This window comes from Dokdonia pacifica (genome assembly GCF_900188275.1).
GTDB classification, from domain to species: domain Bacteria; phylum Bacteroidota; class Bacteroidia; order Flavobacteriales; family Flavobacteriaceae; genus Dokdonia; species Dokdonia pacifica.
Window position 1 is genome coordinate 172807 of sequence record NZ_FZNY01000006.1, and the last position, 57671, is coordinate 230477.

Annotated in this window: 57 protein-coding genes and 1 other RNA gene (2 of these 58 only partly in view); 42 read left to right on the top strand and 16 right to left on the bottom strand. The window is 33.7% G+C overall.

The window, feature by feature from the left end:
* Both CHB80_RS17440 and CHB80_RS17445 read right to left on the bottom strand, forming a co-directional pair.
* Positions 1-10, bottom strand: the beginning of a protein-coding gene (locus CHB80_RS17440) for a universal stress protein (RefSeq protein ID WP_089372795.1). Its footprint begins 827 nt before the window's first position; 10 of the gene's 837 nt are visible here — the first part of the coding sequence; it begins with the start codon at positions 8-10; the stop codon falls past the left edge of the window.
* 193 nt (positions 11-203) lie between these two features.
* On the bottom strand, positions 204-449 hold the full coding sequence (locus CHB80_RS17445; protein WP_089372796.1) for a GIY-YIG nuclease family protein: 246 nt from the start codon (positions 447-449) through the stop codon (positions 204-206).
* Between the two features lie 281 nt (positions 450-730).
* Between CHB80_RS17445 and CHB80_RS17450 the strand changes: the two genes are divergently transcribed.
* The 8 genes from CHB80_RS17450 (at position 731) to CHB80_RS17490 (ending at position 9397) form a co-directional block, all read left to right on the top strand.
* On the top strand, positions 731-1990 hold the full coding sequence (locus CHB80_RS17450; protein WP_089372797.1) for a tyrosine-type recombinase/integrase: 1260 nt from the start codon (positions 731-733) through the stop codon (positions 1988-1990).
* A gap of 2 nt (positions 1991-1992) precedes the next feature.
* Positions 1993-2850, top strand: coding sequence for a hypothetical protein (locus CHB80_RS17455; RefSeq protein WP_089372798.1), 858 nt, complete (start codon positions 1993-1995; stop codon positions 2848-2850).
* Positions 2851-2969: 119 nt separating this feature from the next.
* The gene (locus CHB80_RS17460) at positions 2970-3266 is read left to right on the top strand and encodes a helix-turn-helix domain-containing protein (RefSeq protein WP_089372799.1); all 297 of its coding nucleotides are present in this window, start codon (positions 2970-2972) and stop codon (positions 3264-3266) included.
* The gene (locus CHB80_RS17465) at positions 3266-3748 is read left to right on the top strand and encodes a MarR family transcriptional regulator (RefSeq protein WP_089372800.1); all 483 of its coding nucleotides are present in this window, start codon (positions 3266-3268) and stop codon (positions 3746-3748) included. The genes CHB80_RS17460 and CHB80_RS17465 overlap by 1 nt, the downstream gene beginning before the upstream one ends.
* Positions 3738-4823 carry a hypothetical protein gene (locus tag CHB80_RS17470; RefSeq protein WP_089372801.1) on the top strand — a complete coding sequence of 362 codons (1086 nt, stop codon included), beginning with the start codon at positions 3738-3740 and terminating at the stop codon, positions 4821-4823. The genes CHB80_RS17465 and CHB80_RS17470 overlap by 11 nt, the downstream gene beginning before the upstream one ends.
* 58 nt (positions 4824-4881) lie before the next feature.
* The gene (locus tag CHB80_RS17475) at positions 4882-5406 is read left to right on the top strand and encodes a hypothetical protein (protein WP_089372802.1); all 525 of its coding nucleotides are present in this window, start codon (positions 4882-4884) and stop codon (positions 5404-5406) included.
* A 634-nt stretch (positions 5407-6040) separates the two neighbouring features.
* The gene (locus CHB80_RS17480; protein WP_089372803.1) at positions 6041-6628 is read left to right on the top strand and encodes a hypothetical protein; all 588 of its coding nucleotides are present in this window, start codon (positions 6041-6043) and stop codon (positions 6626-6628) included.
* Between the two features lie 420 nt (positions 6629-7048).
* The gene (locus CHB80_RS17490; protein WP_089372805.1) at positions 7049-9397 is read left to right on the top strand and encodes a hypothetical protein; all 2349 of its coding nucleotides are present in this window, start codon (positions 7049-7051) and stop codon (positions 9395-9397) included.
* On the opposite strand, the gene CHB80_RS17495 is transcribed toward CHB80_RS17490, so the two are convergent.
* The 4 genes from CHB80_RS17495 to CHB80_RS17510 form a co-directional block, all read right to left on the bottom strand.
* Positions 9394-9606 carry a hypothetical protein gene (locus CHB80_RS17495; RefSeq protein ID WP_089372806.1) on the bottom strand — a complete coding sequence of 71 codons (213 nt, stop codon included), beginning with the start codon at positions 9604-9606 and terminating at the stop codon, positions 9394-9396. The genes CHB80_RS17490 and CHB80_RS17495 overlap by 4 nt on opposite strands.
* Positions 9606-10196 (bottom strand): SHOCT domain-containing protein, encoded by a 591-nt coding sequence (locus CHB80_RS17500; protein ID WP_089372807.1) that lies wholly within the window; start codon positions 10194-10196, stop codon positions 9606-9608. Before CHB80_RS17500 ends, CHB80_RS17495 begins: the two co-directional genes overlap by 1 nt.
* 145 nt (positions 10197-10341) lie before the next feature.
* Positions 10342-10674 (bottom strand): hypothetical protein, encoded by a 333-nt coding sequence (locus tag CHB80_RS17505; RefSeq protein WP_089372808.1) that lies wholly within the window; start codon positions 10672-10674, stop codon positions 10342-10344.
* A gap of 48 nt (positions 10675-10722) precedes the next feature.
* Entirely contained in the window at positions 10723-10992 is a 270-nt protein-coding gene (locus CHB80_RS17510) for a hypothetical protein (protein ID WP_089372809.1), read from the bottom strand.
* A gap of 139 nt (positions 10993-11131) precedes the next feature.
* Here CHB80_RS17510 and CHB80_RS17515 point away from each other — a divergent pair, with 139 nt between their 5' ends.
* From CHB80_RS17515 to CHB80_RS17530, 4 genes are all read left to right on the top strand, one after another.
* The gene (locus tag CHB80_RS17515) at positions 11132-11398 is read left to right on the top strand and encodes a helix-turn-helix domain-containing protein (RefSeq protein WP_089372810.1); all 267 of its coding nucleotides are present in this window, start codon (positions 11132-11134) and stop codon (positions 11396-11398) included.
* Positions 11399-11456: 58 nt separating this feature from the next.
* Positions 11457-11660, top strand: a complete 204-nt coding sequence (locus CHB80_RS17520; RefSeq protein WP_089372811.1) for a hypothetical protein — start codon at positions 11457-11459, stop codon at positions 11658-11660.
* 19 nt (positions 11661-11679) lie between these two features.
* Positions 11680-11898, top strand: coding sequence for a hypothetical protein (locus CHB80_RS17525; protein WP_089372812.1), 219 nt, complete (start codon positions 11680-11682; stop codon positions 11896-11898).
* 159 nt (positions 11899-12057) lie between these two features.
* Complete coding sequence (locus CHB80_RS17530; protein WP_089372813.1) at positions 12058-12771, top strand: hypothetical protein; 714 nt, start codon at positions 12058-12060, stop codon at positions 12769-12771.
* Between the two features lie 1171 nt (positions 12772-13942).
* Here CHB80_RS17530 and ssrA read toward each other — a convergent pair.
* Positions 13943-14342, bottom strand: a transfer-messenger RNA (tmRNA) gene (gene ssrA / locus CHB80_RS17535).
* A 275-nt stretch (positions 14343-14617) separates the two neighbouring features.
* On the opposite strand from ssrA, the gene CHB80_RS17540 reads away from it, so the two are divergent.
* Positions 14618-15823 carry an NAD(P)-dependent oxidoreductase gene (locus tag CHB80_RS17540; protein ID WP_089372814.1) on the top strand — a complete coding sequence of 402 codons (1206 nt, stop codon included), beginning with the start codon at positions 14618-14620 and terminating at the stop codon, positions 15821-15823.
* A gap of 65 nt (positions 15824-15888) precedes the next feature.
* Positions 15889-16806 (top strand): TIGR01777 family oxidoreductase, encoded by a 918-nt coding sequence (locus tag CHB80_RS17545; protein ID WP_089372815.1) that lies wholly within the window; start codon positions 15889-15891, stop codon positions 16804-16806.
* Positions 16807-16857: 51 nt separating this feature from the next.
* On the opposite strand, the gene CHB80_RS17550 is transcribed toward CHB80_RS17545, so the two are convergent.
* On the bottom strand, positions 16858-17529 hold the full coding sequence (locus CHB80_RS17550) for a YceI family protein (protein WP_089372816.1): 672 nt from the start codon (positions 17527-17529) through the stop codon (positions 16858-16860).
* A 178-nt stretch (positions 17530-17707) separates the two neighbouring features.
* On the opposite strand from CHB80_RS17550, the gene CHB80_RS17555 reads away from it, so the two are divergent.
* From CHB80_RS17555 to CHB80_RS17595, 9 genes are all read left to right on the top strand, one after another.
* Positions 17708-18256, top strand: coding sequence for a nucleotide exchange factor GrpE (locus CHB80_RS17555; RefSeq protein WP_089372817.1), 549 nt, complete (start codon positions 17708-17710; stop codon positions 18254-18256).
* A gap of 93 nt (positions 18257-18349) precedes the next feature.
* Positions 18350-19474 (top strand): molecular chaperone DnaJ, encoded by a 1125-nt coding sequence (gene dnaJ, locus CHB80_RS17560; protein ID WP_089372818.1) that lies wholly within the window; start codon positions 18350-18352, stop codon positions 19472-19474.
* A 295-nt stretch (positions 19475-19769) separates the two neighbouring features.
* Positions 19770-20795: a hypothetical protein gene (locus tag CHB80_RS17565; protein ID WP_089372819.1), complete on the top strand. Its 1026-nt coding sequence runs from the start codon at positions 19770-19772 to the stop codon at positions 20793-20795.
* 39 nt (positions 20796-20834) lie between these two features.
* Positions 20835-23171 (top strand): hypothetical protein, encoded by a 2337-nt coding sequence (locus tag CHB80_RS17570; RefSeq protein WP_089372820.1) that lies wholly within the window; start codon positions 20835-20837, stop codon positions 23169-23171.
* Between the two features lie 30 nt (positions 23172-23201).
* Positions 23202-24191, top strand: coding sequence for a receptor L domain-containing protein (locus CHB80_RS17575; protein ID WP_089372821.1), 990 nt, complete (start codon positions 23202-23204; stop codon positions 24189-24191).
* A 77-nt stretch (positions 24192-24268) separates the two neighbouring features.
* Entirely contained in the window at positions 24269-25204 is a 936-nt protein-coding gene (locus CHB80_RS17580; protein WP_089372822.1) for an ABC transporter ATP-binding protein, read from the top strand.
* Complete coding sequence (locus CHB80_RS17585; protein WP_089372823.1) at positions 25201-26499, top strand: ABC transporter permease; 1299 nt, start codon at positions 25201-25203, stop codon at positions 26497-26499. The genes CHB80_RS17580 and CHB80_RS17585 overlap by 4 nt, the downstream gene beginning before the upstream one ends.
* Before the next feature lies 1 nt (position 26500).
* Complete coding sequence (locus CHB80_RS17590; protein WP_089372824.1) at positions 26501-27397, top strand: mechanosensitive ion channel family protein; 897 nt, start codon at positions 26501-26503, stop codon at positions 27395-27397.
* A gap of 36 nt (positions 27398-27433) precedes the next feature.
* Complete coding sequence (locus tag CHB80_RS17595) at positions 27434-28597, top strand: sigma-54-dependent transcriptional regulator (RefSeq protein ID WP_089372825.1); 1164 nt, start codon at positions 27434-27436, stop codon at positions 28595-28597.
* 96 nt (positions 28598-28693) lie between these two features.
* Here CHB80_RS17595 and CHB80_RS17600 read toward each other — a convergent pair whose 3' ends face one another.
* Entirely contained in the window at positions 28694-29605 is a 912-nt protein-coding gene (locus CHB80_RS17600; RefSeq protein ID WP_089372826.1) for a T9SS type A sorting domain-containing protein, read from the bottom strand.
* 132 nt (positions 29606-29737) lie between these two features.
* On the opposite strand from CHB80_RS17600, the gene CHB80_RS17605 reads away from it, so the two are divergent.
* Together CHB80_RS17605 and CHB80_RS17610 are read left to right on the top strand one after the other, a co-directional pair.
* Positions 29738-30610, top strand: a complete 873-nt coding sequence (locus tag CHB80_RS17605) for a PPK2 family polyphosphate kinase (protein ID WP_089372827.1) — start codon at positions 29738-29740, stop codon at positions 30608-30610.
* A gap of 22 nt (positions 30611-30632) precedes the next feature.
* Positions 30633-32033 carry a M20/M25/M40 family metallo-hydrolase gene (locus CHB80_RS17610; protein ID WP_089372828.1) on the top strand — a complete coding sequence of 467 codons (1401 nt, stop codon included), beginning with the start codon at positions 30633-30635 and terminating at the stop codon, positions 32031-32033.
* A 63-nt stretch (positions 32034-32096) separates the two neighbouring features.
* Here CHB80_RS17610 and CHB80_RS17615 read toward each other — a convergent pair whose 3' ends face one another.
* The 3 genes from CHB80_RS17615 to CHB80_RS17625 all read right to left on the bottom strand — a co-directional run bounded on the left by CHB80_RS17615 (position 32097) and on the right by CHB80_RS17625 (position 33722).
* Positions 32097-32696 carry a hypothetical protein gene (locus tag CHB80_RS17615; protein WP_089372829.1) on the bottom strand — a complete coding sequence of 200 codons (600 nt, stop codon included), beginning with the start codon at positions 32694-32696 and terminating at the stop codon, positions 32097-32099.
* Between the two features lie 157 nt (positions 32697-32853).
* Positions 32854-33234 carry a hypothetical protein gene (locus CHB80_RS17620; protein WP_089372830.1) on the bottom strand — a complete coding sequence of 127 codons (381 nt, stop codon included), beginning with the start codon at positions 33232-33234 and terminating at the stop codon, positions 32854-32856.
* Complete coding sequence (locus CHB80_RS17625; protein ID WP_089372831.1) at positions 33231-33722, bottom strand: hypothetical protein; 492 nt, start codon at positions 33720-33722, stop codon at positions 33231-33233. Before CHB80_RS17625 ends, CHB80_RS17620 begins: the two co-directional genes overlap by 4 nt.
* Before the next feature lie 147 nt (positions 33723-33869).
* Here CHB80_RS17625 and CHB80_RS17630 point away from each other — a divergent pair, with 147 nt between their 5' ends.
* From CHB80_RS17630 to CHB80_RS17640, 3 genes are read left to right on the top strand one after another with little or no spacing between them, the layout of a single operon-like run.
* Complete coding sequence (locus tag CHB80_RS17630) at positions 33870-35240, top strand: MATE family efflux transporter (protein ID WP_089372832.1); 1371 nt, start codon at positions 33870-33872, stop codon at positions 35238-35240.
* Between the two features lie 44 nt (positions 35241-35284).
* Positions 35285-35515: a hypothetical protein gene (locus CHB80_RS17635; protein WP_089372833.1), complete on the top strand. Its 231-nt coding sequence runs from the start codon at positions 35285-35287 to the stop codon at positions 35513-35515.
* 6 nt (positions 35516-35521) lie between these two features.
* A complete protein-coding gene (locus CHB80_RS17640) occupies positions 35522-36082 on the top strand; it encodes a phosphatase PAP2 family protein (RefSeq protein WP_089372834.1) in 561 nt (186 codons plus the stop codon).
* 6 nt (positions 36083-36088) lie between these two features.
* Here CHB80_RS17640 and CHB80_RS17645 read toward each other — a convergent pair whose 3' ends face one another.
* Positions 36089-37750, bottom strand: a complete 1662-nt coding sequence (locus CHB80_RS17645; RefSeq protein ID WP_089372835.1) for a beta-N-acetylhexosaminidase — start codon at positions 37748-37750, stop codon at positions 36089-36091.
* A gap of 106 nt (positions 37751-37856) precedes the next feature.
* Here CHB80_RS17645 and CHB80_RS17650 point away from each other — a divergent pair, with 106 nt between their 5' ends.
* Complete coding sequence (locus CHB80_RS17650) at positions 37857-40703, top strand: M16 family metallopeptidase (protein ID WP_089372836.1); 2847 nt, start codon at positions 37857-37859, stop codon at positions 40701-40703.
* A gap of 217 nt (positions 40704-40920) precedes the next feature.
* On the opposite strand, the gene CHB80_RS17655 is transcribed toward CHB80_RS17650, so the two are convergent.
* Positions 40921-41658 carry a LytR/AlgR family response regulator transcription factor gene (locus CHB80_RS17655; RefSeq protein ID WP_089372837.1) on the bottom strand — a complete coding sequence of 246 codons (738 nt, stop codon included), beginning with the start codon at positions 41656-41658 and terminating at the stop codon, positions 40921-40923.
* 113 nt (positions 41659-41771) lie between these two features.
* Here CHB80_RS17655 and CHB80_RS17660 point away from each other — a divergent pair, with 113 nt between their 5' ends.
* Entirely contained in the window at positions 41772-43682 is a 1911-nt protein-coding gene (locus tag CHB80_RS17660; RefSeq protein WP_089372838.1) for a tetratricopeptide repeat-containing sensor histidine kinase, read from the top strand.
* Between the two features lie 110 nt (positions 43683-43792).
* Positions 43793-45499, top strand: a complete 1707-nt coding sequence (locus tag CHB80_RS17665) for a M28 family metallopeptidase (protein ID WP_089372839.1) — start codon at positions 43793-43795, stop codon at positions 45497-45499.
* Positions 45500-45531: 32 nt separating this feature from the next.
* Here the strand turns inward: CHB80_RS17665 and CHB80_RS17670 are convergent, their stop codons facing one another.
* Positions 45532-46419 carry a DMT family transporter gene (locus CHB80_RS17670; RefSeq protein WP_229746923.1) on the bottom strand — a complete coding sequence of 296 codons (888 nt, stop codon included), beginning with the start codon at positions 46417-46419 and terminating at the stop codon, positions 45532-45534.
* A 172-nt stretch (positions 46420-46591) separates the two neighbouring features.
* On the opposite strand from CHB80_RS17670, the gene CHB80_RS25055 reads away from it, so the two are divergent.
* Complete coding sequence (locus CHB80_RS25055) at positions 46592-46714, top strand: hypothetical protein (RefSeq protein WP_262486190.1); 123 nt, start codon at positions 46592-46594, stop codon at positions 46712-46714.
* A gap of 3 nt (positions 46715-46717) precedes the next feature.
* On the opposite strand, the gene CHB80_RS17675 is transcribed toward CHB80_RS25055, so the two are convergent.
* The gene (locus tag CHB80_RS17675; protein ID WP_089372840.1) at positions 46718-47860 is read right to left on the bottom strand and encodes an acyl-CoA dehydrogenase; all 1143 of its coding nucleotides are present in this window, start codon (positions 47858-47860) and stop codon (positions 46718-46720) included.
* Between the two features lie 84 nt (positions 47861-47944).
* Between CHB80_RS17675 and CHB80_RS17680 the strand changes: the two genes are divergently transcribed.
* The 10 genes from CHB80_RS17680 to CHB80_RS17725 form a co-directional block, all read left to right on the top strand.
* Positions 47945-49015: an anhydro-N-acetylmuramic acid kinase gene (locus tag CHB80_RS17680; protein WP_089372841.1), complete on the top strand. Its 1071-nt coding sequence runs from the start codon at positions 47945-47947 to the stop codon at positions 49013-49015.
* A gap of 202 nt (positions 49016-49217) precedes the next feature.
* Positions 49218-49613 carry an ArsC/Spx/MgsR family protein gene (locus tag CHB80_RS17685; protein ID WP_089372842.1) on the top strand — a complete coding sequence of 132 codons (396 nt, stop codon included), beginning with the start codon at positions 49218-49220 and terminating at the stop codon, positions 49611-49613.
* 121 nt (positions 49614-49734) lie between these two features.
* Entirely contained in the window at positions 49735-50961 is a 1227-nt protein-coding gene (locus tag CHB80_RS17690; protein WP_089372843.1) for a Glu/Leu/Phe/Val dehydrogenase dimerization domain-containing protein, read from the top strand.
* Between the two features lie 23 nt (positions 50962-50984).
* Complete coding sequence (gene nhaD, locus CHB80_RS17695; RefSeq protein WP_089372844.1) at positions 50985-52352, top strand: sodium:proton antiporter NhaD; 1368 nt, start codon at positions 50985-50987, stop codon at positions 52350-52352.
* Positions 52353-52403: 51 nt separating this feature from the next.
* Entirely contained in the window at positions 52404-53108 is a 705-nt protein-coding gene (locus CHB80_RS17700; RefSeq protein ID WP_089372845.1) for a MotA/TolQ/ExbB proton channel family protein, read from the top strand.
* Position 53109: 1 nt separating this feature from the next.
* Complete coding sequence (locus CHB80_RS17705; protein WP_089372846.1) at positions 53110-53502, top strand: ExbD/TolR family protein; 393 nt, start codon at positions 53110-53112, stop codon at positions 53500-53502.
* A 47-nt stretch (positions 53503-53549) separates the two neighbouring features.
* A complete protein-coding gene (locus CHB80_RS17710; protein ID WP_089372847.1) occupies positions 53550-54383 on the top strand; it encodes an energy transducer TonB in 834 nt (277 codons plus the stop codon).
* A gap of 125 nt (positions 54384-54508) precedes the next feature.
* A complete protein-coding gene (locus CHB80_RS17715) occupies positions 54509-54862 on the top strand; it encodes a nuclear transport factor 2-like protein (RefSeq protein ID WP_089372848.1) in 354 nt (117 codons plus the stop codon).
* A 201-nt stretch (positions 54863-55063) separates the two neighbouring features.
* Entirely contained in the window at positions 55064-57538 is a 2475-nt protein-coding gene (locus CHB80_RS17720) for a VPS10 domain-containing protein (protein WP_089372849.1), read from the top strand.
* Positions 57539-57549: 11 nt separating this feature from the next.
* Positions 57550-57671 carry the beginning of a bifunctional folylpolyglutamate synthase/dihydrofolate synthase gene (locus tag CHB80_RS17725; RefSeq protein ID WP_089372850.1) on the top strand. The gene runs 1096 nt beyond the window's last position, so 122 of the gene's 1218 nt are visible here — the first part of the coding sequence; it begins with the start codon at positions 57550-57552; its stop codon lies off the right edge, out of view.

Consider the following 57671-nt stretch of genomic DNA (forward strand, 5'->3'; position numbering starts at 1 on the left):
TATTTTTCATAATAGCTCAGCATGGTTGATATGTCCAAAACTAAAGCCGAAATATGAATTAGGGTATGATATATATCAGTTCTCTAAGAATAGGGTGTGTTTTGAGGGTTTTTGGAAATAGTCTTTAAAAGAATAAAGCTGGAGATGCACCTTCGAGCTTCCGTTAAGGGAATACAGCTGTCTGTCCTTTCAGTCTAGATGTATTAAATAAAACGTTTGTTCATAAACGCTCTGCCAGATCCAGATTTAAGATATTTTTCAAACTGATACGCTTTATATTTATCGTTAAATTGAATACTAGTAATAAGTGTTACAGGAGTTCGATATTTAGTAGATGTTACTTGTTGTTTATTATGAGATTGAAGTCTTTTGTCTAAGTAAGATGTACAACCTACATAATGCGAGTTGTCATTACATTTGATAATATAAACAGTCCAAGTTTGTATCATAGTAAAGTGGACGTTGTCCACCGTAGCTCAACGTATCAATATAAGTTGAGTGAGATTAAGTTGTAATAAAAACTCGCCGTCGCTTCATAAAAAAATGAAGCTATGGCGAGCGAAGGTGGAGTCGGGCGGTATTGAACTATTTATATGAGTTTTTACTTTAATATTAGTGTTTATAATAAATTAACCTATTTTAAAGGCTTTTATATCACTAATTAGTACCTTTGATATATAAAGATATAAAACATAATTGTCAACGATTGTGTAAACTTATATGTCAACGCATGAAAAGCAGTACATTTTTTTTAAGAAAGCCTAAAGGAGATAAAAAGACCTTAATACTATTCTCATGTAATTTCCAGAATGAGGGCAAGAAGTTTGTTTATTCTACAGGAGAAACTATTCTACCTATGCATTGGGATTTTAAAAACAGATCACCAAAAACACAAGGCAAGAAAGACGAAAATTGCAATACAATAAAAAACCAGATAGCTAGGTATTCCAAAAAACTTGGAGAAGTAGAAGCGAGATGTACTGCAATGGATGAAGATTTTACCTCACAAATATTAAGACGTGAGTTTGATAAAGAATTCAAAAAGACAAAAGTAGGTGCAAGTGTATTTTTTGATGCTTACGATGATTTTATGAGTGATAAGATAAAATTACATGAGTGGTCACATTCTACTATAAAAAGATATAAGAACATTAAGAACATCTTAAAAGACTTTGAGAAAGACCGTTCCTACAAACTGACATTTTCAAAAATTAATAGCTCATTTCATAGCGAATTTACCGACTACTGTTTAAATGATAAAGAGCATATAACAAATACATACTCTAGGAATTTAGGACTTTTCAAAACGTTCATGTTTTGGGCATTAAAAAAGCATTACACCTACAATACAGAATTTGAGAGTTTCAAAAAGAAAGAAAGGGTAATCACAAAGCAGATCGCACTTAGTAAAGATGATATTGATAAGTTGCTACAAACAGAATTTAAAATCGAACGTCTGGAGAAGGTGCGGGATATATTTATTTTTTGCTGTGTTACGGGTATGCGTTTTGGCGAACTAAAACTTGTAAACATTCAAAATATTATCAATGATAAAATAATATTGAAAGAAGAAAAGTCTGTATCTAAAAAAGAGCGAAAGATACCTATCCCATCTATCGGTAAACAGATACTTAAAAAATACAATTATAAACTTCCCTTAGTCAGCAATCAGAAAATGAATAAGGCAATAAAAGAAGTTTTTCAAGAAACAGGGTATACTTATGATGTTGAGAAAACTACGACTAGAGGGAAAGAAGTTATAAGGGAGAAAATGCCATACTTTGAGCGCATAGGAACACACACAGCAAGACGTACCTACATCACTATGATGAAGTCAAAAGGTAAAAGCGATAAACTTATCTCAGAGATCACAGGACACCGAGACATCAAAACTTTAAATCAATACTACCAAGTAGACGACACGCATACTGCTAATGCTGTTGATGATGTTTTTGGGGATTTTGAATATCAAATGAAAAATATAAGCTGATAATGTTTATTCCTGCAATAATAAGAGAGCAATTAAGCGTGTTGTTTGAAATCCTAAAAAGGGATAAAGAAAATGAAATACATGTTTGGTATTACTTCATTCAAAGAAATGAAGTTCCTTTCTTGGATTCACATGAACTGGATATATGGATGACTAATAATAAGGTTGAAAGTGCTATTGCCTTTAAAATGATATTGTGTCTATCCAGAGATATAATAAGGTTGTATGAAGATATATATTTTGATAGGGATAATAATATGCGTAAGCCAGACGACGAAGTGATAAGAGTTTATAATTTGCGTGAAAAAAAGCCAATGGTTTTGGTTTGTGATAGTCGTACAGAAATGCATGATAGAGGAATGAAAGACATCGTTTTTAATGGTAAGTTTTATACCTTTTACGCTATGAGAATAATTGCAACAAAAATATGTCAAAATATACAAAGCGTTGTTATAAGTCACATGCCCAATCTAGCTTATTTAATTCAATTAGATTTTGAAGATTACGATTTTAAAATACCTAGTCCTAAAAATGAGGAAATAAATTACATCTACAACGGGAAAAAAATTCCTGCAAAATATTACGCTCTATATCATTGGATTTTAATTGCTTTAGGTCAAGAAATACCTTTTGTTCCAAATGAAAACGATCAATACAGAAGATCGGAAATAGAAGATATTGCAAAGACTAAATATTCTGGAATAGGTAGTCAGAGTTTTTATAGGTCTTTTATAGAATTAGATATAACCAGGGAAAATGAAATTGCAATTAATTTTGGAAAAGATTATAAAAAAATAATTAGTCATATATCTAATAATAATGCAAAAGTGATACAAAAACTTAAAAAGTTACCTAACTAATTTACCTGAAAATAAAAATATTTATCTAAAAATCAATCACTTGTGTTGAGGTAAAATACCTATAAATTACCCGTTTAATATCTGTCAAACCTTTGTTGTGAACAAAAAACACAATAAAAATGACAAACAATTTAGTATTAAGCACAAGGAACATTGACGACTTAATTTTGGATATAGCCAATGCGGTTGTAAGTCAAATAAAATCGGGCAAGACTAAAGAAGATTTATCGAGCAAAAGGTATTCGATAAAGGAAGCTGCAAAAACTTTAGATGTAACAGCATTAACAATTCGTAACTACATTAAAAACGGTGTGTTAAAAGCTGATAAAATTGGAGGTAAATATTATATCCCTCATGCCGAATTATACAATCCTTCTAATGAGGTTAAATCACTTAAATACCAAAGAGCATCATAATGAGCGGGCAAGAAAAAAGCCCGAAAGCTCTAGGAGATAATTCGGGCAATGCTTCTTTACAGGGAAAGCAAGGCGAAGATACAAAGAAACTTATAAGAAAAAAAAGAAACTATCCTAAAGACAGGAATACAACACTATCTCAGTACACTAGTTGGGAAGCTGTTAAAAGTTCGGATACTAAAGCAAGTCAAGAGAATTATATACTTGCTATCCTACAGGGATCTGAAACACCACAAACAAGACGACAACTAGAAGAAGCTTCTGGAATACGAGTAACTAACATGACTAGAATTATGAATGATCTAGTTAAAGGAGGTTATGTTAGAGTATTGGATGAATTGATTATTTGTCAGTATACCAAAAGACCCGTACAACAATATCAGACTTTAAAAGATGGAGAAACGGGTATTTCAATAGAAACAGGAACAGTGATTGTTCCATCTGTAGATTTAGAAAGAAGGGAGGTGTATAATGCCAGTTGATTATATCAAAGCAAAATTAAGCCCTAGTGATAGTACTAGGACTTTCTTTGAAAGAGTGATTGTGAGGTGGGATTCTTTGGAGAGAAAAGAGGTACTAGATTCCGATACAGGAGAACTCAAAAAAAGAACTATAGGGAAATACAGAGATTTAACCTTTTCACTTTATGAAAGTGGTATACTTATCATCGACGGTAGTCTACATAAATACTCAAATAATGGGATTCATAATTATGATGTATTCTCTTATCAAAGACTAATAAATGTACTTAATGATTTAAGAGAGGTATTCAATATCGATTTGGAGAAAGTTATACTTCTGAATATTGAAATTGGATTGAATATAACTACTCAATTCAAAGCATCTAAAATAGTAGAGTCAATTTTGCTCCATAAGCAGAAACTAGCAAAGTATCAATCTATAAATAATTCAGAATTTAAAAGATGCATACATCAACGCTACGGCATAAAAATGTATGATAAGACTTTACATTATCTAGGTAAGCCCTATACCGATTCTAAAGGCGTTAAGCAGTCGCATAAAATACAGGGCGAGATATTTAGATTTGAAATGCACCATAATAAAATGATTGCTTTAAATGGATTGGGGATATGCACTTTAAATGATCTCTATGATAGTGGAAAATTAAGATTAGCACTTGAACTACTTTGCGAGCAATGGAACAATCTATTAATCTATGATTGGACTATAAGAAAGAATGAGCTAACGAAATACAACAGAGGTGTTAAACTTAATCAATGGAGTAATCCTGTTTATTGGAATAACTTATCAAAAAGTCATAGAGGAAATCAAAAGAAAGTGATGCAGAAGCTCATGCAGTTTCATTCACAGAATATCAAGCTTCTAGTTATGAATCAACTTAAACAAATGGTTCAGAATGTGCTTCAAGAAACGGCGGTTAAAAGGTACACAGATACAAATAATAATAGTGTACCAATTAACCATTCATATATACTGTTAAAAGGTACACAAAAACGATCTGCAATTATAAGCACTCATTTTGATATTGAAAGTCTTGTTTTAAGACGCCCTAGAATCGAGAGAAAAGCAAGTTAAATTAAAATCACTACATACCCCTTTACGGGGGTTGTGTTAGTGTCATGCATAAGTACACATGAAAACAAAAATAATATTAAGAAATACTCTATTTAAAGTCGATATGCTGATAGGGAACATTAAATCATCTATTCAAAAAGAAGATGCTCAGAAGGTGCTACGTTATAGAAGCGATTTACAGGAGTGTTTTAATAATCTTCTTGCACAACAAATCCCCAGGAGGCAACAACTAGAAATAAGTAGGCTTTGTGTTGAAATTAATAAAACACTTGCCAGTGCTTACAACTACATAGAAACCTATAGCAACAATCTATATCAAAACAAGGATAGCGACATCTTTAGGAGTATTGATTGCATCATTGATGATACTAAAGGGATAAAAAAGAGTCTTGAACGGGGGCACATGGTAATGGCTGAAATATACTTAGATGATTATATAAAACATTCTCAAAGATTAATAACCAATCACAGGGATGATATATGTATTACTATGCAGTTTAAAACTGAATTAGGTGAGGCAAATTTCAATATGTTCATGGAGTATTTAGACCATGTATCTGCTATTGAATTAATGAAGGCTTAAAGACTTTTTCACAGTCAAATACACGCGAATGATAATGAGTTATCTTACATATAAAAAGCAAAAGTAAAACAATACGCGCACGCATTATGCGCAAGGAATACAAATCTAAACAACATGAAAAAAGAAGGTCAAACAAAACAGGTTAAACCAGAGAAAAAAAAAGAAGAAAAAAGCGAACGTGTAAAAACTAGGATTTCATTTAAAAGTCGTAGAATTTAATTACTGAGGCAAAGAAAATCAAAAAGATACGCATACGCATCATGCGCACGCGAGGCAATGAAATACACTAAGTTTTACTAAGGTTACCCCGAGGTTACCCCAAGGTTTTTTTGGAATCACAATGCATACACGAGCAATAGTTGATAAAGGTTTTTCACGAGTCATAACAAGCACATGAAATCAAATGTTTTAGCTGAAGAGTATTTAGGGGTCACAATATGCGCATGTTAAGTAATCGACTTCGAGCCAATAAGAAAAGACTTTGTCCTAATCAATGCACGCGATAAATAATTGTTTTCGAGTCAATAAGAAAAGAGCATGATTTTTGGGCAATCACAACGTGTGTACAAGAGTTTTCGTACTCGATAAAAAATAAAAGTTCTTTAATTATCTAGGTTACAAATAAAAAAAGAATATGCCAAAACCCGCAACATACCCTCCAATATTAGATAGCCTTCATAGGATTTCAATAGCATTAGAACGAGATCAAGGGCATTTTAAAGAAGGTAAGAAAATTACAACCTTATTAAAATGGGAATGTAGAGGCGTTGTAAATGCTGAGGCTTATTTCACTAGCGACATGATTAATGATGTTTGCAGTATTGTATACATATTCAACGATGAAATAGTGAAAACTAAAATATATCTGGAGCGTATTAAATCAAATCTAGGGAAGGGAGATACGATCTATTTTGTTTGCCCCTTCACAGGTTTAAGGTGTCGCGTATTATACAGGTATGGAAAGCATTTTAAACATAGAACGGCGTACCCAAAAGCAATGTATAGAAGCCAGACAGAATCAAAAAGAGATAGAGAGTTTAGGCAAAGTTTTGGTTGGCACTATCAAAATCAAAAAATTGCAGACGAATTAAATAGCAAGCATTTAAAAAAAACATACAAAGGAAAAGTTACTAAAAGATTTGCAAGGCTTTATAATAGATTAACACAAGTGAATAGTATTACGATGGAAGATTTTAAAGATTGGAGCAAGTTAAATTATTGATCGAAATAACATAAGACTTTTCGACGGTCAAATTGTCATGTAAAACACTGGTAAATAATAGGTTTTAATAGTGATAAAACGGTGTAAAATTTGTAATTTCATGTAAGTATATGAAGTTATTAAGTGAGCTTTCTTAATTACTTTATAAGTGTGTAAATACCTCTATTAATTAAAATAAGCCATTCTTACGGGTTTTTATGCATATATAGTGTAATTGTATGCGTGGGTATTAGATAATCCATCTAAAGGCTTTAAAAAAGCAACAAATAATCTAAATAGTTTTAAAATGAAAAATGACCAAAACAAAGAAGTAAAGGAAAAATCGAGCAATAAAAACAAACTCATAAGCCGTAAAGAGGGTTTTAGTAGATTGAGCCACGAGGAAACTGTAATAAAAAATAATAGTGTAAGATTTAAGTAATGGCAGACTTATTTAAACTAGGAAAGGTAAAAATATTCTTAGACTTTATTAGTGATGGTCATGGTCGTGTTCAGATAGCCGAGCCAGTAGGTTTTGATTCTCTTAATCCTACACTTGAAAAAGATGACAATAGGCTAGGAATTGATGTATTTTTTGCGGGGGGTGTTTTAGGGCTTGAGTTTTACGCTAATCAAAGAATTGTGATTGATGGTGTAGAGTTAACACATCAATTTGATAGATTAATAAATAACTGGAAGACATACGGCGCAGAAGCAGAAATAAAATTCATTGTAGAGATTGATGGTATCGATAAATATTCAGGGGAGCTTGATTTTGATACAGGAACAGAAACGGACTACATTAATTTTATAAAGTGTGGGGTACTTCAAGATACATTACAGGCGGTTGTAAAAAGGCGTAGCGGGGTAAAAGTAGACTTATTTTCTGATGAAGATTTAGACGGTAATACTATTACACCATTAACAACTACAAATGTATTACTAAAGGCGACACCCGAGCGACTAACTAGCGAGTGGGTTTCTAGTAATGAGGAAATAATTGTCAACTTTAATGTGAGTGACCCGAGTAAAATTGTAGGATTTGTTCCTTTCCCTACAAAATTTGAAATACAAGGAACTAAAAGCCCTTTTTTCGGTATATCCGTTGAAAATTCAGACGCCGAAAAATGTGTTTTTTTGACGGCTGAAACAAATCTTTCAAACGTAGTTTTCAATATAGAGGATTTCACGTATAGTTTTTCAAGTTCATCAAGCCAAAATTACGAGTTAGTTTATAGAAAGGGTGTAGATTTTTCTACGGCAGAAGTCACAACGGTTACAATACCTTCAGGCAATACTGATGCGTCTTATGAATTTGGAATTGGTAAACTAGATAGAGGCGAAAGCTTTTGGTGTTATATTGGAACTTTCGCACCTACTCCTAGTGGTTTGGTTTATACTTTAACAAGTGTAAATACCTCCATAACTTCAATTAGTACAGCTATAGACAGTATTACACAATCTTTCAGGTTTATTGATATAATGCGTCAAGTGGTTAAAAGCGTATCGGGTGCGGATATAGTAGCACCTAGATTTGATGTAGGAGGTGAATTTTATAATGATTTTACTTTTAATGGTATACTTATTAGAGGTATTACAGATCGCGCTTTTAACATCTCAATAGAAGATATAGTAGAACAATTAGCAGAATTAAACGGAGATTTTCAGATAAGACCAGATGGAACGGTATTTTTTGGCATCTATGATGATTTCTATCCTGACAATGAAATAGCAGATTTAACAAGCCAACCGTTTACGAGCTATCGAAATAAGTTAAGCCCAAAGGCGTCATACAATCAAATTGTTTATAAGTACAAGAATTATGAAAAGGGAAGAAATGAAGACGCTCAAAACTCATTAGAGGGAATCCATACAGAATGTCAAATGTTATTGCCTAATATAAGAAATCACGATATAATTGAAGTTGAAGTACCTTTTTCTCGTGATCCTTTTCTAATTGAAAAAATAAGATTGCAAGGTATACAGGTGAGCGACAATACCGCGAAAGAAGACGACGACGATTTTTTTATGATTGATGTGTATGAGGAAACGAGCGCAATTTCAAAAAGTGAAGGTATGGTAGTGAATATGGTTGTAATAAATACCACTGTATTAGAGTTGTCAAACGATGGGAGTTTTAGTTTTAATTTATTAGGGGGAACGGTAAACGATCAGGTTTCAATAACTGGAGAAAATAACGGTAATTATATAATAGTGGGATTTTCACCGCAAACAATATCACTAGCTCCAGTGACACCAACTCCAAACCCAACTTTTACAGGTGTGACACGTATAGTACTCAATTATAATGTAACAGCTACAAATTTAGTGACGGCTACAAATCAAGACTTTGATTTTATAAGCGGTACAACAGATCCTACAGGGTTTGCAAACATGAGATATAGCACTAAGCAAAACATAATTAATAGATACGGAAAGCATTTAAAAACATCATGCCAGAGACACCCCACAGGAGTAATTAAGAATATAGTTTACAGGCATAACGGCGAATTTCAATCAAGAAGAACAGGTAGTGCGGTAACTATTACAGAAGATCAAGACATTGATGTAAATACACTACCTACAGCAATATTAAAAGACACATATACAATTACGCAAGTACAAATGGATATAGAACAGGCTTTTGATATTATATATGAACAGCAAATGATGGGGGGATGGTTAAAGGTGTTAAATCCATTACAAGAAATAGAGAAAATACACGCAACTAATTTAGAGTACGATGTCGTAACGGGGTTAATGTCTATTGAGGGTGACGAAAGAATTTAACCTTGACAACCTAAAAACAAAGCGTTGTCTGGTAGTGGTGATTCTGGTCTTTCGCCTGTTTCACAATCTACATCATTAGCAGAAAAAGTATTACCCATTTGGTCAACTCCATTTATTAAGGTGTATTCACCTATGCAAGTACAGGGTTCATCATCTGAAGAACAAGAGTATAGAGATATAAAAGCTAGTATACAAAGTAATTTTTTCATTAGTTTTTGTTTAGTATTTTTTTCTTTTCAGCTTCATATTCTTCTTTTGTTAAAACACCTTCATCGTAAAGCTTTTTTATTTTGGCAAGTTGATCGTATTTATCTGTTTGATTAACAATAACAGAGGGTTCTTTCGGAGTACATGGTAGTATTTCACAAGTTGAGATAGCACCTTCTATATTTAAAGTGTAGTTAGTAATATTCCCCCCTCCAATTGTAAAAATAACACCTCTGAAATTACGGCCATTATAAACTCTTATCTTCTTTAATTTAAATCTTAAGTTTCTGTTTGAAGCACCTAATCTATTTGCTTCTGCATTGGTGCTAATTCCCCAACCTCCTATATTGGCATGAACAAACTTTCCATTAGTATCTGATCCCTCATTAAGTTCGTAAAATTCACCAACCTTGTAAGTAATCCCATTACTAGCTTTGTAAACTTTTACTCTTCCAGATTTTAAAGTATCTCCTGAAAGCTCTCTCTGTCTTTTCTTTTCTGCTTTTTCTTTTCTGTATTCTATTAGAGCATCACTTTGAGAATAGGACGCCAAAGAACATAAACATAGTATAAGTATCAGTAATTTTTTCATTTGGTCAGTTTAAGACGGCTAAAGTATTAATAATTAGTTTAATGCTATTGTGGTTTTCCTTAATTTAGATTCAATGTCAATATCTTTTTTATGACATTAAGTTTTGATGCGTTTGCGTGTTTGATAATCATTGCTGTCTTTTTTATCATTGATAAAAATCAAAATCAAGTATTTGATCTAAGGTGTTATTTAGGTCTTTTTGCGCATTGTCTCTGAGGCTTTTTAACATACCCTCTATTTCTAATGGTGTTTTATTTTCAAACAATTTAGTTTTGAGTATTTCAGTAATAACACTTTGTAGTAGTATTTCTTTTTCTAAATTGGTTTTAAGGTCTTTGGTGTTAGAAAAAGGGATTTTCTTATAGTCAGCCAAGAAGTTTTCTAACTGCTCCAATACAAGTTCCGAAAGGTCGATCTTATCAATTGGTAAGTTTTTGAATTGTTCAAATGTTGTGATTACTGTTTTATTAATTTTCATGGTGGGGGAGTTTTAAAGTTTGATTGATTTTTATAGTATGCCAGTAGATCATCTACCTAGCACATTTCTTTTAAATGGAGAGTTATTTACTTTGTTAAAGTTGTATATGGTAATACTTTTGTGAGTAGTTGGGTTAACTGTCACTCTGCTACCGTCTAACTCATAAGAAGCATTCTTATCCAGTGTCATAATAGCTATTCCAAAAGACCATAAAGAAGTATACATATTGTTTACACCGTCCTTAGATATTATAAGGGTTGTCCCTCTTAAAGATTCTTTTCTTTCTTTCAATTTGATTAATAGCCCTGAATGTGTCATTATTTAGTTTAACTGTTATTATTACGATTCAAATATAGTAAAACTTGCATTATTATACAACTAAAACTATATTTTTATTAAAATAATTTAGTTTAACAATAATTTTGTAGGTTTGTATAAACTAAAATTTTATAATTAAATGAATATCATAAGACTAAAGGAGGTACTTAAAAAAAAAGGTGTCACAGGCAAAGAATTAGCCGAAAAAGTAGGTGTAACAGCAGGATCTATATCTAATATATCTAATGGAAGTATACCTAGGTCTGAAACCCTTGTAAAGATAGCTCAAGCATTAGATGTTGATATAAGAGAATTGTTTGTTTCGACTAAGAAAAATAAAACGGACAATGAAAAATTAAAGGATGCAGTTAGGAATATTCAGGAAGTAATATCGTCAAATGAATGAGAGATAAAATAGCATCTATTAAATAATTATATTTAAGGAATGATAATTTAATACTGCTATGAGTGAATCAAAAAAGGAAAAGATTAGCGAACCATTAACACAACAAGAAATAAATGATTTACGAAAATTATTAAATCGAGAGAAGCTCCAGGAGGAAAGTATAGTTCCTGAACTTACCCCACAACAGAAGAGAAATAAAAAATGGGAGGCTATTTGGAATAGTGGAAAGCGAGTAACCAAAAAAGATATACTAGGAAAGTAAGCATAAACCTTTATTATAAATGAGTAGAGAATTATTTGAAAGAGACTTTAAACCTTATTTTGAAAATAAAAAAGAGGTTGCAAAAATTAACAGAAGCTATCCACCAGAAATAATTGTTGTCTTATCATGTGGATATACGCAAAGATTTGCGCATCAAATGGACGATGAAAATGCAGTTGCTAGATGTAGAATGATGAAGCGTAAAGGGATTGAAACAAAGACTTTAGAAAACCTATGAAAATATAAGTACGTATATTGTCTTAAACCTAGATTATATCCAAAAATTGATTATAAATGCTTAAAAATGGTCAAAAAATAAACATTTATTGATATAAAGCAAAAGGCGCAAGTGAGAGTTGCGCCAATTAAAAAGACATAATTTTTTCAGTAAAAAAATATGAGTGAAGATAAGTATTTTAACTTCCCTATCATAATGCTAAAAGGGTTTTTATTGAAGCCTAAAGTAGTTCTAAATAATATTTTAGACTACGCTATATATGCAAACTTTGATAAGAATATAGAGTATTACCAAGATGATGAAGAAGGTATTAATTCATCAATGGAATATTTTAGTGTTTCAGGTGATGCAGGGATTATATGTCAAAACGGACTAGAACAATACGAAGCCTACAGGTACGCCAAAGTAAAAGTAGGTATTAGGTCTGGTATGTTTTGGGATTACTTCAAAAATTCAAAAACCGAATTTCAATTAGTATGCTTGCTTGCACACATAGCAATACGTAGCATACTACAAAATAAATCATACTGCAAGATAGATAACGCCTTTCTTTTTTCACGTATGGCAGGGTTTGAGAAATCCCTTAAAGGTTGGGATATAGAAAAGATACCCGATTCACTACGCAAGTATATGATACCATATAGAGTACGAAAGATTAAAAGTGAACTAGTGAATGATTGGAAATTAAAAACATACTCCAGATATACGCGAGGGTTTTATGTGAGCTATAAAATGAGTTTAGAAGATTTGATCTATCAAGCAGAAAAAAGAAGGAAAAGCACTAAGGAGAAGCAACAGAAGAAAGCGCAAAATGACGCACTTAAAAAGGTGATGAAACGAATTGAAAATGATAATAAAAATGACAACCTATAAAAAAAGAGATGCAAATTTACATTGACAAGCATGTGAAAAGCATGTGAAAACTTTTTTTATTTTAATGATATATTAGTGAGATAATAATGAAATATTAATGACAACCTATAAAAATATATTTAAGTAACATATTTAAATAAGTCTTTTAAGTAAAATATAAAAATAAGAGTCTCAACTTAACGAAATTTTCAATTTCCCTATGTTTGAGACATATTTTTTAAGTGAATAAAAGACCTATTAAAAAAAGAAAAAGCAAACTAGGCGCGCGAAATTTCACCAGAGTTAAATGGCTTATGAGATTATAACCCCCCTGAGGGGGAATTGGTGAAAACATAAATATAAGGCATCAATTTTGAAAACTCTACAAATCAAGTGATTGCAAATTAAACAACCTACGATCATAACTCGTATGTGTTGATAGTGTCAATATTGCCGAAAGTATTTGTAATAAAAAACTATTACAGAGTATACCCCAAAACAGGGGTATTTAATTGTCGTTGCCGTATTATGGCAATGGGGATCGCGTATCACGACCTCCTTGTAACATCGCCCCAAATTTGGGGGCATTTAAAAAGGGTAATATTTGGACCTATGTACAACCCTTGTAAACACTAGGATTTTTAAGTAAAATACTTTGAAATTGTATACAATGTGGACTATGTAAAAAGGGCAATAATTTACCCATTATCTAAATACCCAGAATTATGGGGTTTTAAAAAATACGCTCTATGCGATTAGCAGGGCAGATGCTACAGCAGACGGATTTATCTACTAATATAGGTAGTAATCAACACGTACTACCAGATCAAGAAAAACCAACCCTTTCACAACTAGGATTAACAAAGAACGAAAGTATTACCTACGGGATAATCTCGCACCTTATCACTTTCGCAATTTCGCGAATACGATTATTACCGTATTTACATCATAAGGTCAATAATCCAAATCGCAAATATTCGATTTCATTAATCAAAAGAATCTGCCTTTATCGATACAGGAAAACCTGTATCGGTTGACTAAAATTAGCTTTGAAAGTATCTTAAGTGTAAATCTATTATTAAGAATGATTCTAAATTAAAATATCTAAAAATTAGTAAGTCAATATACTATTGTCAACGATTATGTCAACTTTTATTATAAAACCCCGTATATAAAGAGATACGGGGTTATTTTGTGGAGTCGGGCGGACTCGAACCGCCGTCCAAACAAGTAACGAAATAGCTTTCTACACGCTTAGTTTCTAATTAGTTTTCGTGCAACCACCGGTCAGAAACTACCAAGGATTACCTTATTCTCAATGAATTTTCGCTTTCGTATCAAGACCCTACAAAAACTAGGTTTACTTTTACGAAGTCACTATATCAAAAACCGCAAACCAAGGTGTTTGAGTGACTTCCTGCTTGTCTACCTTGTAGACCGAGGCGTAATCCTACTATAATTCGGATTATGCAGCTAGGGCGTAGTTATTATCGCCGTTTAAAAAGTTTGAAATATGATATTTACGAGCTATATCCCAGCGCTCGACGTGCTTACCATTTGGTTAATCTCGCTGTCAAAACCAAATCGACCCCTTCAATGAGATAGATACGCTATGCATACCGTAATCGAATTAAATCCCGAACTTATTTCGGGAACCCATCGATACCTCATCTATTTTCAATGAACTTTTCCATACTCAGTGAATCACATCATTTGGAAAATAGTGTTATTTTGTATACGCTTTCGCGAAAGCAAAACAAGTCCGCAAATATAGGACTTAAACCCATATATTTGCTATCTAAATTAATGACAAAAGGTGTACCAAAGTAATCACCTGACAAATCAACCGAAAACTAAAGAGATATCTATGAAGTTTGCCATTATAAAAGAACGTAAAAATCCACCAGATCGTAGAGTTGTTTTTTCACCTCAGATGCTAGCCGAAGCGAGATCTCAATTTCCCGATGCCTCTTTTGTAGTCGAATCTTCAGATATTAGAATTTTTTCAGATCAAGCCTATGCTTCAGAAGGATTTGATGTATCACAAGATATAACTACTGCCGATGTTATGTTAGGCGTAAAAGAAGTTCCTATTGAAGCACTTATCCCTAATAAAAAGTATTTCTTCTTTAGTCATACTATAAAAAAACAGCCTTATAATAGAAAACTGTTACGTGCCATACTTGATAAAAATATTGAGATGTATGATCATGAGGTGATTATTAAAGCAAATGGAGCAAGACTTATAGGTTTTGGACGCTATGCAGGTTTGGTTGGAGCATATAATGGTTTTCGATTATTAGGAAAACGAGATGGACTCTTTGAATTACCTAAAGTAGAACACTTACGAGATCTCGATGAAGTAAAACAAGAATTAGATAAAATAACACTTCCTAACATTAAAATTACACTTTCAGGAACAGGGAAAGTAGCTCGGGGAGCACAAGAAATTTTAGATCACTTACAAATTAGAGAAGTGACAGATGAGGCGTATTTATCTCAAGATTTTGATGAGCCCGTATATTGTCTCATTGATGTGATGGAATACAATAAGCGTAAAGATGGAGCAAAAGGAGATAAGTATGCTTTTTATAAAGACCCTTCTCCTTACGAGAGTGATTTTATGAAATATGCAAAAGTGACAGATTATTTTATTGCAGGTCATTTTTATGGAGATGGAGCCCCTTTCTTATTTACACGAGAAGATGCTAAACATCCAGATTTTAAAATTAATCTAGTAGCAGATGTATCTTGTGATATAGACGGCCCCGTAGCAAGTACCATTCGTCCGTCTACCATTGCAGATCCTTTTTATGGGTATGATCCTGCAACAGAGACAGAGGTTGCTATGGATGCTCCAGGAGCCATTGCTATGATGGCAGTAGATAATCTTCCGTGTGAACTCCCTAAAGATGCCAGCGAAGGATTTGGAGAAATGTTTGTAAAACATGTGATTCCTTCCTTTTTTAATGGAGATGCAGATGGTATTTTAGATCGAGCCTTGATGACTCAAAATGGAAAATTAACAACGCGATACGCGTATCTACAAGATTATGTAGATGGCAAGGAGTAATTGTACGTTAAGATTCCTATAAATATCCAGAATTTTCTAGATGCCCTACGTATCTTTGTAATGCTATGAAAGTACTTATTACAGGAGCGACGGGACTTGTTGGGAGTGAAGTGACTCGATTATGTCGAGCACAAGGTATTGTAGTACACTATCTCACGACTTCTCAAAAAAAAATAACTTCAGAACCTGATTATAAAGGCTTCTATTGGAATCCTTCTAATGATGAATTGGACAGTGCTTCTTTAGAAGGGGTTGATGCGATTATTCACTTGGCGGGTGCTTCTATTGCTCAAAAATGGACATCAAGGAATAAACAGCTTATTAAAGATAGTCGTATTAAAAGTGCACAATTATTGTATAATGTCTTGGCACGCTTTCGCGAAAGCGGAAACACACCTACTGTAAAGCACATCATATCGGCAAGCGCAATAGGATGTTACCCTTCGTCACCTACCAAATTATACAATGAAAAATACCCAGATTATGCATCAGGGTTTTTAGGAGAAGTAGTACAAGAATGGGAAGAAGCCATTATAGAATTTCAGAAACTGGACATTGCTACTAGTATCATACGTACCGGGATTATTTTAGATAAAACACAGGGCGCTTTACCTCAAATAGTAAAACCCATACAGTTTTTTGCTGGAGCACCTCTTGGCAATGGACAACAATGGCAATCTTGGATTCACATAGAAGATATGGCACGTATGTATATTCATGTACTAGAAGAAGCACTTACGGGCATATATAATGGTGTGGCTCCTAATCCTGTGACTAATGAAAAACTGACAAAAGTAGTGGCACAGACTCTAAAAAAGCCACTGTTTTTACCCAATGTACCCAAAAAAATGCTGAAACTATTGCTAGGTGAAATGGCTACTATTGCATTAGAAAGTCAATTGGTTTCTGCCGAAAAAATTCAAGAAAAAGGCTTTGTGTTTAATTACACTACTGTAGAGCAAGCCATCGAAAATATCTTATAATAAAAAAGCCATTTCATAAAGAAATGGCTTTTTATATCGTTGCAATGAGATTTAAGCTTTTGTTGCTTTAATAGAAATTGTAATTTCCATATCATCGCTTATAAATTTATCCTTAAGATCATCAAATACACTTTTTGACATAAACTCAATACCCCACTTAGTACGATCTATGGTAAAAGGTTTACTACCTAATGTCATTGTTTCACCACCTACTGTATATGCTACAGGAAATGTTATATTTTTAGTGATACCTTTAATGGTAAGGTTACCATCCATCATTTTTACGCCTTCTTTTTCTGAGATACCCGTTACCTCAAAAGAAGCCGTTGGATGTTTTGCTACATTAAAAAAGTGATCTTCTTTTCCTTCTGCTGCTCCTTTTAGATGCGCCTCTAGACTTGCTTTCCCATCGCCTTCAAGATCGGTAACTGTAATTGTATTCATATCTATTACAAAAGATCCTGTGATAGTATTGTCACTAGCTACTTGCATAGCGCCTGATTGTACAGCTATAGTTCCTTGGTGTGTTCCTGAAGGTTTAGACCCTACCCAAGAAATTGTAGAAGCGGCTGTGTCTACATTGTATGTAGTTGCTTGTGCTTCAGGAGTTGCTACATCTTTTGCATTGGTAGCATCTGTCTCATTTTTTTGATCACCTTTGCATGCAATAGTACTTATTAAAATGGCTGTAATAGCAAGAGTGTTTACGATCAATCGGTTCATTATAAATTGTTTTGATGTTAAAAAAGTGACGAAGGTACATAATAACAGAAACTACCTGCTTTAAATTTATATTAAAATATGCATGTACCTACTAAAATTATACTGTGACATTTTGACATTTTTTCAGAAATGGCAGTACTTTTGCCACCTCAATTAAAAATTGAAGTAGTCACCAATTATGGCAAAAAAAGATAATACACAAGAAATAGAAGATACTCAGGTTGATGGTAACTTACAAAATGATGTTGCTACAGAAGCAGATACAACCGAAACGTTAAGTGAAGTAGATCAATTAAAGAACGATCTAGAAGCAGAGAAAGATAAATTTCTTAGACTATTTGCAGAATTTGAAAACTATAAGCGTCGTACAACAAAAGAGCGTTTAGAGTTATTTAAAACTGCTGGGCAAGAAGTGATACAGTCATTACTTCCTGTTATAGATGATTTTGATCGTGCGCTTACTGAAATAGAAAAAGCAAAAGATAAAGAGCTTGCAAAAGGAGTAGGGCTTATCAGTAATAAACTTAAAGAGACTTTAAAGTCTAAAGGACTTGAAGAAACAAAAGTAAAAGCTGGAGATGCTTTTGATGCAGAGCTACATGAAGCTATCACACAGATACCTGCACCTAACAAAAAGATGGTAGGTAAGATTGTAGATGTAATAGAAAAAGGGTACACATTAGGAGATAAGATTATACGTTTTCCTAAAGTAGTGACAGGAAAGTAAATTTGGAAAACCAATATATAATCGGATGCTTGTTATTTTAAAAGAGGTAAAAGATTATATTAATACAATACTCAGGTAGGCTGAGTACTATATATGAAAGAAGATTTTTACGACATATTAGGCATTTCAAAGGGTGCTTCTCAGGCAGAAATTAAAAAAGCATATCGTAAAAAAGCGATTGAATTTCATCCTGATAAAAATCCTGGTGATGCTACTGCCGAGGAGAATTTCAAAAAAGCAGCCGAAGCTTATGAGATATTAAGTGATGAGCAAAAACGAGCTCGTTATGATCAATATGGACATAAGGCATTTGAAGGCGGCGGCTTTGGAGGCGGCGGTGGAATGAATATGGATGATATTTTTAGCCAGTTTGGAGATATTTTTGGAGGTGCCTTTGGAGGTGGCGGTGGATTTTCTGGATTTGGTGGATTTGGCGGTGGCGGACAGCGACGTGTTAAAGGAAGTAACTTGCGTATTCGAGTAAAACTCACCCTAGAGGAAATAGCACAAGGAGTAGAAAAGAAAATTAAAGTAAAACGTAAAAAACAAGCACCAGGAGTTACCTATAAAACGTGTGAAACTTGTAAAGGTTCTGGTCAAGTAACACGTGTTCAAAACACAATTCTTGGCCGTATGCAAACCTCAGCGCCTTGTTCTACGTGTGGAGGTGCAGGACAAAGTATTGATAGACGTCCAGATGGTGCAGATGCCCAAGGACTAAAAGTAGAAGAAGAAACTGTAAGCATAAAAATACCAGCAGGCGTTGTAGATGGAATGCAACTTAAAGTGCAAGGTAGAGGTAATGATGCACCTGGTAATGGGATTTCTGGAGATTTACTAGTTGCGATAGAAGAACTTCCTCACGAAAATCTTCAACGTGAAGGAGATAACTTGCATTATGATATGTACATCAGTATTAGTGAAGCTGTTTTAGGGAGCTCTAAAGAGATAGAAACAGTTACTGGAAAAGTACGTATTAAAGTAGAATCTGGTGTTCAAAGTGGAAAAATATTACGCCTTAGAGGTAAGGGGATTCCATCTATAAATGGATATGGAAAAGGAGATTTACTAGTACATGTAAATGTATGGACTCCAAAAACACTTACGAAAGAACAAAAACAATTCTTTGAGAAAATGGCTAAAGATGAGAACTTTACTCCTAATCCAGAGAAAGAAGACAAATCTTTCTTTGAGAAAGTAAAAGATATGTTTTCATAAGGCTTGTTAAATTGTCAATTTTTCTAAAGGTTTTCCTTATAGGTTGATAAAAAAAAGTTATATTTGAATAACGTTAAACACTATTTAACGTTATTTTTCTTTTTCATAGCAATTTTTTTCCCATCCTAGACATTCGTCAAGGGTGGGTTTTGTTTTTTTTAATATATTGATTTTCAGCGCTTTGATGTGTTTTCTGTAATCTTTGAAAAGTAAACGTTGATCGGTTGCACCTAATACTATCTTTTGTTTTTTGATTTTAGCTAGTAACTAACGAGATAACACTAAACCAATCATTATGTTCAAAAATTACATTGTAGTTATTGTCTTTCTATGTATTTGTTCTTGTACTACAGATGATACTATTCAAGAACCAGTAGCTAATATCTTTGATGGAGATGTTGAATTATTTACACAACAAGAGGTAGATGATTTTGGTGCTATGTTATATACAGAAATAACGGGTAATCTTATTCTTAGTGCACAATTTGAAAATCCTGACCCTATATCTAACTTAAGTAACTTGTCTACTATTGAGGTAGTAGGAGGTGATTTAAGATTGACAAATCTTTTTGATGTGCCAAACTTAGATGGTTTGCAAAATTTAACGAGTGTATCTGGAGAAGTATCCTTGTATGGAAATTCTATGATTTCATCATTAGATACTTTTAGTAATATTAATAGTACGATACAAAGTCTTGAGATTATTAACTTCAGAGAAATACAATCTTTACAAGGTCTAGAAAATATCTCAATAGCATCTGGAGGAAATTTAATTATAGAAGGGAATGATAAATTAGCAAGCTTAGATGCAATTCAAGATGGAATGCCATCTGTCATGGAAACTATAAGATTTAAAGAGTTCATATTAGATTGTGGGCCTTTTGTAGATTGCCTTCCAATTATTCCAGAACCTCAACCATTTACATCTTTGGCATTTTTAAGTAATGTGAATGAAGTGGATTGGTTGCGACTTAAAGGTTTTCAAGGAACAGATCTTACGGGGCTTGAAAATATAACTTCTATAAATCGTCTTTCGGTTTGGTTAGCTCCTAATATTACAAATCTTCAAGAACTAAGTAATGTAACGAATGATATTCTTTTTCTTTTTGTATCACAAAATGATCAATTAGAAACATTAGGTGGATTAGAAAATATACCATTAGTAACAGGAGGTTTTCAAGCTGTAGCTAACCCCGTTCTCACTGATTTTTGTGCTGTACAGAATAGCGTTACAACTCTTTTGGAAGAAGATGTTGAAATACTTTTAAATGCCTTTAATCCAACGCAGCAAGACATCATAGATGGAAATTGTAGTGAATAATCATCAATCATATTTCTCATAGTAACGAACCATACCATTATGAAAAGAATATTCCTTTTAAGTTCCTTATTCATCTTTTTACTGTTTTCTTGTGAAGAAGATGATTTTGGTAATAGCATTCCTGAATCTGAAATTATCAACCAGCAAGATGATATAAGTTTTCAAGTAGCCAATTTTGGCGATGCTGTTACTGCAGATTTTACAGGGCATGTTGTAGATGAGTCTGGAAATGGAATCTTTGAAGCACAAATTACAATAGGAACGAGCACAACACAAACAGATGCTAACGGTGTTTTTATAATTCAGGATGCTTCAGCTTTTAAGCATTTTGCATTTTTAAAAGTACGTAAAGAAGGATATATAGTAGGTTCTAGAGTACTTATTCCAGATGTGAATACGATAAACGATGTGCAAATTACCTTATTAGAAAAAAATATTGTGACTACTGTCCAATCTGGAGAAGCTAGTATTGCTACTTTAGGAGAAAGTAGTGTTTCTTTTACAGGCGCATTTATAGACGAAAATGACAATCCATATACAGGAGACGTTGAGGTATCTATGCATTATTTAAAACCCAATGAAAGTGCGACTTTTGAGCAAATGCCAGGAATGCTATTTGCGCAAAATATAAGTAATGAAGCTAGGAGTTTGGAAACGTATGGAATGCTCGCTATCAATTTATTTTCACCTAACGGTGATGTGCTTAATATAGCAGAAGATGCTCCTGCAACTATTGAGTTTCCAGTAGATAATACACAAATGGGAATAGCACCAGATGTAATTCCTCTATGGTTTTTTGACGAAAATGTTGGGTATTGGAAAGAACAAGGAGAAGCAATAAAAGTAGGTGATAAATACATAGGAGAAGTTACGCATTTTACATGGTGGAATTGTGATTTACCTATAGATTATATAGAAGCTTGTATAACAATACAAGACGAAAATGGAGCACTTGGAGGTGTTCCTATTCAAATCATTCGTAATGAAACGGGACAGATTATTTTTGATGGATTAACAAATCAAGATGGAAATGAATGTGGATTGTTTCCAGCAAATGAGGAGATTACACTAAAAGTATTAGGGGCTGATGATTGTTCAGATGAACAAACTTATGAAGCACAACTGGGACCCTATAGTGCAGATACATTGATAGTAATTACAATACCTGTAGAAGCTGTTAATCAAACCACATTGATAGGTACTGTTACCAATTGTGATGGAATACCTCTTGAGAATGGTATTGGGTTATTGGTAAATAATAATGGTCAAGTAACAAGTATTCCTTTTGTTGTAGAAAATGGAGTGCTAGATTATACGTTTACATATTGTACCCAGACTACTTATGAATTTATAATTATAGATCAGGACCAAAATGAAAATACAGGTTTATTACCTATATCGATAACAGCAGAAGTTACAAATGTTGGAGATGTGAGTATATGTGAACAAGAAGAAAATACGTATGTAGGAGATCTTTATATAGATTCTCAAGAAGACTTAGATGAGTTTGGAGCAAATATGTATACAGAGATTATTGGAAATTTCAATATTCAACCTTTTAGTGGCGGTAATACAGATATAACAAATTTAAATAGCCTTTCAAGTTTAAAAAGGGTGACAGGAGATTTTTCAATTCAATCGAGTCCTTTATTAGAAAATCTTCAAGGGTTAGAACAGTTAGAATCTGTAGGAAATCAATTTGTGCTTAATAACTTAGAAAGTATTAATACTCTTGAATTATTACAATCTTTACAATCAGTAGGAAGGCTTACTATATTTAGTTTAGATCAATTGGAAAATTTATCAGGCTTAGAAAGCCTTACCTATATGGGAGGTATTCATCTTAGTGGAAATGAATCTCTTGCCTCTCTAGATGCGTTATCAAATGTGCAAAATGAAACATTAGAAGTACTTAGTATTTGGCATAGTCCTTCATTAACTTCTATTGAAGTTTTTGATCAAGTAACCACAATAGAAAGTAATTTAATTCTGTTTGTTGTAGAGAGTTTACTTTCTTTAGATGGATTACATAATATAACAAGCGCAAATGGTGTAAGAATTACGAGCTGTGATTCAATAACTTCTCTACAAGGTCTACAAGGATTAGAATCTGTTATTGGTACTTTACGATTAGAAGGAAATACACTTCTAGAATCTTTAGATGGATTAGAAAATCTTTTATTTCTTGATGGAGGAATTCTTATAGGAGGAACCCTTGATTATAATGGGAATCCAATACTTTCTGATTTTTGTGGACTTTCTAATTTATTTATTAATGGTACGATAATGTTTTATAACAATAATAGTTTTCTTATACAGAATAATGCTTATAACCCAACAGAACAGGATTTTTTAAACGGAAATTGTAGTGAGTAATTACTACTAATTATTTTAAAATAATATATCATGAGATTAATTACAACCCTTTTATGTGCTTTATGTATAGTTTCTTGTAGTACGGATGATACTATTCAAGAGTCTAATATTTTTGAAGGCGATCTTACTTTAAATACCCAAGCGGAAGTAGATTTTATAGGATCTATGGGATATACAGAAATAACGGGTTATTTGTCTATTCAGAGTTCGGGTTCACCTATTACTTCTTTAGAAGCTTTAAATACCCTTACAAAAGTTGACGGAGTCTTCTTAAGTATTAATGGTACTCAAATAACAAATCTTAATGGCCTTGAAAACTTAACGACTGTTGCAAATAAATTACAAATAACTAATAATTATGAATTAACCTCGGTAGAAGCATTGTCAAATGTAACGTCAGTAGGAGGGCTTTTTGTAAAAGAAAATCTACTATTAGAAAGTTATAATGGTCTTGAAAATGCACAAATACAGGAGAATGGGTATTTAGGACTTACTGGAAATATACTCATAGATGATGCTTCTATGTTATCAGATATTATTCCAGCATCTTTGGCATCTGTGAATATTGCAGAAGGTTTCGCTAGTTGTCCTAGCTGTCCTTCTATTTCTGTGCCACAACCACTTGATGATTTGTCATTTCTTTCTAATTTAACGAGTGTAGGAAGCCTTAATATAACTTTTTTTCAAGGGGAAAGTTTACATGGTTTACATAATATTACGATAGCAGATTATGTGGGTATAGGTTTTGACAGTAATCTCATTTCTTTAGATGGGTTATCTGGGCTTCAAACTGTAAATAATAATTTCCTTATTCATAGTCTTTCTTTGATAACTGATTTGTCTGGATTGGAAAATATTACAACGTTAAATCAGTTACAGATTTCTAATAACGATGCGCTTACAAATTTTTGTGTCGTGGAAGATTTAATTGTGAACGGTGTTGTTGAGAATTTGTATATACAGGATAATGCATATAACCCAACAGAACAGGATTTTTTAAACGGAAATTGTAGTAATTAATTCTGTTGCTAAAAAACTCTAAAGTGCATTCATGCTCTGCCTTCTTATTCCTATCTTTAGCACACTAAAGATCAACTATGAATTCATTACTTGTTGCCGATACGGTTTCTAAGCAATTTGGAAACTTTACGGCACTTAACGGAGTGTCTATAGCAGTACCTAAAGGAAGTATTTTTGGGCTTTTAGGACCTAATGGAGCAGGAAAGACGACACTTATCCGTATTATCAATCAAATCACCATGCCAGATGTAGGATCTGTTACATTGGATGGAGAGCCTTTACAACAACATCATATTCGTGATATAGGCTATATGCCAGAAGAACGCGGTCTTTATAAATCAATGAAGGTTGGAGAGCAAGTTCTATATCTAGCACAATTAAAAGGACTGGATAAAGCAGAAGCGAAGAAAAGAGCAAAATACTGGTTTGAAAAATTAGAAATTGGTGCTTGGTGGAATAAAAAAATTCAAGAGTTATCTAAAGGACAAGCACAGAAAATTCAATTTGTAGTGACCGTTATGCACAATCCTAAATTGCTCATTTTTGATGAGCCGTTTAGTGGCTTTGACCCTATCAATGCAAACCTCATCAAAGATGAAATCCTTCAACTACGCGATGAAGGTGCTACGGTTATCTTTTCAACACACCGTATGGAATCTGTAGAAGAATTATGTGACCATATCGCATTGATTCATAAATCTAATAAAATCTTAGATGGAGAGATCAACGAGATAAAGCGTCAGTACAGGAACAATACGTTTGATATAGGCGTGGAGATGGATGCGTCCGCTTTCGCGAAAGCGGAAACAGACCTACAATCTATGTTTAAAGTGAGTCCAGCAGAATTTAAGTCATTGGGTGATGAATTGAAATTGCGAATTCAACTTGGAGAGCAAGGAAACTCCAATGATCTGTTAAAACAATTACAGTCGTATGGGCAAGTAACGCACTTTACAGAAGTGATCCCAAGTGTAAATGATATTTTTATCCAAACCGTAAATGAAAGTATATGAGTGTATTGTCATTAATTATAAAAAGAGAATACAAGGCAAGAGTGCGTAATAAGTCATTTTTGATTATGACGTTTTTAAGTCCACTGATACTTGTTGGAATGGTTTTTTTAATCACTTACTTAACACAATTAAATAGTGATACCAAACGAGTCATTGCATTTGTAGATGATTCTAATGCGTTTGAAACGATATTTAGCAATACAGATCAGACTACCTATATCAATCTTTCTAGTCAAGGTCTAGAGACTGCTAAGGAAGTTTCTGAAAATGAAGAATATTATGGGCTTGTCCATATCTTACCTGATACAGAAGATATTGGTTTTGATATCAAGTTTTATGGAAAAGAAACGCCATCTCCTGGAGTGGTTGAAAGCCTAGAAGAGAAAATAGAAAACAAACTCACAAATCAAATTTTAGTTAATAAAGGGATTAACCCCAATACTATTGATGATGTGAAAAAAGAAATCAATATTGGTATTGAAAATTATTCTGGAGAAAAATCTTCAAAAATGAGTAATTGGGTTAAAGCTGGTTTTGGAGGAGCTGCAGGGTATTTATTGATGATGTTTATTATCATTTATGGAAATATGGTTATGCGTAGTGTGATAGAAGAAAAAACAAATCGCATTATTGAAGTGATTATCTCGTCTGTAAAACCATTCCAATTAATGTTAGGGAAGATATTAGGAACGACCATGGCTGGAATTACACAATTCTCGATATGGGCAATCCTAGGAGTTGTTTTACTTACTGTAATGCAAATAGTCTTTGATATAGACCCTTCTGCTACGACAAGTGTTGTAAATTCTGAAGCACAAGCGATCGCTAATGATCCTGATAAAATAACGGAAATATTTATTGAAATAGGTAAACTTCCACTGTTACAATTGATAGTAGGGTTTTTAGTGTATTTTGTAGGTGGTTACTTTTTATATAGTTCTATCTATGCAGCTATTGGCGCCGCAGTAGATAATGAAACCGATACACAGCAATTTATGTTACCTATTATTATGCCGCTTATGCTTGCCATTTACGTTGGCTTTTTTGCTGTAATAGATAATCCTCATGGAACCGTTGCAACTATCTTTTCTATTATTCCACTTACGTCTCCTATTGTAATGCTTATGCGTATTCCATTTGATGTACCAGGATGGCAAATTGCATTATCAGTAACATTATTAGTTGCTTCTTTTATCTTTACGGTATGGTTTGGATCCAAAATATACCGCGTAGGAATTTTAATGTATGGAAAAAAACCTACGTATAAGGAACTTTTTAAATGGTTGAAATATTAATATGCTTCAAGAAGATACAGTAGATAAAGTAAAAGAAGTGATCACTCAAGATGTTTGGGGGAGTGTTAAGGAATTTCTTAATTGGGGTTTCCATTTTGGTTCTGGTAAAGAAAAAATTCATATTACTATAGGAACGTTTTTACTTATCATATTCTCTTTCATTTTAGTGCATAGATTGCTTTTGATTTCTAGAAGGATCGTTACTAAAAAACTACCTGAAGATGATAGTAATAAATTTAATAGCATTTTTACGTTTTTAAAATACCTTATTTATATTCTTGTAGTTATTGCTGTTTTAAGTGCTTCGGGAGTAGATGTAACTGTATTCTTGACTGCATCTGCAGCGTTATTTGTAGGTTTAGGATTTGCATTGCAAACCTTATTTCAAGATGTACTTTCAGGGATCTTTATTATACTAGATCAAACACTACACATAGGAGATATTATTGAGTTTGATGATGGAAAAGTGGGGCGTGTTTTTGATATTAAATTAAGAACGACAAGAGCGTTAACCAGAGATGATAAAGTCATTGTCATTCCTAATCATAAGTTTTTAACCGAAAAAGTTTATAATTGGACTCAAAACCATAAAACTACTAGAGAAAGTGTATCTGTAGGTGTTGCATATGGAAGTGATACAGCACGCGTATCTCAATTACTCCTTAAAAGCTTAGAAGGACAAGAAGGAGTACTTAAGCATCCAGAGCCCTTTGTGTTATTTGAAGATTTTGGAGACTCGGCATTACAGTTTAGCGTTTACTTCTTTACTAGTAATAGTTTTGCTGATCCTCGTATAAAAAGTGATTTGCGATTTAAAATAGATGAATTATTCAAAGAGAATGCTATTTCTATACCTTTCCCACAAAGAGAAGTACATCTATACAATAAAAAGGAATAGTATTTGATTCTATTCTTAATAAATTAAAAAAGAGATATGTCTAAAATATTAATAATAGAAGATGAAGCTGCAATACGCAGAGTACTCACAAAAATTCTTTCTGAAGAGAGTAAAGAGTATCAAGTAGAGCAAGCCGAAGATGGTTTAGAAGGAATAAACAAGATAAAAGATAATGATTACGATCTAGTACTTTGTGATATAAAAATGCCAAAAATGGATGGTGTTGAGGTTTTAGAAGCAGTTAAAAAATTAAAACCTGAAGTCCCTATGGTAATGATCTCTGGTCATGGAGATTTAGATACAGCGGTAAACACGATGCGTCTCGGAGCTTTTGATTATATCTCAAAACCACCAGATTTAAATAGATTGCTTAATACAGTACGTAATGCACTCGATAAGAAAAACCTTGTAGTAGAGAATAAATTACTCAAAAAGAAAGTGAGTAAAAAGTATGAGATGATAGGAGATAGTGCTGCGATTTCTCAAATTAAAGAAATGATAGAGAAAGTAGCAGCTACAGATGCACGTGTATTAATTACTGGCCCTAATGGGACAGGAAAAGAGCTAGTTGCGCATTGGTTACACGAAAAGAGCGATAGATCTAATGGCCCTTTAATAGAAGTGAATTGTGCAGCTATACCATCTGAATTAATAGAGAGCGAATTATTTGGACACGTGAAAGGGGCATTTACATCTGCAAATAAAGATAGAGCTGGTAAATTTGAAGCAGCAAACGGAGGAACTATATTCTTAGATGAAATAGGAGATATGAGTCTTTCTGCTCAAGCAAAAGTGTTGAGAGCACTTCAAGAAAGCCGTGTGCAACGCGTAGGAAGCGATAAAGACATCAAAGTGAATGTACGTGTTGTTGCCGCTACGAATAAGAATCTTAAAAAAGAAATTGACGAAGGTCGATTTAGAGAAGATTTATATCATAGACTTGCTGTAATACTTATTCAAGTACCAGCACTAAATGATCGTAGAGAAGATATCCCATTATTGATTAGTCATTTTGCAAAGAAGATATCACAAGAACAAGGATCTTCAGAAAAGAAATTTTCTGATAAAGCCATCAAGTTATTGCAAGATTATGATTGGACTGGAAATATTAGAGAACTTCGTAATGTAGTTGAAAGATTGATTATTTTAAGTGGAGCCGAAGTTTCTGAAGATGATGTAAAACTATTTGCAAGTAAATAAATAAGAATACTTATCTAAAAATAAAAAGCCAAAATCATTACGATTTTGGCTTTTCTAGTTGTTGAGTTGTGTTTGAATAAAAACTAAAACGCAGTTTTAGTTTTTGATAAATTTAATGGTAGTTGTTCCAGTCTCACTCGATATTTGAGCAAAATAAATACCATTAGCTAATTTGCTAGTAGCGATTGAATTGTTTCCAAAACCTTCGATAGAAGCATTTAAAACTTTTTGACCATTTACATTTATAATATCAATGTTTGTTGCTCCAAAATTTCTAGTAAAGTTGATATTTAAATCACCATTAGTTGGATTAGGGAAAACAGAAACATTTTCTGATAAAGTGTTTTCATCAGTAGAAAGTACACCATCTTGAAAAGTCATGTTGTCATAAAAAGCTCCACTTTCAAGATTATTGAAAATAGTTACTAATTGCTCTACATTAGTTCCTCCAAATACAGTTCCTGTATATATTAAGTTTTCATCTATATAATATAGAATCTCTCCATCATCAAATCTATGCTCAATCTCTAATGTAAACCAAGTGTCACGAGTAAAAGTAGCACCAGTGTCTATAAATGCTAAAGCTCCAGAACCATCATCATCTAAAACAGTAATAGTGTCATCTGGATTGAAAGCAATTCTAGTAGTAAGTAAACCTTGAGAAGGGCTTTGAGTAGCAAATTCTATAGTAGATAATGCTCCATCAGAAGATTCTACAAACATATCTGTAGTAACAAATACCTCAGGCTCAACGCTTACTTCTTGTGGCGCTAATCCTCCACCTAAAGCTCCCGTATTAGTAGGAACTAATTGTTGAGATTGATCTCCTTCTGACGATTGAGCAGCAGATACAAAAGTATTTGTGTTTCCACCAATTGCTCCCCAACCATTTTGTCCATTTATATCCCCTTCGGTATAACCTTCTGATACCTCAAAAGAGATTACAGTTTGGGAATTAACGTAAAAACTTGTCGTTAAGGCAAGTAGTAATAAAGTAATTTTTTTCATATTTTTTTTAGTATTTATGATTATAATATGCTAATATATTAAATAAAATGATAGTGTTTTTAACGTATAATACGCTTTAACAATACTATATTGCATAAAAAACAGCTTTTTACTATATAATTACTAATTTTTATGGAAGGATTGCATCAGTATAAAGTCACTGAAAAAATTAATCTAAAAGACTTTGAGGGAGCGAAGATTTCTGAACTATCAGAAGAAGAGTTAGAAAAGAAACTTCGTAAAGTTCGAAAAAAACTAGGAAAGCTTCAAGATACCATATATGCGCATGATAAGTATAGTGTTTTAGTATGCTTACAAGGAATGGATACTTCTGGAAAAGATAGTTTAATCCGAGAAGTTTTTAAAGACTTTAATGTGAGAGGTGTAGAAGTACATAGTTTTAAAGTGCCTACAGATTTAGAATTGGGTCATGATTATTTATGGAGACATTACATTGCCTTACCTCAACGTGGTAAATTTGGAGTGTTTAACAGGACACATTATGAAAATGTACTGGTAACAAGAGTACATCCTGAATATATTTTAGGAGAGAATTTACCAAATGTGCATTCTGTAGAAGATATAAATGATGCTTTCTGGGATCAACGATTTGAACAAATTAATGCTTTTGAAAAACACCTTGCCGAAAATGGCACCCTTATTTATAAGTTCTTTTTACACTTATCTAAAGAAGAGCAAAAGAATAGATTACTACGCCGTTTAGATAAAAAGGAGAAGAATTGGAAATTTTCTGCAGGTGATTTGAAAGAACGTAAGCTATGGGACGACTATCAACATTGTTATGAAGATGCTATTAATCGTACATCAAAGCCTCATGCACCTTGGTATGTAATTCCGGCTGATAGTAAACCTGCAGCTAGACTAGCTGTGGCTACTATTTTGTTGGAAACATTAAGTGCTTATGAAGATATAAAAGAACCAGAGCTTGATGCAAAAACAAAAGCAAATATAGAATTATATAAGGACCAATTAAATAACGAATAAATAGTTAGCTATGATAAAAAAAATGATGATTCTACTTTTAATTTGTGGTGTTTCCGCTTTCGCGAAAGCGCAAAATGATTCCATTCAAATTAGAAAAATATATGATGAAGCATTAAAAAATGGAAACAGTTATGAATGGCTAAATTATCTATCTAATCAGATTGGCTCACGTCTCAGCGGTAGTTTAGGTGCCGAAAAAGCAGTTAACTGGACAAAAGAACAATTAGATAGTGTAGGGTTGGATAAAGTTTGGTTACAACCCGTTATGGTTCCTAAATGGGTGAGAGGTTTGCCAGAATATGCTTTTATTGAAACAGATGCTGGAAAGACCACTAAAGTACCTATTTGTGCCTTGGGCGGTTCTGTTGCGACTCCTAATGGAGGTGTAAAAGCACCTGTTATAGAAGTACAAAGTATTGAAGAGATTGAAAAATTAGGTGCTGCTAATGTAGGCGGCAAAATCGTATTTTTTAATAGACCCATGCAAGCAGATGTTATTGATACTTTTAGAGCCTATGGAGGTTGTGTAGATCAGCGTTATAGTGGAGCTGCTAAGGCAGCAGAGTATGGAGCTGTTGGAGTCATTGTAAGATCAGTAACACATAGCCTTGATGACTATCCTCATACGGGTTCTATGTCTTATGGAGATTTGAAACCTGCGCAGCGTATACCTGCAGCTGCTATAAGTACCAACGGAGCAGAATTGCTAAGTACGCTCCTTAAATTAAACCCAGAAACAAAGTTCTTTTTCTCTATGTCTTGTAAAAATTTACCTGACGTGCAATCCTATAATGTAATTGGTGAAATCACAGGAAGCGAATTTCCAAATAGATATATGGTCGTAGGAGGGCATTTGGATTCTTGGGATTTGGGAGATGGTTCACACGATGATGGCGCTGGAGTGGTGCAAAGCATGGAAGTATTACGCATTATGAAAGCCATTAATTATAAACCAAGACATAGTATACGTGTTGTCCTTTTTATGAATGAAGAAAACGGTTTGCGAGGTGGACGTAAATATGCAGAAGTTGCTAAAAGTAAAAGAGAAAAACACGTCTTTGCATTAGAAAGTGATGCGGGTGGTTTTACACCAAGAGGTTTTTCTTTTGATACTGATGATAGAAATTTTGATGAGATCTTAAGCTGGAAACCACTATTTGAACCTTATTTTATACACTCTTTTGTAAGAGGTGGAAGTGGGGCAGATATAGGTCCTCTTAAGGGGAATGGTACTGTACTTGCTGGTTTACGACCAGACTCTCAACGTTACTTTGATCATCATCATGCCGCAAATGACACCTTTGATGCTGTCAATAAAAGAGAATTAGAACTAGGTGCAGCCACCATGACAGGTCTCATTTATATGATGGATAATTACATCCAGAAGCCTGGTAAACTGATGACATTACCTATTAAGGATTAATAAACTTTTACACATAAAAAAAGGGAGCCAATTGGCTCCCTTTTTTTATGTGTAGTATTTCCTTTATTGTCTCCATTTTACCCAAATAATAACAGTGACATTATCAGTGATTGTACTAGTATCTCGCCCTCTTGCCGTAATATAATCTCCAGCATCAAAATCAAAATTTGCAGCCGTATCTATATAACGTAGACCAGAAAGTGCAAATGTTTCATTTACAGAGTTTGTATTTGTGGCGTCTCTAGCTCTAATATTAATATTGGTATCATCTCCAGAACCTCCCATAGCAGAAATAGCTACAATAGTTCCATTTAAGGGCATTAGAGCGCCTGCGGTACCACTAGTCAAATTTCCTCCGTAGTGTAAATTGTCATTATCTACACTTCCGTCACGTCCAAATTGAATTGCTGTACTTTCTACAGTGAGCCATTTACTACGAGAACCATCATACATATATAATGTATTACCAATTACGGCAAGTTGCCCATTAGCAAGGTTTGTCGTGGGTGTTGCCTGAGCAACTAACTCTAGTGCTGCTGTAGTTCCTGAACTGGCATCTACGGTGAGCATTCCATTAGGAGTTAATGTTCCAACACCTACTTGTGCATATGCGAAAAATGGTAATAATAATAGTATCAGTAATTTAAGAAGGGCCCCTTTCATCTTTTCTTTTTTAGAATTCTAAATGTAGATACTTTTATTAAAAAGGCAATTTTTTTTTAATGCTATTCGATCAAAACCAGTAAATTTTCGATGAAATCCCATAATTACCATGTGGTTATGGCGTAATGAAGTACGGTTATAGCGTATTTAAGTATGGTTATGTTGTTAAGAGCTCTTTGTCTTGATAGGTCTTAATTCCAAGCGCAATCATTTTTGTAATATGAGTTTTTAAATCATCATCCATTTTTTTTATATGGAAGCAACTTTTACCTTTTAAACACTTGCGTAACATAGGATCTATGTCTTTAAAAACGGTTGCATCTGTATAAATAGGAAAAAAGTATAAACGTACATCTTTAGGCTTTGGCATCACGCTAGCAAAATAAAAGCCATCTACTTTTTGTTTTCCCTGCATTGTAGGAATGGTACCAGCAGCTTCTAATACGTTTGCTTCGTCTTTTCTGATTTGAAGTGGTCCTACATGTTCTTTAATAATAGTACGTAGGATTTGGTCTATTTCTTTCGGATCTGTAATCATAAGTCAAATTTGTTTTCTAAATAAGCGCCGTCTTGTACATTTTTCCATGCAGTGATAAGACGCGTATATTCGGTTCGAATAAAGTTGAGTGTATGTTCTGTTAAGGTATTCGGATAGGGAAGGTTATTTTCTACTAAGATTTTTTTAATTTCTTTAATAAAATCAATAGGACCTTTTGTGTTAAACTGTTCAATAGTAAGTAGATTCACAAGGTGTTCTGTTACTAGTGATTCTTTAGGTAAATTAGGGCCTCTTAATGCCTCGGGTTTTTGAGCTTCAGGTAGTTCAAAATCTGAAATTCCTACGCCTTGAGAGACAAGTCCATAAAATGCGTTTTTAAACCCCAGTACTTTTTCTACAGCAATATGAGCTAAATCATGGTATTCTGTATTGGGGTGTAATTTAGACCATGTTTCACTTTTATCGGCTCGAATACATTTTAAAATTGTTGGTTTGTTCTGACGTTTATGTAATTGTATTAAAAGCATAATGGGAAGGTACTATTTTTTTAAAAATAATTAATAAGTTCATGAAACTATCCCATAGAAGTTAGGATGCAAGTCTTATTTTTGATGCCTGTAAACTCATGCAGACTTTACAATAATCCAAAACAGGAGTAGGAGGGGAAATTCATTATGCAAATTCAAAGATATACGAAGGAATTTTGGCAAAATACGCTTATAGCGGCACCCATTGCATTAGGGCAATTGGGGCATATTTTGGTTGCCTTTATAGATAATTTGATGGTAGGACGCCTTGGAGCTGCTCAACTTGCAGCAGTAAGTCTTGGGAATAGTTTAGTGTTTATAGCACTATCATTAGGAATTGGTTTTTCTTTTGCAATCACTCCTTTAATTGCAGAGACAGATGGTGCAAATGATATAAAAAAAGGACGATTACATTTTCATCATGGTGTGATTATGTGTGCCGTCAATGGCATAGTGTTATTTCTTGCTCTATTAGTAGCAAAACCTATTTTATATTACTTAGATCAACCAGAAGAGGTGGTAGAACTAGCGATTCCATATTTAGAAATTGTGGCTTTTTCTATGATTCCTTTAATGATATTTCAAGCATTTAAGCAGTTTGCAGATGGCCTTTCTCAAACACGATTTGCGATGTATGCGACGCTAATTGCTAATGTGATCAATGTTATTTTTAATTATTTCTTGATTTATGGAATTTGGATTTTTCCACGACTTGAGGTAGAAGGCGCTGCATGGGGCACTCTGATTTCACGTTTTTTCATGCTAGGGTTATTGGTGTATATGCTTTCGCGAAAGCGTATGTTTACTCCTTATTTTCAGTTTTCAAATTTCTCTCATATCAAATGGTCAGAGTTTAGAGAATTATTTCGTCTTGGTTTTCCTACGGCATTACAGATGCTTTTTGAAGTTGCCATATTTACAGCAGCTATATTTTTATGTGGTCTTTTAGGTACAAATGCACAAGCGGCAAATCAGATTGCACTTAATCTTGCGTCTATGACATTTATGGTAGCAGTAGGATTAGGAGTGACAGCAACCATTAGAGTAGGAAATCAAAAAGGGAAAAAAGATTACCCTAATTTAAGGCGTATCGCAATATCTATATTTATACTAGTCTTTTTGATTGAAGCCGTATTTGCAGTTTTATTTATTGTATTTAAAGATGTTTTTCCAACGATTTATATAGATGATATCGAAGTGATAGTTATTGCATCTCAACTACTTGTAGTGGCGGCATTGTTTCAATTAAGTGATGGTATTCAAGTGACTATATTAGGAGCTTTAAGAGGGTTGCAAGATGTAAATATTCCAACAGGAATTTGTTTTATTGCCTATTGGGTAATTGGGTTTCCTATAAGTTGGTATTTAGGTAAAGAAGATCAAATGGGAGCACAAGGAGTATGGATAGGATTATTAGCAGGATTAACAGCATCGGCAGTGATGCTCTATTTTAGATTTAACTACCTTAGCAAAAAATTAATTAGAAGTTCATCACATCAATACACAACGACTAGTTAACATATCAAAATACTATATATTGATTAACCAATACGATATTTAGAATGACGGTTCCAAAGTTCCTTTTAGGCGATCACTCTGAGCATGAAGATGCCATTTTTGTGATACATACAGAATTTCCAAGATTTATAATAGATCTTACTAAAGATCAAATAGAGTGGTTTGAAGAGTTTGATAAGCAAGATGAAGCCGAACTCGCCACCGAAACCGAAAATGCAATCAAAGAAGCTACCGCTTTTTATGATGCAGAAATTGCAAAATACGAAGACGGATAATTACCTATGGAAACGCTTGTAGCATATGATCAAGAACTTTTCTTGTTTTTGAATAATTTAGGCTCAGAAACTTGGGATGGATTTTGGCTAGTCGTTACCAACAAACTGTCTTCTATACCCCTGTATGCTTTATTGTTGTTTTTTATATATCAAAAATTTGGATTGAAAGGGATGCTTATTACCATGGTGGTTGTAGCTGCAATGATTACTGCAACAGATCAACTTTCAGATTTTTTTAAAAACTTCATTCAAAGACCTCGCCCTTGTAAGCTATTTTCTTGGGAAGAAACGATGCGTTTTATAGCACCGCGTTGTGGTAGGTATGGTTATTTTTCTGGTCATGCCACAAGTAGTATGGCAACGGCTGTTTTTGCAGGACTTGCTTTACAATCAAAATATCGAAACCTCATTTTTATCCTTTTGTTTTGGGCAGTTTTTGTAGGATATAGCCGTATATATGTAGGCGTTCATTATCCATTAGACGTTCTTACCGGAATGGTAGCTGGCGGAATACTAGGATTTACTTTTTATAGAATACAGCAGTTCTTTGTTGCTAAGTATACATGATTTATGTTATTCAGATTCAGAAGTAAATTCATGGGAAGCATAGTTAAGACCTAAGTTGTCATATCGATCTTTAAAATGCTGTAACCTTGATTTAAAATCATTCCAATCTCTTGATGCGGGCGCAGACCATAATACTTCAGATAATGCCGTCATTCTGGGTAATACCATATATTCTATATGATCTGTAGTTTTCATATATTCTGTCCATACATTTCCTTGTGCTCCTAAAATATATTTTTGTAGTTCAGGACGTAATTCTTTAGGTGTAGGTTCATAAGAATATACTTTTTCAACTGATGTAAATCCTCCAATCGCTAATGGCTCTTTGGGCTGTAGGTCTTTGTCTACTTGGTAATGATCAAAATAACAATGAGACCCTGGTGTCATAATTACATTGTGATGAAGACGTGCAGCATCTATACCACCTTGGATACCTCGCCAAGACATTACCGTCGCATTGGGAGCAAGCCCTCCTTCTAAAATCTCATCCCATCCTATAATATCTCGTCCTTTGCTATTCAAAAATGTTTCAATACGTTTTATAAAATAACTTTGAAGTTCATGCTCATCTTTCAATCCTTCTTGCTGTATTAATTCTTGTGCAAGGGTACTTTCTATCCATTCTTTTTTGGGAGCCTCATCGCCTCCTATATGAATAAGTTTACTAGGAAAAAGGGATATTACTTCTGTAAGAACATCTTCTAAAAATTGAAAAGTCTCTTCTTTTGGAGCATAAATTTGCTCATAAACTCCCCAACGCGTTCCTACTTCATGAGTTTGACTTGTATTCCCTAGTTCAGGATAAGATGCAATAGCAGCAAGCGAATGACCCGGCAATTCTATTTCAGGAATAATAGTAACATGCTTACTCGTTGCATAGGCAACTACTTCTTTAATCTCTTCTTGGGTATAAAAACCTGAATACGGTTTCCCATCTCCTATGTATGGATTAAAATTCTTTTCAAGAATAGTCTCTTTACGAGTTGATCCTATTTCTGTAAGTTTAGGATACTTCTTTATCTCAATACGCCACCCTTGATCCTCAGTAAGATGCCAGTGAAAAGTATTCATTTTATGTAAGGCAATTAAATCAATATACCTTTTAATAAAATCTATTGGAAAAAAATGTCTTCCAACATCTAAATGCATTCCTCTATATACATATTCGGGTTGATCTTCTATATAAACAGACGGAATCGTAATAGGATTCTCATTTTTCTGATTTGATTCTATAGTAGAAGGTAGTAATTGCCGTAAGGATTGTATGCCATAAAAAATTCCTGTTGCTGTTTTTCCAGAGATAACCACCTTGTCATAGGTGACAGAAAGCGAATAACTTTCATCATTCGGTAATGATGAGTCTAGTAGAAGTGTAATACTGTTTTTTTTATACTGATCGCTGTCCTTGTTAGAGACATTTATAGCGTATCCAGATGCAGTTTTTAGCATCTCTGATACATAGTCAATCTCATTAGATAAAGCAGCATCTCCTATAATGGTTGTTTTTTCAGTAATTAAAAACCGACCTTGTGCAGGTTCTAGTTTTAGTGGTTTTGGTATTATTTGATAATCAGAAGCTGTATTTTGATACTCTTCAAATTCATTTGAGCAAGAGGTTATATGTAAAGAAAAAATGATAACGGCGAGATATACTACAAGATGCTTCATATTAAATATATAGATGCTCTAATTTATAAAATGTTTTGTAGAGGTCTTAACATAAGTGTTTTTTCTTTTTAAGTATCTTCGAATCCTAATTTTAAGTATACCCTATATGAAAACGTTTCGCTTGTTAATCCTACTATGTGGTGTTTCTATTATTTCTTCTTGTGGAGAAGATAAAACAACTACAATTACAGAAGAATCTCAAGAATTTAATGTCCCATTTGAAAAATTTACACTAGAAAATGGTTTGACAGTTGTCTTGCATAAAGACACCTCAGATCCTGTAGTAGCTGTTGCATTAACTACACATGTAGGTTCAGCTAGAGAGATAGAAGGCCGTACTGGTTTTGCACATTTATTTGAACACTTATTATTCTTAGAATCTGAAAACCTTGGGAAAGGTGGTCTTGATAAAATGAGTGCACGTATTGGAGGATCTGGAGCAAATGGTTCTACAAGTCGTGACAGAACAAACTATTTTCAAACGGTACCTAAAGACGCATTAGAAAAAATGATATGGGCGGAGGCTGACAAGCTGGGATGGTTTATTAATACCGTGACAGATCCTGTATTAGCGAAAGAAAAACAAGTAGTAAAAAATGAAAAACGCCAAAGTGTAGATAATAGACCTTATGGGCATGTGCAATATGTTGTAGATAAAAATTTATACCCAGAAAATCATCCATATAATTGGCAAGTAATAGGATCTTTAGAAGATTTGCAAAATGCGACACTTCAAGATGTAAAAAACTTCTATAATAGATGGTATACACCTAATAATACTGTATTAACCATTGCTGGAGATTTTGATACAGAACAAACAAAAGCATGGGTTCATAAATATTTTGATGAAATTAAAAGAGGAGAAGAAATCCCAGCATTAGAAAAACCAACAGTTACAGTAGCAGATACTAAAAAACTATATTACGAAGATAATTTTGCTCGTATACCTCAACTTACAATGTCATGGCCTACAGTACCTTTATACCACAAAGATTCTTATGCACTTAATATGCTTTCGCAATATCTTTCAGATGGGAAACAAGCTCCTTTTAATCAAGTGTTGGTAGATGATAAGCAACTTACTTCAGGAGTCACTATGTATAACTATGCATCAGAATTAGCCGGGCAATTTAGAGTGCAAATTCGCGCTTTTAGTGGAAAGGATTTAGATGAAGTAGCGCAAGGTATTAATGACGCTTTCGCGAAATTTGAATCAGAAGGGATTCCTCAATCTGCTATAGATCGTATTAAGGCTGGACAAGAAACCAACTTTTATAATGGCCTCTCGAGTGTGCTAGGAAAAGGATTTCAATTAGCACAATATGAAATATTTGCTAATGACCCTGGGTTTATTGCTAAAGATATCGAAAACATCCTAGCAGTGACTGTTGAAGATGTAGAGCGTGTATATAACACATATATTAAAGGACAAAATTATATTGCTACGAGCTTTGTTCCTAATGGACAAGTAGACTTAGCATTGAAAAACTCAAAACTAGCTGAAATTGCTGAAGAAAAAATAGTAGATGGAGCCGAAGAGGCATTTGATGCGAGTATTGTTGCAACCTATGAAAAGACCCCTTCTTCATTTGACCGTTCTGTAGAACCTCCATATGGGAATACTCCTGCACTTACAATTCCTTATGTGTGGCAAACAGATCTTTCTTCTGGTATGAAAGTATATGGGATAGAAAATAAAGAAGTGCCATTGGTGCAATTTCAGATAAGTTTTGATGGAGGTTTATTATTAGAAAGCCCTGAAAAGGTAGGAGTTTCTAATATGATGGCTCGATTAATGACAAAAGGAACAGCTACTAAAACTACAGCAGAACTTGAAGAAGCCATTGAACGCTTAGGAGCTTCTATAAATGTATTTGCCGGAAATGAAAGTGTCGTTGTCTCTGGAAATACACTTGCAAAAAATTATGACGCTACCATGGCATTGGTAGAAGAAATAGTATTACAACCTCGATGGGATCAAGAAGAATTTGATATTGTCAAACAAAGTGTGATGAATCAAATAGTACAGCAACAAGCAAATCCTAATAGTATTGCTGCTAATGAATATGCAAAACTTATTTATGGTGATAAACATATACTATCTCATAATAGGTTAGGAACACTTGCTTCAGTAACAAGTATTACACTAGAAGATCTAAAAGCTTTTTATAAAAATATTTCTCCTACAGTAGGAAATGTGTATGTAGTAGGAGATATAAAAGAAAGTGATGTAGTGCAATCCCTATCTGGAATTAATGAAAATTTAGAAGCTATTCCTGTAACAATTCCAACATTTGAAATGCCAAAACGACCAGAGCAGTCTAGTGTATACTTTTATGATGTGCCAGATGCAAAACAATCGGTATTACGTTTTGGATATCCAGCACTAGCCGCTACAGATCCAGATTATTATCCAGCTCGCGTTATGAATTATCGTTTAGGAGGAGGAGGATTTGCTTCACAATTGACACAACAGTTGCGAGAAGGGAAAGGTTATACGTATGGGATTAGATCAAATTTTTCAGGAACAGCACTTCCTGGTGCGTTTACAATTTCTAGTGGTGTGCGCTCTAATGTAACCTATGATAGCGCCGCTTTAGTAAAACAAATATTAAGTGATTATGGAACTAATTTTAATGAAGAAGATTTAGAAGTGTCAAAAAGCTTTTTGATTAAAAGTAATGCACGTGCTTTTGAAACTTCAGGAGCAAAATTAGGAATGCTTTCTAATATCTCTGAACTAAACCTTCCTGTAGATTACGCAAAACAGCGTGAGGCTGCCGTTAGAAATATGACCGTAGAAGATATCAAAGCCCTTTCTGCTAAGTATCTTGATCCTAATAAAATGATTTACCTCGTGGTAGGAGATGCAAAGACACAACTTAAAAAATTAGAACAATTAGGATACGGAACCCCCGTGTTGTTAAATCCTAAGGAAGAGATTAAGAAGTAATGCGTATATAAGTAAAAAAGGATCTACAGAAATAAACATTTGTAGACCCATTTTTAAGAACGCACCACACATCCTATATTTTCATATTATAAGGTAAAAGTATAGAGAATAACAAGAATAGATGTCTAGTAAAGTATAAGCGTTTATAATAATTTTATAAGCGCTTGTATTTTTTTGATAAGATGAGAAAACAAATTTTAAATGATATAATATAAAACTAAGAAAGTAATTGTATCAATTGTATAAGTTTATTCTTATTTCTAGTAGATACATGTATTTTATCTTTATTTGTAAGAATGATTGTTTCTTTTTTATAAATGGAAACGATGTGATTGATATTAACAATAACAGATCGATGTGCTCTAAAGAATGAAGTTTCAGGAAGTAATGACTCATAATATTTTAAAGATTTAGAAGCCAATAATTTTCTGCCATCTTCTAAGAGTAAATAGGTGTAATTTCCATCAGCATCCAATTTTATAATGTTTGCAGTTTTCACAAGAATATGTTCATTGGAACTCTGAATGAATAATTGCCCATTCTTATTTTGAGTTAAATTTTTAAAGAGCTCAAATTTTTCTAAACTAAATAATCGTTCCTTTAGTTGTAAGTAATGGCCTATTGAACCAATTAGTTTTGGAGGATTAATTGGTTTTGTGATATAATTAAGGGCAAAATGATCTAAAGCTTTTTGAAGATAATTTTGAAAAGCGGTGATAAAAATAACTTCAAAACTAGGTTGTTCAATTGCATCAAAAATTTCAAAAGATAATCCATCAGTTAGTTCTATATCCATAAAAACTAATTCAGGATTTGATTCATTGATTAATTGTATGGATGTTTTTATAGAAGAGGCATACCCCAGTATCTGAATTATAGGGAAATTATTTTTAATAATGTCAGTTAAATATTCTTGCGCTTCTATATTGTCTTCAATAATAATTGCAGAAATCATCTAGGGAATTTTTATACTAAGATATCTTAATCTTTTGAAGATAAAAAAGAAGGAATCAGTTACTTTTATAAGATCTGTGTATATATTATTTATAAGTAATAAACTTTGCTCAAATGAAATCTAAGATATTCTTTATAGTACTATTTTTAAACGTAATTCAAAATTCATATTCTCAAGAACTTAATCTCGAAAAATACAATCCAAACTCTATATACACACAACAAAAAGTAGATTCGATTTTAGAGTATTATATTAAGAATGCAAGAAAAATTAAAGACTATTCTGAAATTAAGAAAATATTAGCGTCCAATGAAAAATTATCAGGTTGGTCTTATTATTATTTCCTAAAATCAAAACAGTATAGTTTAAATCAGGTATATGATTCTTCTATAATCTATGCTAATAAAAGTATAGCATATTATGAAGAACTAAAGAACAAGAGAGATTTTGATGAAAAGATTATGTTGGAAACATATTTATATAAGGCTAGATCTTTAAGTGCTTTAAAAAGATATGATGAGTCAATAACAAACAATCATAAAGCATTAGACTACACAAAGAAATTTCCTTATAAATGGAAGAGTTTTATTGTTGCTAATATTGCAGATAGTCATTTAGAGATAGGTAATGATAGTATCGCATTAAATTATTACAACGAGGTATCTAAAGATTCTCTGTATATGAATTTAGATCGACCTGCTGTGGTTACACATACAAGAATTGGCGTTATTTATTCAAAATTTAATCAATTAGATAAAGCCAAACAATATTATGAAAAAGCCATCAGGAGATCAGAAGAGTCAGCATATAAGAACAACTTGTGGATACTATACTATAATTTAGGTGATATTTATCAAAAAAAAACGAATACAAACTCAACACTATTTTTTTATAAAAAAGCATTAGATTATTTTGATGCTAGAGGTGATACTCGTCTTTTGGCTGTTAATGGGGCTAATTATTTGAAGGGTTATATAGCATTGCATGATGGAAATATCAATACTGCTATTGATTATTTAAATACTATTAAAAGTTCATATGATTTAAAGGAAATTAAAACAAAAGATGAAAAAGATTTAATCGTAAAGGTTTTTGCTACATTATCAGATGCATATAAAAAGAAGAATGATATTATAGGTTTACAGGAAGTCTTAAAAGAGTCTAATGCTTTTTTAGAAGCATTTCATGAAAACCAATTAAAAATCAATTTAAATAATCTAGAAATAAGATATCAAACAAAAGAGAAAGATACTTCTATCGCATCATTGGAGGAAAAGACAAAGAGTCAGCAAACCATTATAAGTCAACGAAATACTATTAATTGGGTGTTGAGTGGTTTATTAGTGTCATTTATAGGTTTAGGATTTTTGTTTTATAGACAAAGACAATTGCAAAATAAGTATAGGGCATCAAATCTAGAACAACGTTTATTACGTTCGCAATTAAATCCCCATTTTTTATTTAACGCGCTTAATTCAGTAAGTGGTCTAGTTCAAAAAAAATCAGATAAAACGATTCCATATATCTCAAAATTGGGGAACCTATTACGCGCTATATTAGAAAATTCACGAGAAGAATTTATTACCCTATCAGAAGAAATAGAAACGTTATCTACTTATTTAGAACTTCAATCTGCTTTTTCAAAGAAGTTTACATTTACAATTGAAGTAGATGAGAAACTAGCTCATGATGACATCTTAATGCCTCCTATGTTTGTACAACCTTTTGTGGAAAATTCGATTCAACATGGTCTCCAAGGAAAAGATGATGATACGATTGTAATTCATTTTTATCAAGATGGAGAAACACTTTGTTGTAAGATTGAAGACAATGGTGTAGGAAATTATAAAACAAGTACCGATAAGAAAGACCACCAATCTTTATCAGGTACTATTTTAAAAGAACGATTAGACTTATACTCAAAAAGATTTAAGACAAAAGCATACTATACAATAGAAGACCTTAGTAGTGAGCAACGTAATGGTACTCAAGTTTTATTGGTTTTACCTCTTATAAAAGATTGATAATATTTACGTAGCAATAATGCTGCACTTATCCCCGAAATTAACGATGCATTATTTATGAGAAAAGTATATTTGACACTAGAAATTCATAATTAAAAAATATAGAATCTATGCGATTTGTTTTAACCCTAATTATACTTGCTAGTCTAATAAGCTGTTCACATAATAGTTCTCTGGATAATGTTCCATCTTCTTATTTTGGAATGGTAACTTCTGAATTTAATGGAGATGTAGCGATGGAAACCACTGCTTTTGTAGAGCAGTTTTGGAGAGTTGCAGGGAATACAGGGTTTAATCAAACAGTATATAGAATTGTAGAAAAGTTAGAAACTGCTGGATTTGTAGAAGAGTCTAGAGCCAAAGAAGAAGATATTCTTACCTATAGAATAGAGAAAAGACCTATGAAAAGTCCTACTTGGGAACCTGTAGATGCTAAACTTCGTATTATGGGCGAAGAGATCCCTTTATTAGAATACAAGACCAATAGAAATATGATCTATCAATATGCAAGTTCAACCCCAAAAGAAGGGGTTACTGCTGAGGTTGTATATGTAGAATCTATAGAAGACCTTGATGTATTAAATGTAAAAGGGAAGATTGTGTATGCAAATATTAATCCTTATAGATTGTATAAGAAGGCCATTATAGAAGGAGGTGCTTTAGGGTTGATTACTTATAATAATCCGGACTATTTACAACCAGAAAAAAATGTAACCTCTATTCAGTTTAGAGGAATTCCATATGATGAAAATAATCCTGTTTGGGGAATTGCATTATCATACAGTGCTAAAGAACGGTTAGAAAAAGCATTAGCTAAAGGTAAAGTTACTGTGAATGCTTTCGTGAAAACGAATATATACCCATCAGAAGAGTTAACAGTAGTTGCTAATGTGAAAGGGGGAGAGTTGCAAAAAGAAAGCCTTGTTTTTAGTGCACATATTCAAGAACCTGGAGCAAATGATAACGCAACTGGAGTGGGAACACAATTGGAAATGGCTTTAATTACAGCAACCTTAATTAAAAATGAAAAACTGGATTTTAAAAGAACGCTGACATTTCTTTGGGGAGATGAGATTATTTCTACACGTCGTTATATAGAAGAAAAAGAAAAGCGTACTTCCGATATTAATTGGGGAATTAGTTTAGACATGGTAGGAGAGAATACAGATATTACAGGAGGTACTTTTCTAATAGAAAAAATGCCAGACCCTAGTGCTATTTGGACACGAGGAAATGATAAACATTCAGAATGGGGAGGTAGGCCATTGAAGTTGGATGAAATGAAACCTCATTATTTAAATGATTTTATAATAAACGTTTTTGAAGATCAAGGTAAGCGTGCAAATTGGGAAGTACAAACAAACCCTTTTGAAGGTGGTAGTGATCACATCCCTTTTTTAGATGCAGATCTTCCAGGCATATTGTTATGGCACTTTACAGATCAATTTTATCATACAGATAATGACCGTATTGATAAGGTATCTAAAAAAACGATGACTAATGTAGGCATCGCGGCTTTAGTAAGTGCTTACACATTACTTAATAGTGATGCGTCTACTTCAGATTGGATGAGACAAGGGATTGTTGAGGCTGCCAAAGAGCGATTAACGACAGAATTTGAGCTAAGTAAAACAGCCATTATTGATGGAGCTACTAAGGAAAGCCAAATAGAAATTTTGAATGCTTGGAGTGATTGGTATGTAAAAGCAATAGGTACCACAAAAGATATGACTTCTGATCCAGATATAGACATTGAGATTAAAAAGTCTCAAGGAGATATACAGGTTTTTACAGATGATCTTTTAAAAAAGATGTGATGTTTTATATGCTTTCGCGAAAGCGTATAACGTCATCCCTTCCGTTTAATCCAAACATTGAGAAGCATTCCAAAGACAACAAGAGTCATCCCAATAATAGGCCAAAAGGTATATTTCTCATCAAATAAGAAAAAACCAAATAGTAATGCATATACTAACTCCATATACTTGATAGGAGCTACTGTACTGGTATCTGCGAGTTGAAATGCACGTGTCAAGAAAATCTGACCAATAAGCCCTAAGACTCCAATAATAGAAACCCACCACCATTCTTGACCCATAGGCATACGCCAAAACTGAATAAAAAATAAACTACCTACAATCGAAAACACCATAAAGTAGTTAATGATAGTTAAGTAATGCTCACGTGATCCCAAATATCGTACAATAGCAAAAACACCACCTACAAGAATGGAGGATAACATAATGAGTATAAAACTCATCGTATCTATTCTCAAATCAACGCCTTTCATAATAAAAGCACCCGCTATAGAAATAATAAGACTGATCCATTGCCCTAGTTTTACGACTTCTTTTAAAAAGAAATAAGCAAGAATGACACTAAAAATAGGTGCCGTATAGCGTAGTGCAACTGCCGACCCTAAAGGGATGTCCTGAACTACCTTAAAGAATAATGCAAGTGATACAAAACTTAGCACACCTCTAAGACTTAGCCACATAACATTCTTTCCTATTACGGGAACTTTCTTAATAAGCATGTAAGGAAAAATGAAAATAAAAGTACCAAAAGCTCTAAAGAAAACAACTTGCAAAGGATGAAAATCATCTAAGTATTTTGCCAGAAGATTCATCCACGCAAAGGCGAATGCGGCAATAAGCATATACACAATTCCTCTACCCACAGAGTTGGCTTTTGTTTGCCATACGAAAGTACGATAAATATGAAAGTTAACTTTCATATTTATCAGCATTATATACATATAGAGTGCAAGAATATTTAATTCTATAAAATGGCAGTCTTTAAATATATAATTAGGAAAATATCGATATGTAAATTATGAAAAATGACTGTTATGATTCACGTGTTTTCTTTTGTTCTTCTATTCTATTAGTTACAGAAGTTAGAAAAATATGACAAGAGGTGTTTATTTTCTTTTAGAAGTTTATGTTTTATCCAACAAAAAAGGAGAACCTATTACAGGTCCTCCTTTTGTTTATGTGGTATACGCTTTCGCGAAAGCGTATAAAAAGTAAATCTTATTCTTTGATCAAACTTCTAGAGATTACGATTTTTTGAATCTCACTAGTTCCTTCATAAATCTGAGTGATTTTTGCATCACGCATTAAACGTTCTACGTGGTATTCTTTTACAAAACCATTTCCTCCGTGTATTTGCACAGCCTCTACACTATGCTCCATAGCTACTTTCGAAGCATATAATTTTGCCATAGCACTTGAGCGATCATAGTTGTTACCTTGATCTTTATCCCATGCAGCTTTCATAACGAGATGGCGTGCAGCATCTATCTCTGTATACATGTCGGCAAGTTTAAAAGCAATAGCTTGGTGATTGCATATTTCTGTTCCAAAAGCTTTACGCTCTTTAGAATATTTAAGAGCTAATTCATAGGCTCCAGAAGCAATACCTAATGCTTGAGCTGCAATCCCTATACGTCCACCAGAAAGTGTTTTCATGGCAAATTTGAAACCGAATCCATCTTCTCCGATACGGTTTTCTTTAGGTACTTTTACGTCATTAAATTGTAATGTGTGTGTATCACTACCTCTAATTCCTAATTTATCTTCTTTAGGGCCTATCTCAAAACCGGGCATTCCTTTTTCTACAATAAATGCATTAATACCACGGTGTCCTTTTGATCTATCAGTTTGAGCGATTACTAAATACACATCTGAACGACCTCCATTGGTAATCCAGTTTTTTGTTCCGTTTAATATATAGTGATCTCCTTTGTCTTCCGCAGTAGTTGCTTGTGAAGTTGCATCAGAACCAGCTTCTGGCTCACTTAAACAAAATGCTCCTACAAATTCACCTGTAGCAAGTTTTGTAAGATACTTTTGTTTTTGCTCTTCATTACCATAGGCTTCAAGACCGTAGCATACTAAAGAATTATTTACAGATACAATTACAGAAGCAGACGCATCTACTTTAGATAACTCTTCCATAATTAATACATATGAAATAGCATCCATGCCACTTCCTCCATATTTTGGATCTACCATAATACCTAGAAAACCTAGGTCTCCCATTTTTTTGACAAGTTCTGCAGGAAATTGCTGCTTCTCATCACGTTCTATAACACCAGGAAGTAATTCTGTTCTAGCAAAATCACGTGCTGCGTCACGTATCATTAAATGTTCTTCAGTTAAACTAAAATCCATAAGAGGAAAATTTTTTTAAGAATTATGTAAAAATTGTATGCAAAGATACTAGAATCTTACATTTTTCTCAATAATTTTAACGTGATGGAAAGAAAATACTATAACGTTGTCGGGGTCATGAGTGGCACTAGTTTAGATGGGATTGATTTTGCCTATATAAAAATTACTGTAAAACCTACTTATAGTGCTCAAATCATTACCGCAGAAACCCAGTCATACCCTGATTTTTGGGTACAAAAACTTCAAGAAGCGGTTCATTATAGTGCCAATGATCTTCAAGAATTAAATGCATCTTATACTCAATATTTAGGGACGGCTATTCATCAATTCATTGAAAAAAATAAAATTTCTCGCGATCATATTGATGCTGTATGTTCTCATGGACACACCATTTTACATCAGCCAGATCAAGGATATACCTTGCAGATAGGAAACCTTCCAGCAATAGCAGATATTGTAAAATGTAAAATGGTATGCGATTTTAGGGTGCAAGATGTTGCGTTAGGAGGGCAAGGAGCTCCTTTGGTTCCTATTGGAGATCAGTTATTATTTCCTGCTTATGATTACTGTATAAATTTAGGCGGTTTTGCAAATGTATCTATGCAAAAAAATGAAGCACGTATCGCTTACGATATCTGTGCTGTAAATACAGTGCTCAATACGTATGCACAACAATTAGGAAAGGCGTATGATGATAAAGGCGCTTTCGCGAAAGCGGGAACAATCCATACTGCATTATTAGATGATTTGAATGCATTGCCATTTTTTAAAAAATCACCACCAAAATCTTTAGGCATAGAATGGGTGCAAGAAAATATCTTTCCTTTACTAAAGAAGTATTCTATACAACCAAAAGATGTACTGGCAACTTTTACAGAGCATATAGCACAACAATTAGCAAATCAAATTAAAGAAAATAGTTCTGTTTTAATGACTGGTGGAGGCGCATACAATGCATACTTACTGCAACGATTACAAGCACTGAAAAATTGTGAAATTGTAGTGCCAGATAACTTACTGATAGAATATAAGGAAGCCCTTATTTTTGGGTTGTTAGGTGTTTTAAAGTTAGAAGGAGCTATCAATTGTTTGGCAAGTGTTACGGGAGCAAGTAAGGATCATAGTTCAGGGGTTGTTATAGATTATTCTTATTGATTTAGCTCTTCTGTATAAGAAGAAAATATAACTGTGATTTTCGGAAAAGTACTTTTCTGAAAACTAACTATTTATAAAACGATTGTGTAAGCTAGGATACATTTTTAACATTCTGATTTACAGGTGTGTAGTAAGGATTTGGTTTTGGGTTTGACATATTAAACAACAATGAGTTAGTTTTTAACCCCAAAACATAACAACTATGTATGTAATTTACCATGATCCAGGATGTGTTTATTCTCTTATATGTTTAGCAATTTTAAGAAGTAAAAAAGTAAATTATAAAAAGGTACAATACCTTAAAGAACCGCTTACATTAGAAACTATTCAAAGTCTTATCGAAAAATTAAATATTTCTGCAGTAGATCTTATTAGAGAAGATCATCCAGAGTGGAAAAAGTTTTATAAACACTTAACATTAACAGAAGAAGAAATCATACATCTAATGCTTGAAAACCATGGTCTTATTACAAGGCCTATTATAGTGAATGATAATCAGGCTGTTATAGGACGTCCTCCTAAAAAAGTGATTCGTTTGATAAAGAAGAATAAAAAAAGTGTTTCTAATTATATAAACAAAAACGCGATCCTCTCATAAATAAGATATTGATCATTTAATCTTTATTTTTCTATTTATATTATAGATTCTTTAGCGCATAAGTACATTGTACTTTTTATATTTGTAATACACTAATCACTTTTTTAGGTGTACATACTATATGAGAGAACTACTTGCAAAGTACGAAGATAAAACTCCAGAAATTGTTTTTCATTGGAATGACCCAGAAACAGAAGCAGAAGGCTGGGTAGTTATTAATTCTTTAAGAGGTGGTGCTGCCGGTGGTGGTACTCGTATGCGTAAAGGGCTTAATATGAATGAGGTACTTTCATTGGCAAAAACCATGGAAGTAAAATTTACAGTTTCAGGTCCAGCTATTGGAGGCGCAAAATCAGGAATTAATTTTGATCCAAAAGACCCTCGAAAAAAAGGAGTTTTAGAACGTTGGTATAAAGCCGTTTCTCCATTACTTAAAAGCTACTATGGAACAGGAGGTGATTTAAACGTAGATGAAATTCACGAAGTAATTCCTATTACTGAAGAAAGCGGAGTTTGGCACCCTCAAGAAGGCGTTTTTGCAGGGCACTTTCAGCCTACAGATGCAGATAAGATTAATCGTATAGGGCAATTGCGTCAAGGGGTAATCAAAGTAATAGAGAATCCAAAATTTTCTCCTGATGTTACTCGTAAATATACCGTAGCCGATATGATAACGGGATATGGTGTAGCAGAAGCGGTACATCATTATTATGATATTTATGGAGGTGATATAAAAGGAAAACGAGCTGTAGTACAAGGTTTTGGAAACGTAGGTGCCGCTGCTGCATATTATCTTGCTCAAATGGGAGCAAAAATAGTTGGAATCATAGATATTGTAGGAGGACTTATAAATGAAGAAGGCTTCACTTTTGAAGAAATACAAGCAATGTACCTCAACAAAAAAGGAAATACATTAGGAGGAGATAACCTCATTCCTTTTGCCGAAATGAATGAGCGTATATGGAATCTTGAAACCGAAATATTTGCACCTTGTGCCGCTTCTAGATTGATTACTCAAGATCAGATAGATCGTATGATAGATACTGGCTTAGAAGTGATTTCATGTGGAGCAAATGTACCTTTTGCAGATAAGGAAATCTTTTTTGGACCTATCATGGAACATACAGATGCGAAGGTAAGTTTAATACCTGATTTTATTTCAAATTGTGGAATGGCTCGTGTATTTGCCTATTTTATGGAACGTAAAGTGCAAATGACAGATGACGCTATTTTTAATGACACTTCTACGATTATTAGGAATGCCATTCAGAAGACATATGATCAAAATAAAAACAAAAAAAATATTAGCAATACTGCTTTTGAAATTGCTTTAAAACAACTACTTTAAAAGCTTCTTAAAAACCCACTTTTATGGAATCTGTTATTATACTCATTTTTGTCATTGGCTACTTGTCAATTACCCTTGAACATCCTTTAAAACTTGATAAAACTGTACCAGCACTTATTATGGCTTCCTTGATGTGGGCCTTTTTAGCAGTAGGGTTTAGTCAAGGATGGTTTAATGTAATTGATTCTCACGAGCATGTATATAGCTTTTTAACAGGAGGGGATGATGCATTACACGGTTTTGAAAATACCTTATTACATCACCTTGGTAAAACTGCAGAAATACTCGTGTTCCTTATTGGAGCTATGACCATCGTAGAGATTATAGATTTGCATCGTGGTTTTGAGATACTTAAGTCGGTAGTGCGTACAAAAAGCAAGAAAAGGTTATTATGGATTATCGGAATCTTAGCCTTTATCCTATCAGCAATTATTGATAACCTAACAGCTACGATTGTTCTAATTACGCTATTACGTAAATTAATAAGTAATAAAAATGAAAGACTTTGGTTTGCGGGTATGGTTGTAATTGCTGCAAATGCAGGAGGTGCGTGGTCACCTATTGGAGATGTAACAACAACCATGTTATGGATTGCTAATAATGTATCTGTAATGGGACTTATTAAAACATTAGTAATACCATCTATATTATGTTTTGCAGTTCCTTTTGGAATTGCCATGTATTTACCCGCTTTTAAAGGAGATATAGAAGTAGAAGAACTAGAAGATGATGTAGAAGCTGGACGTTTATTAAGTAGTAAAACAATGCTGTTTTTAGGATTAGGGATGATTGTTTCTGTTCCTATATTTAAAACCTTAACGCATTTGCCTCCATATATGGGAATGATGTTAGCGCTAGGTGTTGTGTGGTTAGTTTCAGAATATATTCACCCTGAAGAAGATTTTTCAAAAGAACGCCGTCATTTATATTCAGCTCATAAAGCACTATCACGTATAGAGATTAGTAGTATTTTATTTTTCTTAGGGATATTAATGGCTGTTGGAGCGTTAGAAACCCTTGTGTATGGAGCGATTGGAGGACAAGAAGTAGGGACATTGCGTTATTTAGCTGAAGTACTACAAGCTGCTATTCCAAATGAAGATGTAGTAGTTGCCTTATTAGGAGTATTCTCAGCAATTATTGATAATGTACCATTAGTAGCTGCCTCTATAGGGATGTATAGTGAACCAATAGATAGTAATCTATGGCATGCTATAGCCTTTGCAGCAGGAACAGGAGGAAGTATGTTAATTATTGGATCTGCCGCTGGTGTTGCTGCTATGGGAATGGAAAAAATAGATTTTATTTGGTACCTCAAAAAAATATCTTGGCTCGCAGCTGTAGGGTTTTTAGTGGGTTACATATACCTAGTCATTATGTTCTCATTATAACACATACTTATTCCCCAGATAATTCGTTATAAACCTAACTAATCCTGAATTATGATTAATATGTTATTGCAAGATGGCGCTCAAGATGCTGCCGATGCACTTACTGCAGAAGAGCCTGTAGAAAAAACACTATCTATAATAGACCTCTTACTCACTGGTGGTACCTCTGGTATTATTATTATAGGTGTTTTGTTTGTACTACTTTTTGTAGCCATATACATTTATTTTGAACGTTTATTTGCAATCAAAGCCGCTTCAAAAATAGATGGAAACTTTATGAATCAAATACGTGATAACGTTTCAAATGGAAATATAGAAGCAGCAAAAATACTATGTGCTCAAACAAATTCTCCTGTTGCAAGACTTACAGCAAAAGGAATCTCTAGAATCGGAAATCCGCTTGAAGATATTAATACAGCTATAGAAAATAGTGGACGACTAGAGGTATACAGATTAGAAAAAAATGTAAGTGTGCTAGCAACTATTGCAGGTGCAGCTCCTATGATAGGATTTTTAGGAACTGTAATCGGTATGGTACTTGCTTTTCATACACTAGCAACCAGTAGTGGTCAAGCAGATATGGGAACACTAGCCGAAGGTATTTATACCGCTATGACAACAACAGTAGCGGGTCTTATTGTAGGTATTATTGCATATATGGGATACAATCACCTAGTAGTACGTATAGATAAAGTCGTACATGCCATGGAAGCAAATGCTGTAGACTTCTTAGACTTACTAAACGAACCTATCTAGTATGAATCTTAGAGGAAGAAATAAAGTAAGCCCAGAATTCAGTATGAGTTCTATGACAGATATTGTATTTCTGTTATTAGTATTCTTTCTATTGACCTCTCCTGCTATTACTCCAGATGCATTAGACCTTATCTTACCAAAAGCAAAAGGGAAAACAAGTAATAAGCAAAACTTATCTGTGAGTATCACAAAAGATCTTGATTACTATGTAAATAAAGAACGCGTTAGTGAGCGAGGAATCGAAGCATATATTACAAAAGAGCTTAGTGGCGTAGAAGAACCTACCATTATTTTAAGAGCAGAAGAAGGTGTACCTATAGAAAATGCAGTGAAAGTAATGGATATTGCAAATCGTAATAAATACAAAATTGTACTAGCAGTACGACCTAATTAATAAATAAGATATACGCTTTCGCGAAAGCATATAAAAGAATCATACACGTGGCATACCTAGATACCCCACATAAGAAAAAGTCGTTTACCATAAGTAGCATTATTATGGCTATCATATTATTGCTTATGTTTTGGGTAGGAATGGATTATCTAGATCCCCCACCAGAAGGAGGTATTGCAGTAAACTTCGGAACTTCTAGTGTTGGATCAGGAAATGTGCAACCCACAAAACCTGTAGCATCTGCGCCTAAAAATACAGCGCCAGAGCCTGTGCCTACACCACCTCAACCAGAAATTACAGAAGAGGTTGTTACTCAAGATACAGAGGATGCGCCAGTCATAGAAGAAAAACCAGAAGAAACACCAAAACCGGAGGTTGAACAGCCAAAAGAAAAACCAGAAGAGAAGCCTGTAGAAGAAGCAAAACCTGATCCTACACCAGATAAGAGCACTACAAATGCACTAGATGCCTTAATTAATGGGCCTAAAAAAGATGGTACTGCACAAGGAGGAGAAGGCGATGATAATCAGGCTGGAGATAAGGGAGATCCTAATGGAGATCCTAATGCATCTAGTTATTATGGTACAGGAAAAGGTCTAGATGGCGATGGTAATTACCAATTAGGTGGTCGCAAGGCTTTAGGGAAACCAAAACGTGTACAAGAATGTAATGAAGCAGGTATTGTAGTAGTTAGTATAGAGGTAGATCGTACTGGAAAAGTAATAAAAGCGGTACCTGGAGTACGCGGTACTACCAATAATACAAAATGTCTCCTTGACCCTGCAAAAGCAGCGGCACTTGCCACTAAATTTAATGCAGATGCTAAAGCGCCTTCTAAACAGATAGGGAAAATCGTTTACCGTTTTAGTCTTTCTGATTGAAAATCACTTCATTTTAGTAAAATTGACAAGCTTTATGTCTGTATTGACATCATAAAGCATGTAAGCGAATTTTTATTTGCCGACTCAATGGGCATATAAAAATTAACTTAAATCATACACGTAAAATGGAAAATCAAATTAAAAATGCACTATTAGATCTTAAGGAATTACTAGGAAAAGGACAATTTATAGAAGCAATGGAAAAATACCTTGCAGATGATGTAGTTTTGCAAGAAGCAAATAACGAACCTAAAGTAGGAAAAGAAACAGCACTTCGTGCGGAAAAGGAACTTTTGGCAACTGTAACTGATTTTGGAGGATATGAGATGAAGAATATTGCAGTGAGCGGAGATACGTCTTATTATGAGGCTGTTATGGAGTTTACAACAAATGATGGTGTATCTCATAGGTTTGAACAAGTAAACCGTACTGTTTGGAGAGACGGTAAAATTATTAATGAACGTTATTTTCACGCGTAAAGCAAGAAATTTTAATAGTAGTAAGGGTAATTCAGGATACTGAATTGCCCTTTTTTTATGTTTGAGACTTTGGTTTTTGGTAGCGATGTAACTGTATCATTTGTAAATCTTACAAATGATAGCTCTCTTTTTTGGTAATTTTTATTAGCATGACATTGTCTTCTTCTTGTATCTTTAGGTAATCTTTAAAGATGTTTAGCTATGAAAAACACATTATTACTATCTACATTATTACTTGTCTTTAGTTTTTTTTCTTGTAAACAAGAAGAAAATGCTACTGTATCCAGTGATGAAAAATTACCTTTTGACCTTATGTTTATGCAACGAGCTTATCCTACTGGAGAATTAAAACCGGGTGCTTATAGGGAAGCGGCAAAATGGAAAAAAGATTTAGAGCAAACGAGATCCGATGATGTTACTCCTTGGGAGTTTGTAGGTCCTGTCAATATTGGTGGACGTATCACGGATGTAGAAGTGATATCTGGAGCAAATGATATTATATATGTGGCGGCAGCTTCTGGTGGCATTTTTAGAACCGAAAACAATGGTGCGAATTGGGAACCTATCTTTGATGATCAACCCATGCTTGCCATTGGTGATATGGATATTTCTAAGAGTAATAATAGCATTATAGCTGTAGGTACAGGAGAGGTAAATGCAGGAGGAGGATCTCTAGCATATGATGGAGATGGTGTGTACGTAAGTGATGACGGTGGAGATACATGGGATTCCAGAGGACTTGAAGAAGTAGGAAGTATTGGAAAAGTAATTATAGATCCAGATAACCCTTCAGTTATGTATGTGGGAGCTATGGGTCCTTTATTCCGAAATGATACGAATAGGGGAGTGTATCGTACTACAGATGGAGGAACTACTTGGGAACAAGTTTTATTTGTAAGTGAGAAAACGGGAGTTGTGGATATGGCAATTCACCCAACTAACTCAGCGGTTTTATATGCTGTTGCTTGGGAGCGTGAACGTACTCCAGAAAATAGAAGTTATGGAGGTGATACTTCTGGGATTTATAAATCTACCGATGGAGGTGATAACTGGGTAGAATTAACTAATGGCCTACCTACAGTGGGAAGTCAAAAAGGAAGAATAAGTATTGATATTTCCCAATCTAATCCAGAGGTGCTTTATGCTTCTTATGCAGATGCTATAGGTTCTGTACAAGGGTTTTACAAATCTACAGATGGAGGAGATTCTTGGTCTGCTATTAATAGTTCACAAATTACAAATGTAGGTTTTCATTGGTGGTTTGGTGGTTTATTTATTAACCCTGAAGATGAAAATGAAGTATATCATGTTGGTTTTGATATACAAAAAACAATTGATGGCGGTGCTACTTGGCAGTCTGCATTTCCGGGTGTTCATGTAGATCAACATGCGATGGCTTTTCACCCTGATGATGCATCAAACGTTTTTCTTGGAAATGATGGCGGATTATATATAAGTGAAGATAGTGGTGCTAGTTCGGTAAAAGATTTGACACTTCCTATTACGCAATTCTATCGATTTACCGCAGAAAGTTTTGATAGATTATATGGAGGTTCGCAAGATAATAGTACCATTAGAACTACTACTGGAAACTTAGATGACTGGACAATTATTAATGGTGGAGATGGTTTTCAACCATTAATTAATAAAGATAATGGTGATATTATTTATGCATTATCACAACGCGGAAATTTAAGAAGATCAACCAATGATGCGGCATCTTTTCAAACAATCTTAAATGGTGTAGATCCTGCAGATCGTAATAATTGGGATACGCCTATCGCATTTGATCCTGAAAACAATGATATTTTATACTATGGGACACAGCGTGTGTATAGAAGTATAAATGGAGGAGATTCTTGGACGCCTATTAGTGATGATCTTACCAATGGACCAAGTACAGGAAACTTAAATTTTGGAAGCTTAACCAGTATTGATGTTTCTACACTTGATAGTAATATTATTTATGCAGCAGCAGATGATGGTAATGTATGGCGTACATTAGATAGTGGGGCTACTTGGGAAAATATATCTTCAAGTTTACCTAATCGTTGGGTAACCAAAGTAAAAGCATCTCTAGTAGCAAAAGAAGAAGTCTTTGTGACCTTATCCGGATACCGTTTTGGGGAAGATGACGGTCATATATTTTATAGTGATACCAATGGAGATTCATGGGAAGATATTACTGTAAATCTTCCAGATATTCCTGTAAATGATATAGAATACAGTACATGGGAAGGATATTTTGTGGCTACTGATATAGGAGTGTTTAGAACATTTTCTCCTGGAGATGAATGGGAAGTTTTAGGAGATTTACCCTCACTTGTTGTAAATGATTTATATGTGATGGATGATATACAATTGTATGCAGGTACTTATGGTCGCTCTGCATATACTAGATATGTAGGAGAATTAAGTGTAGAAGAATTCTCTGGAACGACCAATATTCTTTCTGTATTCCCTAATCCAGCTTCATCAGAAGCAACATTGATTTTGGAACGATTAGTTCCTAATGCAGAAGTTATATTGTATAATCAACTTGGACAAGTAGTTCTTACTCAAAAAATGGAAACACTCACCACTACAATTTCTATTCAAAGTTTACCAAAAGGGATGTATTTTGTGCAAGTGAAAGGAAACAATGAAGTATTTTCGCGAAAGCTTTTAAAAAACTAAATTAGATTACTATCACATATCAAGAAACACTCGATTGGCTATTCATTCAGCTCCCTATGTATCAGCGTCAGGGAGCTACTGCTTATAAAGTAGATTTGGATAATACCATACTACTTGCAAATCATCTTGGAAA

Excerpts from the sequence above, each read along its gene's own strand:
- nhaD (WP_089372844.1), top strand. The coding sequence starts at position 50,985 with ATGGAATCTGTTATTATACTCATTTTTGTCATTGGCTACTTGTCAATT.
- CHB80_RS17650 (WP_089372836.1), top strand. The coding sequence starts at position 37,857 with ATGAAAACGTTTCGCTTGTTAATCCTACTATGTGGTGTTTCTATTATT.
- CHB80_RS17660 (WP_089372838.1), top strand. The coding sequence starts at position 41,772 with ATGAAATCTAAGATATTCTTTATAGTACTATTTTTAAACGTAATTCAA.
- CHB80_RS17670 (WP_229746923.1), bottom strand. The coding sequence starts at position 46,419 with ATGAAAGTTAACTTTCATATTTATCGTACTTTCGTATGGCAAACAAAA.
- CHB80_RS17525 (WP_089372812.1), top strand. The coding sequence starts at position 11,680 with ATGAGTAGAGAATTATTTGAAAGAGACTTTAAACCTTATTTTGAAAAT.
- CHB80_RS17580 (WP_089372822.1), top strand. The coding sequence starts at position 24,269 with ATGAATTCATTACTTGTTGCCGATACGGTTTCTAAGCAATTTGGAAAC.
- CHB80_RS17720 (WP_089372849.1), top strand. The coding sequence starts at position 55,064 with ATGAAAAACACATTATTACTATCTACATTATTACTTGTCTTTAGTTTT.
- CHB80_RS17690 (WP_089372843.1), top strand. The coding sequence starts at position 49,735 with ATGAGAGAACTACTTGCAAAGTACGAAGATAAAACTCCAGAAATTGTT.
- CHB80_RS17605 (WP_089372827.1), top strand. The coding sequence starts at position 29,738 with ATGGAAGGATTGCATCAGTATAAAGTCACTGAAAAAATTAATCTAAAA.
- CHB80_RS17515 (WP_089372810.1), top strand. The coding sequence starts at position 11,132 with ATGAATATCATAAGACTAAAGGAGGTACTTAAAAAAAAAGGTGTCACA.
- CHB80_RS17615 (WP_089372829.1), bottom strand. The coding sequence starts at position 32,696 with ATGAAAGGGGCCCTTCTTAAATTACTGATACTATTATTATTACCATTT.
- CHB80_RS17685 (WP_089372842.1), top strand. The coding sequence starts at position 49,218 with ATGTATGTAATTTACCATGATCCAGGATGTGTTTATTCTCTTATATGT.
- CHB80_RS17675 (WP_089372840.1), bottom strand. The coding sequence starts at position 47,860 with ATGGATTTTAGTTTAACTGAAGAACATTTAATGATACGTGACGCAGCA.
- CHB80_RS17715 (WP_089372848.1), top strand. The coding sequence starts at position 54,509 with ATGGAAAATCAAATTAAAAATGCACTATTAGATCTTAAGGAATTACTA.
- CHB80_RS17655 (WP_089372837.1), bottom strand. The coding sequence starts at position 41,658 with ATGATTTCTGCAATTATTATTGAAGACAATATAGAAGCGCAAGAATAT.
- CHB80_RS25055 (WP_262486190.1), top strand. The coding sequence starts at position 46,592 with ATGACAAGAGGTGTTTATTTTCTTTTAGAAGTTTATGTTTTATCCAAC.
- CHB80_RS17510 (WP_089372809.1), bottom strand. The coding sequence starts at position 10,992 with ATGACACATTCAGGGCTATTAATCAAATTGAAAGAAAGAAAAGAATCT.
- CHB80_RS17570 (WP_089372820.1), top strand. The coding sequence starts at position 20,835 with ATGAAAAGAATATTCCTTTTAAGTTCCTTATTCATCTTTTTACTGTTT.
- CHB80_RS17585 (WP_089372823.1), top strand. The coding sequence starts at position 25,201 with ATGAGTGTATTGTCATTAATTATAAAAAGAGAATACAAGGCAAGAGTG.
- CHB80_RS17475 (WP_089372802.1), top strand. The coding sequence starts at position 4,882 with ATGAAAACAAAAATAATATTAAGAAATACTCTATTTAAAGTCGATATG.
- CHB80_RS17455 (WP_089372798.1), top strand. The coding sequence starts at position 1,993 with ATGTTTATTCCTGCAATAATAAGAGAGCAATTAAGCGTGTTGTTTGAA.
- CHB80_RS17540 (WP_089372814.1), top strand. The coding sequence starts at position 14,618 with ATGAAGTTTGCCATTATAAAAGAACGTAAAAATCCACCAGATCGTAGA.
- CHB80_RS17590 (WP_089372824.1), top strand. The coding sequence starts at position 26,501 with ATGCTTCAAGAAGATACAGTAGATAAAGTAAAAGAAGTGATCACTCAA.
- CHB80_RS17645 (WP_089372835.1), bottom strand. The coding sequence starts at position 37,750 with ATGAAGCATCTTGTAGTATATCTCGCCGTTATCATTTTTTCTTTACAT.
- CHB80_RS17480 (WP_089372803.1), top strand. The coding sequence starts at position 6,041 with ATGCCAAAACCCGCAACATACCCTCCAATATTAGATAGCCTTCATAGG.
- CHB80_RS17505 (WP_089372808.1), bottom strand. The coding sequence starts at position 10,674 with ATGAAAATTAATAAAACAGTAATCACAACATTTGAACAATTCAAAAAC.
- CHB80_RS17460 (WP_089372799.1), top strand. The coding sequence starts at position 2,970 with ATGACAAACAATTTAGTATTAAGCACAAGGAACATTGACGACTTAATT.
- CHB80_RS17565 (WP_089372819.1), top strand. The coding sequence starts at position 19,770 with ATGTTCAAAAATTACATTGTAGTTATTGTCTTTCTATGTATTTGTTCT.
- CHB80_RS17500 (WP_089372807.1), bottom strand. The coding sequence starts at position 10,196 with ATGAAAAAATTACTGATACTTATACTATGTTTATGTTCTTTGGCGTCC.
- CHB80_RS17490 (WP_089372805.1), top strand. The coding sequence starts at position 7,049 with ATGGCAGACTTATTTAAACTAGGAAAGGTAAAAATATTCTTAGACTTT.
- CHB80_RS17700 (WP_089372845.1), top strand. The coding sequence starts at position 52,404 with ATGATTAATATGTTATTGCAAGATGGCGCTCAAGATGCTGCCGATGCA.
- CHB80_RS17555 (WP_089372817.1), top strand. The coding sequence starts at position 17,708 with ATGGCAAAAAAAGATAATACACAAGAAATAGAAGATACTCAGGTTGAT.
- CHB80_RS17635 (WP_089372833.1), top strand. The coding sequence starts at position 35,285 with ATGACGGTTCCAAAGTTCCTTTTAGGCGATCACTCTGAGCATGAAGAT.
- CHB80_RS17680 (WP_089372841.1), top strand. The coding sequence starts at position 47,945 with ATGGAAAGAAAATACTATAACGTTGTCGGGGTCATGAGTGGCACTAGT.
- CHB80_RS17600 (WP_089372826.1), bottom strand. The coding sequence starts at position 29,605 with ATGAAAAAAATTACTTTATTACTACTTGCCTTAACGACAAGTTTTTAC.
- CHB80_RS17610 (WP_089372828.1), top strand. The coding sequence starts at position 30,633 with ATGATGATTCTACTTTTAATTTGTGGTGTTTCCGCTTTCGCGAAAGCG.
- CHB80_RS17530 (WP_089372813.1), top strand. The coding sequence starts at position 12,058 with ATGAGTGAAGATAAGTATTTTAACTTCCCTATCATAATGCTAAAAGGG.
- dnaJ (WP_089372818.1), top strand. The coding sequence starts at position 18,350 with ATGAAAGAAGATTTTTACGACATATTAGGCATTTCAAAGGGTGCTTCT.
- CHB80_RS17625 (WP_089372831.1), bottom strand. The coding sequence starts at position 33,722 with ATGCTTTTAATACAATTACATAAACGTCAGAACAAACCAACAATTTTA.
- CHB80_RS17495 (WP_089372806.1), bottom strand. The coding sequence starts at position 9,606 with ATGAAAAAATTACTTTGTATACTAGCTTTTATATCTCTATACTCTTGT.
- CHB80_RS17470 (WP_089372801.1), top strand. The coding sequence starts at position 3,738 with ATGCCAGTTGATTATATCAAAGCAAAATTAAGCCCTAGTGATAGTACT.
- CHB80_RS17550 (WP_089372816.1), bottom strand. The coding sequence starts at position 17,529 with ATGAACCGATTGATCGTAAACACTCTTGCTATTACAGCCATTTTAATA.
- CHB80_RS17630 (WP_089372832.1), top strand. The coding sequence starts at position 33,870 with ATGCAAATTCAAAGATATACGAAGGAATTTTGGCAAAATACGCTTATA.
- CHB80_RS17665 (WP_089372839.1), top strand. The coding sequence starts at position 43,793 with ATGCGATTTGTTTTAACCCTAATTATACTTGCTAGTCTAATAAGCTGT.
- CHB80_RS17575 (WP_089372821.1), top strand. The coding sequence starts at position 23,202 with ATGAGATTAATTACAACCCTTTTATGTGCTTTATGTATAGTTTCTTGT.
- CHB80_RS17620 (WP_089372830.1), bottom strand. The coding sequence starts at position 33,234 with ATGATTACAGATCCGAAAGAAATAGACCAAATCCTACGTACTATTATT.
- CHB80_RS17595 (WP_089372825.1), top strand. The coding sequence starts at position 27,434 with ATGTCTAAAATATTAATAATAGAAGATGAAGCTGCAATACGCAGAGTA.
- CHB80_RS17640 (WP_089372834.1), top strand. The coding sequence starts at position 35,522 with ATGGAAACGCTTGTAGCATATGATCAAGAACTTTTCTTGTTTTTGAAT.
- CHB80_RS17450 (WP_089372797.1), top strand. The coding sequence starts at position 731 with ATGAAAAGCAGTACATTTTTTTTAAGAAAGCCTAAAGGAGATAAAAAG.
- CHB80_RS17545 (WP_089372815.1), top strand. The coding sequence starts at position 15,889 with ATGAAAGTACTTATTACAGGAGCGACGGGACTTGTTGGGAGTGAAGTG.
- CHB80_RS17465 (WP_089372800.1), top strand. The coding sequence starts at position 3,266 with ATGAGCGGGCAAGAAAAAAGCCCGAAAGCTCTAGGAGATAATTCGGGC.
- CHB80_RS17520 (WP_089372811.1), top strand. The coding sequence starts at position 11,457 with ATGAGTGAATCAAAAAAGGAAAAGATTAGCGAACCATTAACACAACAA.
- CHB80_RS17705 (WP_089372846.1), top strand. The coding sequence starts at position 53,110 with ATGAATCTTAGAGGAAGAAATAAAGTAAGCCCAGAATTCAGTATGAGT.
- CHB80_RS17445 (WP_089372796.1), bottom strand. The coding sequence starts at position 449 with ATGATACAAACTTGGACTGTTTATATTATCAAATGTAATGACAACTCG.